The following is a 57671-nucleotide window of genomic DNA, read 5'->3' on the forward strand; positions in this document are numbered from 1 at the left end:
GCCCGTAGGAGCGCACCCGGGCGCGACGTCTTGCCGATCGGTACCACCTCATCGCGGCCAGGTCCGCTCCTACGACAGCGACAGAATCCTGCGATGTTTACCTGTAGGAGCGCACCTGGGCGCGACGTCTTTGTCGATCGGTACCGCCTCATCGCGGCCATGTCCGCTCCTACGACAGCGACGGAATCCCGCGCTGTTTACCAGTAGGAGCGCACCCGGGCGCGACGTCTTGTCGATCGGTACCGCCTCATCGCGGCCAGGTCCGCTCCTACGACAGCAACGGAATCCTGCGCTGTTTACCCGTAGGAGCGCACCCGGGCGCGACGTCTTGCCGATCGGTACCACCTCATCGCGGCCAGGTCCGCTCCTACGACAGCAGCAGAATCCCGCGATGGTTGCCCGTAGGAGCGCACCCGGGCGCGACGTCTTGTCGATCGGTACTACCTCATCGCGGCCAGGTCCGCTCCTACGACAGCGGCAGCCCACGATGTGGCGTGGCTCAGGCTTCGCCGAACAGCTCCGCTTCCAGCGTCATCAGCGGGGGGGCACCGCTGCGAATGGTGGCGGCATGGGTCAATGTGCGCGGCAGGATGCGGGCGAAGTAGAACCGCGCAGTCTCGCGCTTGGCACGCTTGAAAGCGTCGCTGTGTGCGGACGCATCGGCCGCCGCAACGCTGCGCGCCCACCAGTACGCCAGCACCACGTAGCCGGAATAGAACAGATAGTCGTAGCTGGCGGCGCCCAGTTCGTCCGGATCACGTGCGGCGCGGTCCAGCACATCGCGGGTCAGCATGGCCCATTCGCTGCACTTGTCGCGCAAGGGCTTGATGAACTCGGCCAGTGCGGCATTGCCTTCCTGCGCATTGGCGAAGGTTTCCACATCGGCCAGGAACAACTTGAGCCCGGCGGCCTGGCTGGCGGCGGTCTTGCGGCCGATCAGATCCAGCGCCTGGATGCCGGTGGTGCCTTCGTAGATGGTAGTGATGCGGGCATCGCGGGCCAGCTGCTCCATGCCGTATTCGCGGATATAGCCGTGGCCGCCGAAGCACTGCAGCGCGTGATATGTATTTTCGATCGACCATTCGGTCTGGCAGGCCTTGGAGATCGGGGTGAGGAAGCTCACCAGGGTCTCGGCATCGGTGCGTTCCTGTTCGCTGCCGCCGCGGTGCGACACGTCGACCAGGCTGGCCGCATGCAGCGCCAGCAGGCGGCTGCCTTCGGTCAGCGACTTGATGGTCAGCAGCATGCGGCGCACGTCCGGGTGCACGATGATCGGGTCGGCCGGCTTGTCGGGGAATTTGGCGCCACTGAGCGCGCGCGACTGCAGGCGCTCGCGGGTGTAGCGCAGGGCGTTCTGATAGGCGCGCTCGGACAGGCCGATGCCTTGCAGGCCCACGCTCAGGCGCGCAGTGTTCATCATCGTAAACATGGCCTGCAGGCCCTTGTGCGGCTGGCCGACGAGATAGCCTTGCGCGCCTTCGAAGTTCATCACGCAGGTCACCGACCCCTTGATGCCCATCTTGTGTTCGATCGAGCCGCAATGCAGCGCATTACGCTCGCCCACCGTGCCGTCGCGGTCCACCTTGAACTTGGGGGTGACGAACAGCGAGATGCCCTTGGCACCGGCCGGGGCGTCGGGCAGTTTGGCCAGCACCAGATGCACGATGTTGTCGGTGAGGTCGTGCTCGCCGGCGGTGATGAAGATCTTGGTGCCGGTGATGGCGTAGCTGCCGTCGGCATTGGGCTCGGCGCGGGTCTTGAGCAGGCCCAGGTCGGTGCCGCAATGCGGCTCGGTCAGGCACATGGTGCCGGTCCAGCGGCCATCGATCAGCGGCTTGAGGAACACCTCCTGCTGCCAGGCTTCGCCATGCTGGCGCAGCGCCTCGGTAGCGCCGTGCGAGAGCAGCGGGAAGTTGCCCCAGGCCAGGTTGGCTGCGTTGATCATTTCGCTCAGCGGCACGCCCAGGGTGTGCGGCATGCCCTGGCCACCGAACTCCGGCTCGGCAGTCAGGCCGTTCCAGCCGCCTGTCACGAACTGGTCGTAGGCCGCGCGGAAGCCGGGCGGGGTGGTGACCGCATGGGTGCTCTTGTCGAACGCGCAGCCGATTTCATCGCCGATGCTGTTGAGCGGCGCCAGCACCTGGGTGGTAAAGCGGCCGGCTTCTTCGAGCACCGCGTCGATGATGTCGGCGCTGGCGTCGCCATAGCCAAGCCGGGTGAACAAGGCTTCGGCGCCGAGCACGTCGTGCAGGGCGAAGCGGAAATCGGTCAGTGGGGCGTTGTAGCTGCTCATGCGGGATCCTTCGAAGCGGATGCGGGAGGCGTGCGCGTCAGCGCAGCACGCCGTTGAGGCCGGGGGCCGGGCTGAGCGTGTTGCGCGATTCGACCGCGAACTCGCGTTGTTTCTTGTCCTGCGGGGTGGCCCACACCGTGCCCTTGAGCGAGTACGGCAGCGAGCGGCCGCCGGCGAGCACATCGGCCACGGTGATGCGGCCCAATGACGTTGGCTGCAGGGTGACGGTCACCACATCGGCGGTCTCGGGGCCGATCGAGATCCCCACCGCCTGGTCGAGCTTGCCGGCGACCTGGTCGCCAGCGGAAATTTCCAGCGCCACGCGCTCGAACTGCATCGGGATGCTGCTGTAGTTCTGCAGGCGCAGATCCACCGACCAGGAGCCGTCGGCACGCACGGTCAGCTGCTGGATGCTGGCCGCCGGCTCGGACACGCGGCGGACCGCGCCACCGCAGGCGCTCAGCAGCAGGCCGCAGGCCAGCGACACGATCAGAAGGCGATAGGCACGCATGTAAGTGGGTCCTTGGCGGGTGTAAGGCGGCGCCAAGAATACTACGCAGTACGGACGCTGCCTTGCGGCCGGCGTGGACGCTGCGCCGCCGGTCAGCCGGCGCGCCAGCTCATAGCAAGCCAGCTCACAGCAATGGCGCGGCAACGATCAGTGGCGACAGGTCGTAGCCCATCTGCGTGGCCTGCACCTTGAGCTGCTCGAACTGCGCGCGCGGCATCTGTGGCGAGCGCGACAGGATCCACAGGTATTTGCGATCCGGCTCGCCGACCACCGCCCATTGATAGTCCGGGTCGAGCGCGATCACCCAATAGTCCGCCCATACCAGCGGCAACCAGCTCAACCATTCGGGCGCAAAGCGCACCTGCAATTGTCCGGCGTGGCCGTCGACCGGCTTGGCTACGCCATCGGCCTGGGTCAGGCTGCCATCGGCGGTGCGGCAGCCATTGCGCACGCCGATCAGGCCGTCGTCGCGCAAGGTGTAGCTGGCGGTGATGTCGCTGCGGCACTTCTTCTGGAACGACACCGGCAGGTGCGCGATTTCATGCCATTGCCCGGCATAGCGCGAGATATCCAGCTGCGCCACTGCACGCACCGGTTGCTGCGCAACCGCAGTCAGTGGCAGCAGGACGAGCAACGACAGCAGCAGGCGGGGCAGGCGCATGACGATCTCCGGTTGACGCGCGCAGGCTAGGCCATCGCCCCAGCCGCGCGGCGTGAACCGGCGCAAGAAACGTGGCGTCCCACGCAGCGCTGCAACAAAGTTCGTCACAACGCTTGCCCAAACTGCGGCTGCTCGCTATGATGCGCGTCCTCGCAACGCTGGCAGCAGTGTTGGGTTAGTGGCCGAGTAGCTCAGTTGGTAGAGCAGGGGATTGAAAATCCCCGTGTCGGCGGTTCGATTCCGTCCTCGGCCACCATTTCTTCAGTCTCGCAGCGCAAGTGGGTTGTTCCTTCGCGCTGCTGGCGACTCAAACGCCTCCCTTAGATGTGATCCTGTGTATACCGCGCGCCAACGGTCTGCCGTCTTGCTGTGTGGGTCGCCAACTGCTCCGGCGCTTTGCGAGCGAGTATTGGCATGCGTTGCTGACCTCTTTCTGCGCCTAGTACAGCGGTGTTGCGTTGGGCCCTTATCCAGCTGGCAGCGAATTTTTTCCACGTCATCTTCAACTCGGTGTGGCGATACTTCGCGCATGACGCACAAGACACTTCGACGCACCTTGATCCATGGGTATTGCGGTGAGTTCCGCGTGGAGACGATGGAAAGCCAGGCGCCCGGCGAGACGCTGTGGCGGTCGACCGCATTCGTCTATCACCGCGACCGTGCGGCACCGATCGCCACCATCGAAGCGGCGGGCGAGGGCGACTATCGCGGCGATGCGCGCGAGCAGGCGTTGCGGGTGGGGTCCTGTCTGGCGGATTTCCTCGATCCGAAGGAGTACCGCGCTTGCGACATGGAGGTCACCAACGCGCCGTCAACCGGAGCGGGTTGATCCTGCCCAGTACCTGTAGCGCCCCGTCGTGTGACTGCCAGCTAGAGCAGCGCCACGCAACGCAACGCAGAAGCGTTTCCAGCCCTTTGCGCAGAATCAGGTAGCTATCGCGGTCGAATTCGCCGGGCGCCGCCTTACAGGTTCGTGCGGCCTCCAGTGAGGCGGTGCTGCCCGGGTAATACCACTGCCGCAGCACATGGAACTGGGTCAGGTGCGCGGCGTGTTGCTTCAGTGCAACCGTCTCGGGAGTGGCCACGCCGCCTGTTCGAGATACTGAAGTGCCGCGCGCTGACGTTCTCCGTAATGACGACGGCATGCATTCGGCTTCAAGTTATGTGGCCGCTGATTGATGGATGCGTGCGCTTATGCCTGTCTCCCGTGCAGCACGCCCGTTTGCTTGTACGCGATCCCAGTGTCGCCAGGACGTCGTCAAGAACGCAGGCAGCGAAGCATTGGCAGTGGTTGGGCATCGTAGCCGCCGGTGGAGCATCCGCGGTTGCGTTGCTGCAACCACTTCACTGGCTGCCTCCCGCGATCGATTCAACGCCGCATCATCGCCATCAGCGGTTGTGTGCTTACCGGCGTGTATGGAAGAGACGGGAAATCACTTGGTGACTCCGGCGGCCACCAGGCCGCGCCGTAATAGACCATGGCCGCCATCGCTCAAGTCCGCCGCATCGATTACAAGCGGCACATCTGGCACCACGCCGATGGACTGGGTTGCGAAGGGATGTGTTCGGCTTGGGTGAAAACCGTCTGCCGCCACGCGATCGACGAGCGTCGCTTCGTCCATCTCGCCAGCGCGCAGGGTTGCCGTCGGATCGAAGATATAGAAATTTTCGCTGACAAGCGCGCGATATCCGGAATCGCCCAACTCAACACCCTCGCTTTGCGAATCCCGGCCGCCGCCGGCACCGATGGTGCGCTCGCCCATGATCGTGGCGCCGCTGGCCCACAGGTAGGTGGCCAGCAATTCGCCGGCCGATCGGGTGCCTGCATCCACCAGCACAAGGAGCGGTTTGTGCGACGCGACGCTGCCGCAGCTGGCATCGTCCTGCAGCGCTTCCAGGCGCACGATTTCTGGCGTTCCCGACGCGCTCATCTCGTAGGTCTTCACTGGCTTGCGTCCGGTGAGTGCCCAGGCGAATCCGCGCACTTCGCGTGCGAATCCGCCCATGTTGCCGCGCAAGTCGATGAGCATGACATCCGAGCGTGCTGCAATGGCATCGTAGCGACCGATCAACTCCCGGGTCACTGCACAAAACCCCGCCAACATGGGCGCGTCCGGGTCGTTTGTCTCTGCAGTTGCAGCCTCCCTGGCTTCCGCCGCCGCAGTGAACGTAGCGTTGTACTGCGGCGCAAACGCACCCAGACGAATGCTTCCCACCCGGGTGCTTCCGACCTGCACAACCTCGGGCAGATCAGGCGCGTCGACTGCGGATGCCAGCGTGCGCGCCAGCTCCTGGGTCATGGGCTGATAGGGCAGTGCGACCTGGCGCGGCGCCTGCGCGGACCTCTGCACGCGCAGGGTAACTGTCTTGCCGGCACCGGCCACCTGATGCGCCGCCGGCGTGCCGAGTGCGAGCGACAGCGCAGCTTCCGCTTGTCGCGCGCGCGCGTTGCCGCCGAACGTCAGCCCTGCTGCGTTTTTCAGCCATGCCGACGTGGGTGTTCCATCGATTTGCAGCACCTTGTCGCCTTGCGCAAGGCCGGTGATGCGCGCATCCAGGATGCGCCACACGATCATGTGACCATCGCTTGAGGTTCTGAACAGAACGCCCAAGGTCTCTGTCTTGCCGGCCTTCGCCCCGGTGAGCGCGACGTGCTGATCCGCGAGGCCGACAAGCCGTCGCGAAACATCGCTGGCTGTCGTTTCCGGCGCAAGTCTGGCGCTTGCCGCCCATGCGACAGCGCTGCCCTGCACATCTTCGGGATACGTGGCGCGGTAGCGCTCGACGTACTTCAACGACGGGTAGTGGGCACGCAGATACGCATCGAGTTCTTCGGCCGACGCTGCGGCGCAAAGCAAGCAGGTCGAGAGTGCGAGACAGGCGACGAGTCGTTTCATGGAGTTCCTGAAGTGCGGTGCACGGCTGCTGCCGGTGGAGGTGAAACCCGCTTTGCACACCTGTAGCCCGGCTTCGCCTGCGTCGATGATAAGGCGCTGATGCGTGGTGGAGCGGTGCTATCCGGCACCGTGACCTCTGGCGCGCGATGTCGGAGGCATCCACGCAGCAACGTCTTGCAAGCATGCGGCTGAGCGCTGTCGTACGGGAATTGTGGCCGTCGGTGGCGTGGTAGGTACGCGTGACTGTCGGTCCTGCGCGGTATCGAGGTTGGCATCGACATCGAGCGTGTGCTCGCACCGTATGCCATCGCGCGGCTGCAAGGATTGCCGGCTATGCTTGCGCGCTCGATCCAAACCAGATGAGGGAACGGCCATGACAACCCGATGCTGGTGGTGGACGGCGGCAATGGCAATGGCAATAGCAATAGCGCTGCCGTCTGGCGCCGCCACGCTGCCCGCAGGTGCTGCCAAATTGGTGCCTGCCGGGCAGTCGGTCATTGCTGTGGCCAGCGCGGATCTGACTGGCGATGGGCAACAGGACTACGCGGTTGCCTTACGCGCCGCGACCGAAGATGCAACGCGCTCTGGCGATCGCGCAGCGCCGGCGCGCACATTGCTGGTGCTGGTGGCGACCGCTCGCGGCTTTGTGGAGGCGGGGCGTAACACGCGGGTGATCTTCAAGGCCGACGAGGGCGGGCAGTGCGATCCCTTCCTGGATGCGGAAGATGGGTTGGTGGCGACCGGCAGATTTTTTACCGTGCAGAACGGCGTGTCGTGCGGGCAGCATTGGACCGACTACATCACCTTCCGCTACGACCGCACACGCCGTGCATTTCTGTTTCACAAGCGCGTGATCGAAGCCTGGGAATTGAATGCCAACGACGCGCCCGACGCCGATGCGCTGCGCCTGAGCGAGCACAAGGAGATCAACGCCGATCCTCGCAAGCCGGTGCTGTTGTCCGACTACACACCTGCGCCGTGACGGTGCGCTGCCCTCACGCGTCTGCCGGCCACCAGTTGTCCATATTGCGGCGATAGACGAACAGCCGCGGCGCCTTGGCCACCTGCGCCGACGCCTGGCGTTCCCCGGCGATCAGCGAGAACCCGATATCTGCCAGCATGCGCGAGAGCGCGTTGGCATTGCCGCGGCCGGGGTCGCTGATCACGATCTCGCAGGACGGCTTGGCCAGCCCCGGGATCAATTTGGCCAGCATGGTGGCGTGGCGGGTTTCGTAGAGCACGTCGCTGGCGATGATCATATCGAACTGGCCCATGTTCGCTGCGCCCGCGTCCCAATCTAGCCGGCGATAGGGCACCGATTCCAACGCGTTGAGCGCTGCGTTGTACGCCAGAAATACTTCTGCCAGCGGGTGATGATCGCTGGCCACCACATCGGCGCCGCGTTTGCGCAACACCAGGCTCGCCAGGCCCAGGCCGCAGCCGAGTTCCAGAATGCGCTTGCCTTCCACCGGGCGCGTGGCCATCGCTTCGGCCAGCAACTGTCCTGCCGGCCACACCTGGCCGAACAGGCTCCACTGCGCCGAAGAAATGCCGGCGTCAGCGGCAGCGTCGTCAGGGTCGGCAAATTGCTGCTTGTCCGCCAATGCGCGGATGACGTAAGTCTGCTGCCCGAAGGTCAACTCGTGAATCTGGGTCTGATAGCCCGGCATGGTGGCGTCGCATGATCGCCAGGCGTGCGCGCCGGCGTGGGAGGAGGCGCGCACGACGCAACCGACACGGCGGGACGACGGCGCAAGAGCTGCAAACTGCCAGGGCATGCTACGGCAAAACAGCGTGGGCGCGTGCCCGTCTTGGCCGACACCGGCGTGCTGCGTTAAGCGGCTGCGTTGCCCGCGATGCCCGCCTACGCAGGGCCACTGCATTTGGTTGCATCGACGAGCGCAGCCGTATCGGAAAGGCTCATCGATGTGAGGGATTAGCTCACTGCGCCCAACTAAACTGTGCGCCGGGAATGGCCCCGCGGAGACCATCACTTGAACGATACCCGTCACGGAGAGCTACGGGCGCCTCATATCAGCGAATCTCGCAGCCTGCCTGTAGAGAAGCATCGCTCGGATATCTTTTTTGCCGCCGTGGAAACCACGCGGATGCCGATGACGGTCACCGACCCGCATTTGCCTGACAATCCGATCGTGTTCGCCAACCGGGCGTTCCTGGAAATGACCGGGTATTCGGCCGAGGAGATCATTGGCAGCAACTGCCGTTTTCTGCAGGGCCCGGAGACCGATCCGGCCAGCGTGCAGGACGTGCGCGAATCCATCCAGCACCGCCGCGAACTCGCCACCGAGGTGCTGAATTACCGCAAGGATGGTTCGTCGTTCTGGAACGCGTTGTTCGTCTCGCCGGTGTTCGACGACAAGGGCAACCTGGTGTATTTCTTCGGCTCGCAGCTGGACGTGAGCCGTCGCCGCGACGCCGAGGACGCCTTGCGCCAGGCGCAGAAGATGGAAGCGCTGGGGCAGTTGACCGGCGGCATCGCGCACGATTTCAACAACCTGCTGCAGGTGATGTCCGGGCATCTGGAAGTGATCCAGATGATGGCATCCAAAGCGGGCGCCAACGCCGAGCGCATCGCCTTCAGTGCCGAACATGCCGCGACCGCAGCGTCCAAGGCAGCCACGTTGACCCAGCAATTGCTGGCGTTTTCGCGCAAGCAGAAACTGCGTGGCCGGGTGGTCAATCTCAATGGGCTGGTGTCGGGCATGAACAACATGGCCGAACGCGCGCTGGGTGGCGGCATCACCCTGCGGCAGTCGCTCGAAGACGGGCTGTGGAATTGCCAGATCGACACCACGCAGGCCGAAGTGGCTTTGTTGAACGTGTTGATCAATGCGCGCGATGCGATGGCGCAGTCCGAGCGCAAAGAAGTGACCGTGCAGACCCAGAACGTGGAGGTCACCAGCCATGATCTGGCCATGCATCACCAGTTGGCGCCGGGCCGCTATGTGAGCATCGCCGTCAGCGACACCGGTGCGGGCATGCCGCCTGACGTGGCCAGCCGCGTCATGGAACCATTTTTCACCACCAAGGACGAGGGGCAGGGCACGGGGCTGGGGTTGTCGACGGTGTACGGCTTCGTCAAACAGTCCGGCGGCACGGTGCGCATCTACAGCGAAGTCGGCGAAGGCACCACGGTGCGGCTGTATTTCCCGGCATCCAGCGAGTTCGAGAATGACCTGCAGTCAGTCAAGAGCCGTGCCATCGACAAGGGCGGCAACGAGACCATCCTGGTGGTGGAAGACAAGCAGGACGTGGCGGTGGTGGCCAAAATGTTCCTGGAAAATGCCGGCTATCGCATTCTGTCCGCCTCGAGCGGGCGCGAGGCGATCGAGTTGCTGGAACAGCACCCGGATGTGGATGCGCTGTTCACCGACCTGATCATGCCCGGTGGCATGAACGGTGTGGTGCTCGCACGCGAAGCGCGCCGGATGTTGCCCAAGATCAAGGTGCTGCTCACTACCGGCTATGCCGATGCCAGCATTCAGCGCACCGATGTCGGCGGCGCAGAGTTCGACGTGGTCAACAAGCCGTACACGCAAAAGGAATTGCTCAAGCGCATCCGCATGTTGCTGGATGGACCAACCGGCGTGGGCTGAGCGCGTTGTCGTATCGGGTGGCGCTGCCGTTCCGCGGTGGCGTCACCGATGCGCGGTTGGGATTGCCGATTGGCTGCTGCTTGAAGGCCGCGATGCTCTGGCAGCGCCACCGTGAAAACTGCGCGGACGCCAATAAGAGCGGCTAACAAAACGTAGCGAGCAGTCGTCAGGTGGGTGTGGACGGCGCGGAGGAACCGGAGTGTACGGGTGGTACACGAGGATTCCGAGCACCGGCCGCGCCCGCCTGGCGGCTGCACAGTAGTTTTGTTAGCTGCTCTAAGCGTGCCTTGGATCGCGGGCGCTAATGCATGCAAGCGTGGGCAGTGGTTTGCACCGCGGATGGCCGGCGATACAGCCGCAGCGGCTAGCGGTGCGATCAGCGATGCAGATCAGGCTCGGCGTGCCTTCGATAGAGCAGGTGCAGGCGCATGCCGATCAGCATCGCCAGCACGAACACCAGGCTGGACGGCTGTAATGCAGCCGCGCCGAGCAGTGCAGGCGCCGGGCAGAGCCCGACCAGCCCCCAGCCGATGCCAAACAGCGCGCTGCCCCACAGTAGTGGGCCGTCGATCTGCCGCTGGGCGGGCAACTGCAGCGACGCCCCGCGCAGTGTTCGACCACGCCGACGCGCCCACCAGAACGCAGGTGCCGCGACACCGATGGCGCCGAGCATCACCAGCGCAAGCGATGGGTCCCAACGACCGGCGACATCGAGAAAACCCAGCACCTTGTCCGGATTGGCCATGCCTGAGAGCAGCAGGCCGATCCCGAAGATCAGCCCGGCGATCGCGCTGCTGACAACCCGATTCACCAAACGCCCCGCAACGTGGCGAGCAAGGCATGCGTGGCGATCGCCACGCCCATGAACACGGCGGTGGCGACCAGCGAGCGGCGGGCGCCACGCGCGATGCCGCACACCCCGTGGCCGCTGGTACAGCCGCCGCCAAGACGTGCACCGAACCCCACCAGCAGGCCTGCGCCGAGCAACAGCCACCATGCCGCCTGCGGCTGCATCGAAGGCAGCGGCCGCACGATGGCCCACAGCGGCACGGCACTCAGCAACCCGAGCACGAAGGCGCCGCGCCAGCTGCGTTCATCGCGGTTCTGCCGTTGCAGCAGGCCGCCGACGATGCCGCTAACCCCGGCGATGCGTCCTTCGAATAGCATCAGCCACGCAGCAGCCAGGCCGATCAAGCCGCCGCCGGCCAATGCGCTCAACGGGGTGAAGTTGCTCCAATCGACGGCCATGTCAGTTTGGCTCCGCGGCGCCGCAGACGCTGGCATACAGGGCCTGCATCACCGCCAGCACGTCGGTGCTGGCGAGCTGGTAGTAGATGTATTTGCCGGCGCGACGGGTACTGACCAGGCCTTCGTCGCGCAACACGCCCAATTGCTGCGAAAGTGTGGGCTGCGAGATGGCAGTGGCCGCGTGCAGCTCGCCGACATTGCGTTCGCCCTGGGCCAGTTGGCAGAGCAACAGCAGGCGATCTTCGTTGGCCATGGCCTTGAGCAAGGTGCAGGCGCGCCCAGCCGACGCACGTAGGCGCTGCATGCTGTCTGGATCGGCGCGGAAGCGTGGCAGTGCGGGCGTGGCGTGGGTCGGCATGTCTGACAATCTACGTAAAAATAGAATGTCTGGCAATAGAGTGTGAGGGTCTAACGGCGTCGCAGGCCTTGTTCCAGAGTCCCGAAACCCAGTGGTACCGGACCAACAGAGGTCGGCAATGCGCGCAGGCCGCGCTTACACCGCCAGTTGGCACGCGCGCGGCGCAACGGGCGAACGACCTTTGCGGCACCTCGTCTTGGGGACTTAGAGCGGCTCACAAAACGTCGCGGGCAGTCGTCAGGTCGGTGTGGACGATGCGCAGGAGCTGCGGTGGACGCGTGGGACACGCCGCACCGCCCACTGGGTGCACCCGCTTGGCGGTGAGCGCAGGCGTGCTGCTAGTTACTCTTGGATACCTGAAGCAGCGCGCTGCACAACGCATTGCCTAACGCGGACGCCTCAGCGTACGTGCGGCGAATGCGCGGCAAGGCGCACCTCGCTATGTCGCCAGTCGGTGACATCGCCCGCAGCCTCAAGCCGACCGCTGCGAACAAGGTGGGCAATGCGCTGCGCAACGTGGTCGGCCGCGTCCTCGACATCGGCCAACTTCAACTGCGCGTCAGTGAGCGCTCTGGCAATGATCATCGCGACCTTCTGCCACTGCGGGTCGACAGCGTCGGTGACAAAGGCATCGATTGCGTGCAGCTCAACGCCGGATGGGCCAGTGCGTGTCATCGCGAATCACCACTGCAGATTTCCCTTGTCATGGCCACCGCATGCGTCATCTTGCATCCGGCAGACCGACTCAGGACATCACCACCAATCCCGAATGCCGAATCTCCGCGCCAACTACTCCTCGCCAAGCGGCGCCACATACCCTTCGGGCTTGTCGGCATTGCGCTCGAACAGGAACTTCTGCAGCTCGGTTTCGAGAAAGGCGCGATGCTTTGGATCGCGCGGCGATAGCCGGTTTTCGTTGATCAGCATGGTCTGGTGCGCCAGCCATGCCTGCCACGCGGTCTTGCCGATCTGCGCGAAGATGCGCTGACCGAGTTCGCCGGGGTACGGCACAAAATCCAGGCCGTCGGTGTCGCATTGCTGGTACTGGCAGAACACGGTGCGGGACATGCGAATTCCTTTGAGGCGTGCTTAAAGCGTGTCGAGCAACTTTCGGATCGGCGCCGGCAAGCCCAGCGAGCCGAGATCGGCGCGGGCGACCCAACGCAGATCGTCATTGTCGCGCACCGCCGCGCGCAGTGCGACCTTGCGCAAGCGCAACGGCTGCAGATGCAGGCGGTAATGGCTGAACGTGTGCACGATTGGCGCCATCTCGTCGGCGCGTTCGTAGTCGCCGTCCAGATGCGTGGCGAACCAGGCGCGCATACCGCTGTCGGTCTCGGCTTGTGGCAGCGTCCACAGCGAGGCCCAGATGCCGGTGGGCGGGCGGCGCTGCAGCAGGATCTCGCCCTGCGCGTTTTCCAGCAGCAGGGCGGTCGCTTCGCGCTCGGGCAGCAGCTTGCCCGGTTTGGGCGTGGGCAACGCCTCCACCAGACCCTCGCGGCGGGCAACGCAGGCATCCTGCAACGGGCACAACACGCAGGCCGGTTTGGCACGCGTGCACAGCGTGGCGCCGAAATCCATCTGCGCCTGGGTGTAGTCGGCCAGGCGGCCGTCAGGGACCTGCGCAACATGCGTTGTCGCCAGCACCCACAGCTGCTTTTCGATGGCCGGCAGGCCGGGGTAGCCGGCAATGCCATGGAAGCGCGTCATGACGCGTTTGACGTTGCCATCCATGATGGGAAAACGATCATTCCACGCCTGACTCAGGATCGCACCGGCGGTGCTGCGGCCGATGCCGGGCAGCGCGAGCAATGCATCGAAGTCGCGCGGCAGCTCGCCAGTGTGCAAGGCAACGCACTGTTTGGCGGCGGCATGCAGATTGCGCGCCCGTGCGTAGTAACCCAGCCCGGCCCAGTGCGCCATGACCGTGTCGTTGTCGGCTGCGGCCAGATCGGCAAGGGTCGGAAAACGTGCAACGAACTTCTGGAAGTACGGAATGACCACCGCAACCTGGGTCTGCTGCAACATGATTTCCGACAGCCACACGCGATACGGCGCGCGTGGATGTTGCCAGGGCAGATCGTGGCGCCCGTGGCCGTCGAACCAGTGCAGCAACGGGGCGACGAAAGCGTCAGCGGATGAAGCGGCGAGGTCTGCGGGCATGAGGTCTGCTGGCAAAGGGAGGCGATGAACGGCAATGGTGTCAGGACGGACACCCGGACGACCGTACGCTGTGGTGGGGCCCGATCACTGCAGCGGAAACGCAAGTCCGACCAGGCATTGCTCGCAGAAGAAGCCTTCATCGCCAGGCCAGTGCGGTTCCGCCGGTGCATGGTAAGCAACCACCGGTGCATCAACGTTGCCCTGTGCGCGTAACGTCGCAGGCAAGGGCTGGGCGAACTCCAGCACCTGTTTGGCGCGCGACCAGCCGTGCGACACCTGCTGCACCGTGCAACCTGCCTGCAGTGCCTGTGCGCACAGTGCTTGCAGATGCGGGCAGGGGTCTTCCAACTCAGCTGCCCAGCGCTTCCGGCAGTAAGGCGTCGACGAAGGCGACCGGGTCGAACACGCGCAGATCTTCCGGGCGTTCGCCGATGCCGGCAAAACGGATCGGAATATTGAACTCGCGGGCCAGCGCGAACACCACGCCACCCTTGGCGGTGCCATCGAGCTTGGTCACGACCAGGCCGGTGACGCCGACTGCCGCATGGAACTGACGCAGCTGTGAGATGGCGTTCTGGCCGGTGGTGCCGTCGATCACCATCAGCACTTCGTGCGGCGCAGCGGCGTCGATCTTGCCGAGGACGCGGCGGATCTTGCCCAGCTCGTTCATCAGGCCGGTCTGGGTGTGCAGGCGTCCGGCGGTGTCGGCGATCAAGACATCGGTGCCGCGTGCCTTGGCGGCCTGCAGGGCGTCAAACGCCACCGAGGCGGCATCGGCGTTTTGCCCCTGCGCGATCACTGCAACGCCATTGCGATCGCCCCAGGCCTGCAACTGCGCCACGGCAGCGGCGCGGAAGGTGTCGCCGGCGGCGAGCATCAGACTGTTGCCTTCGTCCTTGAAGCGCTTGGCGAGCTTGCCGATGGTGGTGGTCTTGCCAACGCCATTGACGCCGACGGTGAGCACCACGAACGGTTTGACCGAACGGTCGATCACCAGCGGTTTGGACACCGGCTGCAGCAACGCGATGAGGTCGGCGCGCAGGGCCTTGAACATGGCCTGGGCATCGGCGAATTCGCGCGACTTCATGCGCTTGCGCAGGCCTTCGATCAAGGCGGTGGTGGCGCCGATGCCGACATCGGCGGTGATCAGCGCGGTTTCGATCTCGTCGAGCAGATCGTCATCGAGCTTGGGGTTGCGCGAAAACAGGCCGCCGAAGCTGCGTGCGAAGGTGCTGTTGCGCAGCCGCTCGCGCCAACCCGGCTTGCCAGCCGGTGCGGCAGGCAGCGCGTCGTGCTGGCCGACGATGCTGTCGGTGTCCTGCGTCGCTGGCGCCGGGCTGCTGACGATGGCCGGTGCGGTCACCAGCGGTGTGGCGCTTGCAGCAGGAGCTGCGGCAGGCGGCGTGGACGCGGTGGGTGTTGCGGCAGGCGGCACCACCACGGGCGGCGCCGCGACCGGCGGGGCGGCAGCGGGTGCCGCAACAACAGGAGCCGCAACAACCGGTGCTGAGACCGAGGGTGTGGAACTCGGCGACAGCGTTGCAGGTTGCGCCGGGGCAGCGACAGGCGGCGTTGGTGCAGACTGCGGCTGCACAACGACAGGCACCACCACCGGGGTCGGCGCGGCGGGCGCGGTGGTCGGTGCCGGGTCCGGCAACGCCTGCAGGGCGGACGGCACAGGATGCGTGGGCGCGGCGGGCGCGCTCGGCACAGCGGCAATGCTCTGCGCCTGGCCGGTGCGGGCGGCGATATCGCGTGCAAGCGCCTCAGCCGGTGTTGCTGGCGCGGTGGTTTCGGCTATCGGTGCAGGCGCGACCGCCGGCGCGGCGGCAGGCACTGTGCCGGACTGCGCAGGCGGCATGGCCTCGACCGGCGATGCGGGCGTGGCGGCCGATGGCGCGGTGGGGAATGCGGCTGCCAGTTCTTCCAGGCTATAGCGCGAGGTCCGCGAGCTGTCGGGCGTGGTGGGCTTGTTGCGGCGGAAAAAGCTGGCCATTGGCAACGCAGTAGGGGAAACCCGGAATTCTATCATCCGGGTCCCGGCTCACCTTGACGCGCCCTTCAGCGCCGCCCTGTTTCAAGCGGGTCAAAATGCGCTGCGGCGGGGCGCTCAATCCTGCCGAATTCTGCATTTGTGCCAGCTGTATGTCAGCACCCGATTGCAGCGCGCAACCGGCGCTCTTACAGCTGGCCCTTGAGCGCGCGGTAATCGCGCGGGGTCATGCCGACGGTGGCCTTGAACTGGCGGGCGAATGCGCTCTGGTCGGCAAATCCGCAGCGTTGGCCGATGCTGGCGATGCTGTCGTCGCCGTACAGCAGGCGCATGGCCGATTCGATGCGCAGCTTGGTCAGCAGTTGCTGCGGGGTGACCTGGAACACGCGACGGAAGTGCCGCTCCAGCTGCGCCACCGAGAGCCCGGCCAGATCGGCCAGCGCCTGCACGCGCAGGTTGTCGCCGAAGTTGGCCTGCATGTGTTCCATCACCTGGCTCAGGCGCTCGTAGGCCGAATGCCGGCTATCGGGCTGGCCCAGATCGCGCGAAATCCCCACCACGCCAATCACTTCGTTTGCTTCGCACAGCGGGCGTTTGAAGGTCAGGCACCAGCCGGGCAAGCGGTTGGGATACAGATGCACTTCGAGCTGGTTGTCGATGAGTTCGCCCAGCAGCACGCGACGGTCCTGCATCATGTAACTGCCGCCCAGCGGCAACGGAAACACTTCCAGCGGCGAACGGCCGATGATCTCGCTGCGCAGCTTGCGCCCGAGCCGGCGCACCAGGGTGAGGTTGCAATGGGTGTAGCGGCCCTCGCTGTCCTTGATGAAGAACACCACGTCCGGCAGTGCATCGAACAGCGTCTGCATTTCCAGCGCGGGAAGGTTGAGGTCCATCAGGGTCATGATAGCGGTCACGATTTGACGGCTGCACGGTGGTGCAACCCAGGCTTGATCCTAGCGTAAACGCGTGGCTGTGAATCAGGTTGGCGATTGTGCAGATTTCCGCATTTTCACTTCGCATTGAACGCTAGTCGTCGAAGGGCCGGCAATGGGAGCATGAGCCATGCACACCATCGACGTCATCGACTCCCATACCGCCGGCGAACCCACCCGCGTGGTCCTGGCCGGCTTCCCCGATCTGGGCGATGGCGACCTGGCGCAGTGCCGCGAGCGCTTCCGCCAGGATTTCGACCACTGGCGCAGCGCGATCGCCTGCGAGCCGCGCGGTTCGGACACCATGGTGGGCGCGCTGCTGTTGCCGGCGCGCGACCCTGCCGCCTGTACCGGGGTGATCTTCTTCAACAACGTCGGCTATCTGGGCATGTGCGGCCACGGCACCATCGGGGTGGTACGCACGCTGGCCGAGCTGGGGCGTATTGCGCCGGGCCAGCACCGCATCGAAACGCCGGTGGGCACCGTGGGCGTGGAACTGGCCGAAGACGGCACGGTGTCGGTGGACAACGTCGAGAGTTATCGCGCCGCCGCCGGTGTGGAAGTGGACGTGCCGGGCCATGGCCGGGTGCGTGGCGATGTGGCCTGGGGCGGCAACTGGTTTTTCATCACCGAGCAGGCGCCGTGCGCGCTCGATCTGGCGCACCAGCGCGAGCTCACCACCTACACCGAAGCGATCCGGCTGGCGCTGGAAGCGGCCGGGATTACGGGTGAGGCGGGTGGTGACATCGACCATATCGAAGTCAATGGCGCCGCTCCCGACGGCAGCGGCGTGGCGCGCAACTTCGTGCTGTGCCCCGGGCTGGCCTACGACCGCTCGCCCTGCGGTACCGGCACCAGCGCCAAGCTGGCCTGCCTGGCCGCAGACGGCAAGCTGGGCGAAGGCGAGCGCTGGGTGCAGCAAGGCATTTTGGGCAGCGCGTTCGAGGGCAGTTATCGCCTGAGCGGGCGCGGCATTGCGCCGCGCATCAGCGGGCAGGCGTTCATCACCGCGCGGTCGCAGTTGATCATCGATCCGGCCGATCCGTTCGCCTGGGGCATCGTGGCCTGATGCAGGTGCCGCCGCCCGCGCCGAATGCTGCGTTGGCTGCGCCGTCGAGCGGTTCGGCTACGGCGTTGCTGCATGGCGATGCCAATGCGGAGTCCAACTCCGCTGCCGCCTCCACGCGGCGTAGCTACGACCTGATCGTGATCGGCGCCGGCATCGTCGGTGCCGCCTGTGCGGAAGCTGCGGCAGGCGAGGGCTTGCGTGTGGCGATCGTCGAGCCGGGGCCGATTGGCGGTGGTTCGACTGCGGCGGCGATGGGGCACCTGGTGGCGATGGACGACGACCCGGCCGAGCTGGCGTTATCGGCGTATTCGCTGCGCTTGTGGGAGCGCTTCGCGCAATTGAGCGAGGCCGAGTTCAGTCGCTGCGGCACGCTGTGGGTGGCACGCGATGCGCGCGAACTGGCGGCGGTGCCAGCCAAGATTGCGCGGCTGGCGGCTGCCGATCTGCACGCAGAGGCCATCGATGCGCAACAGTTGTATGCCCTGGAACCGCAGCTGGTGCCCGGGCTGGCCGGTGGCATGCGGGTGCCCAATGAAGCGGTGGTGTATCCGCCGCGGGTGGCGCGGCATCTGGTGAGCCTGGCCTGCAAGGCCGGTGCGCAGCTGTTTGCCGGCCGTCAGGTAACCCAATTGCAAACGCAGGGCGTGCGTCTGGACGATGGCCAGCTGCTGTCCGGGCCGGTGCTGGTCGCCAGTGGTGTCGCCCTGCCGCAGTTGCTGCCCGAGCTGGCGCTGCGTCCGCGCAAGGGCCATCTGGTCATCACCGACCGGCATCCTGGCTTGATCCAGCATCAACTGCTGGAGTTGGGTTATGCCGATTCGGCGCATGGCGCCGACGACATCAGCGTGGCCTTCAATGTGCAGCCGCGGCCGACCGGGCAGATTCTGATCGGCTCGTCGCGGCAGTTCGGCGAAAACGACCGCGCGCTGTCGATGCCGGTGCTGCAACGGATGTTGCAGCGGGCATTTGCGTATCTGCCGGTGTTGCGCGAGCTGCAGGCGATCCGGGTATGGACCGGCCTGCGTCCGGCCACCCCGGACGGGCGCCCGTATCTTGGGGCGGTGCCCGGCCGGGCCGATGTGTGGGTGGCAGCGGGGCATGAAGGGCTGGGGGTCACCACGGCGCTGGGGAGCGCACGGGTGATCGTGGACAGCCTGCTCGGGCGCACGCCGGCCATCGACCCGGCGCCGTACGCACCGGCGCGCGCGGTCCAGGGCGCCGCCGCATGAGCGCCACGGTTCGCCTATATGTGGATGCGCAACCGGTGGACGTGCCGGCCGGCGCCAGCGTGGCGGCAGCGGTGGCGCAGGCCACGCTGCAGTTTCGCCAGTCCAGCAGTGGCCAGCCGCGGGCACCGTTATGCGGCATGGGCGTGTGTTTCGAATGCCGCGTGCGCATCGACGGCATTGCGCAGCAACGCGCATGCCTGGTGGATGCGCAAGAAGGCATGCAGGTGCGCACCGATGGCTGAGCGCGTGCTGCATTTCGATGTGCTGGTGATCGGTGCCGGCCCGGCCGGATTGGCTGCCGCGCAGGCGGCCGCTGGCCATGGCGCACGCGTGGGCGTGGTGGACATGCAGCCGCGTGCGGGCGGGCAAGTGTGGCGCAGCGACGTGCACCACGGTGCGCCGGCCGATGCACGCGCGCTGTTGCGGCAGGTGCAGGGCAATGCCGCAATCAGCCTGCTGACGCGCACGCAGATCGTGCTGGCCCAGCCGGGCTGGTTGTTGGCCGATGGTCCGGACGGCACGCTGCAACTGCATTACGCCGCGCTGGTACTGGCCACTGGCGCGCGCGAATTGCTATTGCCGTTTCCGGGCTGGACCTTGCCCGGCGTCACCGGCGCAGGCGCGGCGCAGGCGCTGGCCAAACAAGGCTGGCCGGTGCGCGGCAAGCGCGTACTGGTGGCCGGCAGCGGGCCGTTGCTGCTGGCCAGTGCGGCCACCTTGCAGCGCCATGGCGCGCAGGTGCTCGGCATCCACGAACAGACCAGTGCTGCGGCGTTGCGCACCTTCGCCGCGCAGTTATGGCGCTGGCCGGGCAAGGCCTCGCAGGCGGTGGCGCTGCGGCTGCAATTGCATCGCGTCGCCTATCGCGCCGGCAGCGTGGTGGTGGCCGCGTATGGCGATACGCAGCTGCGCGAAGTGGAACTCGATGGCCCGCGTGGCCGCACCCGCGTGGCTTGCGACCAACTCGCCGTGGGCTACGGCCTGGTACCCAATACCGAGCTTGCGCAGCTGCTGGGTTGCCAACTGGAACCCTGTGGCGCGCATCGACAGATCCAGGTCGATGCCTTGCTGCGCACCAGCGTCGTGCAGATCTTCGCGGCTGGCGAAGCCTGCGGCATCGGCGGGCGCGATTGCGCGTTGGTCGAAGGTGCGATGGCCGGGCATATGGCTGCCGGCGCACCCGATCACGCACTGCAGCTGCAGCCGCGTCGGCGGGCCGCACGCGCGTTTGCGCAGCTGTTGCAACAGCAATTCGCACTACATCCGCGCATCCGCACGCTGGCGCAACCAGACACGTTGGTCTGCCGCTGCGAAGACGTGCCACTGGGCGCGCTGGACGACTTCGACGATGCACGCGACGCCAAGCTGGCCTCGCGCTGCGGCATGGGCGCCTGCCAGGGCCGCATCTGCGGCAGCGCACTGGCCGAACTGGGCCGTTGCCCGCCCGATCTTTCCACCGACGCCGGCCGCCGGCCGCCGTTGTTCCCGGTCCGCCTCGCGGCGCTGGCCGACTCGTTCACTTCCGACTCGCAAGGGAATCATCCATGAGCATTGCTGCGTTCTGGCACGGCGTGTTGCCGGCCATCACCACCCCGTTCACCGCCTCCGGTGAGATCGACCACGACTTCCTCGGCAAGCACGCTAACCAGCTGGTGGATGCCGGCTGCACTGCGATTGTGCCGCTGGGCTCGTTGGGCGAAGCGGCCACCTTGAGCGTGGACGACAAGCTGGCGGTTCTGCGCACCCTGGTCACTGCCTTGAACGGCCGCGTGCCGGTGGTGCCGGGCATCGCCAGCCTGGCGACCGGCGAAGCGGTGGCGCTGGCCAAGGCGGCCAAGGAGATCGGATGTGGTGGTTTGATGGTGCTGCCGCCGTACGTCTATTCCACCGACTGGCGCGAGATGGGCGCGCATGTGCGCGCGGTGATCGGCGCGACCGATCTGCCGGTGATCCTGTACAACAACCCGGTGGCCTACAAGACCGATTTCGGCCCGGCGCAGATCGCCGAACTGGCCGCCGAATTCCCCAACCTGCAGGCAGTGAAGGAATCTTCCGGCGACGTGCGCCGCTTCGCCGCGCTGCAGGAATTGCTGGGCGATCGCCTGGCGCTGCTGGTGGGCATGGACGATGCCATCGTCGAAGGCCTGAGCATGGGCGCCAAGGGCTGGATCGCCGGTTTGGTCAACGCCTATCCGAAGGAATCGGTGCGCCTGTTCGAACTGGCGCGCGATGGCGGTTATCCGGCTGCCAAGGAGTTGTACAACTGGTTCCTGCCGCTGCTGCGCCTGGATACCGTGCCCACCTTCGTGCAGCTGATCAAACTGGTGCAGGCAAAGGTTGGCCTGGGCAGCGAGCATGTGCGTGCGCCACGGCTGGTCGTGGCCGGCGCCGAGCGCGAAGCGGCGCTGAAGGTGATCGATCATGCGATTGCCACCGCACCTAAGCTGTCCTGATGACGCAGGCACCGTGACGCTGCGCAACACGCCGATCTGTCAGCGTGTTGCGCAATCACGTCGCCGTGTGCGCAGCGACGTGTGCTGATCGATGCGGATGTCGCGTTTGATACGGCATCCGCATCGGCCCCTTGGTCGGCCGCTGCCGCACGCTGCGCACAGGTCGATTCCATGCAATTGAAGGTGCCGCAATGAACGAGACGATCCAACCCATCCTGCTGGCCGGCCAATGGCAGCCCAGTCACGCGGCGACGGGCAGTTTCCGCGCCGCCAACCCCGCCACGGGCGAGGCGATCGGGCCGCTGTTTCCGGTCAGCAGTGCCGACGATATCGAAACCGCGCTGAGCGCCGCGCAAGCGGTCGCCGCCGAGCTGGCCGCCGCGCCGGCCGAGCGGATTGCCGCATTTCTTGACGCATACGCAGACGCGCTGGATGCCGACGCCGACACCCTGGTCGCACTCGCGCATGCAGAAACCGCATTGCCGGCGCCCACGCGTTTACGTGGCAATGAGCTGCCGCGCACCAGCGGCCAATTGCGCCAGGCCGCAAACGCGGTGCGCAGCTACAGCTGGACCAACCCCATCATCGATAGCGCCGCCGATCTGCGCTCGCATCTGGCGCCCTTGGGCAAGCCGGTGCTGGTGTTTGGCCCCAACAATTTCCCGTTCGCGTTCAACGCGATTGCCGGCAGCGATTTCGCCTCCGCCATTGCTGCGCGCAACCCGGTGATCGCCAAGGCGCACCCGCTGCATCCGGCCACCAGCCAGCGCATGGCGCAACTCGCGCATCAGGCACTGGTGGGCGCGGGTCTGCCGGCGGCGGCGGTGCAGTTGCTCTATCACTTCGACAACACCGTCGGCGTGCGGTTGGCCGGCGATAGGCGCCTGGGCGCGATCGGGTTTACCGGTAGCCGCGCGGGCGGGCTGGCGTTGAAGGCCGCGGCCGATGCGGCCGGCGTGCCGTTCTATGCCGAGCTGTCCAGCGTCAATCCGGTGTTTCTGTTGCCGGGCGCACTTGCCGAGCGCGGCGATGCGCTGGCGCAAGAGTTTTTTGCCTCGTGCACCTTGGGCAGCGGCCAGTTCTGTACCAATCCCGGCGTGGTGGTGGTGCCGCACGGCGCGGCGGGCGATGCGTTCGTTGCGGCCACCAAGGCGCATTTCGACGCGGCCATGCCGATGGTGCTGTTCTCGGCCGCAGGTGTGGACGGCGTGCAACGTGGGGTGGCGAGCCTGCGCGCCGCCGGCGCCGCGGTGCTGGCGGGCGGCCACACCGGTGAGGACGGCTACCGTTATGCGCCGACCTTGCTGAGCGTGGAGGCATCGGCGTTCCTCGCCAACTCGCATGCGCTGCAGACCGAGGCATTCGGCCCGGTGAGTCTGCTAGTGCGTGCGCAGGACAGTGCGCAGATGGCGCAGCTGGCCGCCGCATTCGAAGGCAACCTGACCGGCACGCTGTATCGCGCTGTCGATGGCAGCGACGATGCGGCATGGCAGGCCATCGCACCGGTGCTGCGTGCGCGGGTTGGCCGGTTGATCAATAGCAAGATGCCGACCGGCGTGGCGGTCAGCGCCGCGCAAAACCACGGTGGCCCGTTCCCGAGTACAGGACATCCGGGCTTCACCGCGGTGGGCATGCCGGGCGCGATTCGCCGCTTTGCCGCCTTGCACAGTTACGACGCCGTCCCGGATGCCTTGCTGCCGCCGGAACTGCGCCAGCACAATCCGGGCGGTGTCGCGCGGCTGGTCGATGGGCAGTGGAGCACCGTCGACTTGGGAGCGGGCACATGAGTACGCAGATCGGCGGTCTGTCGCTGGAACAGGCGCGCGCACAACTGGCGCCCTGGGCGCAGCGCGCCGCGCCGATCGCCGCAGACGAGTACGCGCAGCGCATCGAACGCGCACGCGGGCTGATGCGCGCACATGGTGTGGACGCCTTGTTGATTGGTGCAGGCACGTCCTTGCGCTATTTCACCGGCGTGCCGTGGGGCGCCAGCGAACGGCTGGTCGCCGCGTTGCTGACCCTGGACGGCGACCCGGTGCTGCTCTGTCCGGCGTTCGAGGAGGGCTCGCTGGACGCGGTGCTGCAGGTTCCGGTCGCCAAATATCTGTGGGAAGAACACGAAGACCCGTACGCGCTGGCGGTGCAGGCGATGGACGACCGCCATGCGCACGCGCTGGCGTTGGACCCGGGCATCGCCTTCGCCGTGCACACCGGCTTGCGTGCGCATCTGGGCACGGCCATCCGCGATGCCGGCGCCATCATCGACGGCTGCCGTATGTGCAAGTCGCCCGCCGAGCTGGCGCTGATGCAGCAGGCCTGCGACATGACGCTGCTGGTGCAGCGGCTGGCCGCGGGCATCGCGCACGAAGGCATTGGTACCGATCAGCTGGTGCGCTTCATCGACGAGGCGCATCGCGCGCTGGGCGCGGACAACGGCTCGACCTTCTGCATCGTGCAGTTCGGGCATGCCACGGCGTTTCCGCACGGCATTCCGGGCGTGCAGCACTTGCGCGAAGGCGAACTGGCGCTGATCGATACCGGTTGCACCGTGCAGGGCTACCACTCCGATATCACCCGCACCTGGAGTTACGGCACGCCCAGCGATGCGCAACGGCGCATCTGGGATCTGGAGCAGGCCGCGCAGGCGGCGGCATTTGCGGCGATCCGCCCGGGCGTGGCCTGCGAGGTGGTGGACCAGACCGCGCGCACCGTGTTGGAAGCGGCCGGGCTTGGCCCGGATTACCGGCTGCCGGGGTTGCCGCATCGCACCGGCCATGGCTGCGGTCTGGCCATTCACGAGGCGCCGTATCTGGTGCGCGGCAATGCGCTGCCGCTGCAGCCGGGCATGTGCGCCAGCAACGAACCGATGATTGTGGTGCCTGGCCAATTCGGCGTGCGGCTGGAAGACCATTTCTACGTCACCGATGCCGGCGCGCAGTGGTTTACGTCGCCCTCGATCGCCATCGATCAACCGTTTGCCTGAGCCCGCACAGGCAAACGAACCGTAGGAGCGCACCCGTGCGCGACGGGCATTCCCGAGAGAGCCAGTCGCGCCCGGGTGCGCTCCTACCGCCGTCCCTGCATTCTGGAGTCACTGCATGAAGCACCTGCGTCCTGTCGCCATCGGCCTGCTTGCAGCCGCGTTGTTTACCGCCTGCAAACCGGCGCCGTCCACCCCGGATCGTCCGGCCGCCACTGCGGCAGCCGTACCTGGCGAACAGGCAGCCAAGGCCTTCGATGCGCTGCTGGACACGCAGTGGCAATACCAGCTGCAGCACAGCCCCGAGTTCGCCAGCATCATCGGCGACAAGCGCTATAACGACCGTTGGAGCGACTACTCGCTGGAGGCCGTACAGGCCGACCGCAGCGCCACCGCCGCGCTGCTCACGCAATTCGAAGCGGTGGATGCCAAGGCGCTGGATGAGCAACGTCAGCTCAGCCTGCAGATGATGCTCGGCCAGTTGCGCGACAAGCTCGAAGGCATCGACCTGAAGACCTATGCGATGCCGCTGGAGCCGATCGGCGGCATCCAGCTGGCGCTGGCCGGCTATGGCGATGCGTTTTCGTTCGAAAACGCCAAGGATTACCAGGATTACATCACCCGGCTGCAGGCGATCCCGACGGTGATCGATCAGGTCATCGCGGTATCGCGGCAGGGCGCCAAAGAGGGCCTGGTGCAGCCGAAATACCTGCTGGAGCGCCTGCCCGAGCAGATCGACAAGATTGCGGCACTGACCGGCGAGCAGAGCCCGTTCGCCTCGCCGCTGAAAAAGCTCGATGCCGCCGTGCCGGCAGATCAACGCGCTGCACTACGCACGCAACTGCTTGCGGCGATCGATCAACAGGTGCGTCCGGCCTACGGCAAGCTGGCGGCATTCGTGCGCGACGAATACGCCGCACAGGGCCGCAGCTCCGAAGGCATCTGGTCGCTGCCCGATGGCGAGCGCCGTTATCGCTACGCCATCCATACCCAGACCACCACCGACATGGCGCCGGAGGAGATCCATCAGATCGGCTTGAAGGAAGTGGCGCGCATCGAAGGCGACATGGCGGTGATCGCCAAGGCGCAGGGATTTGCCGATCTGGCCAGCTTCCGCAAGGCGGTGGAGACCGACAAGCGGCACTTCGCCACCTCCGGCGAGCAGATCCTGCAGCAGTACCGCCAGTACATCGCCGCGATGGAGCCCGAGCTGCCCAAGTTGTTCGGACACCTGCCCAAGACCGCGCTGGAGGTGCAGGCGATGCCAGCCTTCCGCCGCGCCGCGCCGGGCGCCGAATATTGGCAAAGCAATCCGGAAGGCACCAAGCCGGCCATCGTGAAGGTCAACACCAGCGACTTCGCCAGCCGCACGTTGATCAACATCGAAACCACCGCCTATCACGAAGGCGTGCCCGGCCATCACCTGCAGATTTCGCTTGCGCAGACGCTGCCATTGCCGCCGTTCCGCCAGCAGGCCGGCTACAACGCCTATATCGAAGGCTGGGCGCTGTATGCCGAGCGCCTGGGCAAGGAGATCGGTTTCTTTAAGGACCCGTACAACGACTACGGACGCCTGTCCGGCGAGTTGCTGCGCGCCAATCGCCTGGTGCTGGATACCGGAGTGCATTACAAGCGTTGGAATCGCCAGCAGATGGTGGATTTTTTCCACGCCCATCCGTCCGACGACGAGCCCAGCATCCAGTCCGAAACCGACCGCTACATCGTGTGGCCGGGGCAGGCGCTGGGCTACAAACTCGGGCAGCTGCAGATCCTGGCGCTGCGTGCCGAAGCGGAGAAAACACTCGGCGACCGCTTCGATGTGCGCGCCTTCCACGATGCGGTGCTCGGTGGTGGCGCAATGCCGTTGGCGATGTTGCAGCAACGCGTGCGGCAGTGGATTGCGCAGGCCAAGGCAGCGCCGGAGGCACGCCGATGACGACCAGCACCGTGTGGCGCGCCAGCGCATTGAGTATCTTGATTGCAGCCAGTGTGGGTGGCACCGCATTGCAGGCGCAGGCCGCAGCACCCGCATCAACCACGCAAGACAGCGCAGCAGCGCGCTTCAAAGCGCTGTACACGCGCGAATGGCGCTGGCGCCAGGCGCAGCTGTCCGGCGCGGTGGATGAAGACAACCAGGCCACGCAAGACAAGCAGTCCGACCATCTGCCCAAGGTCGATGCGGCCACGCAAACCCTGCGCACTGCGTACTGGCAACAGGCAGTGAAGGAACTGGATGCGATTCCGGCGGCGCAGTTGTCGGCTGAAGATCAGGTGAGCTACCAGGTGTATCGGCAGCAGCTGCAGGTGCTGCTGGACCAGCAACGGTTTCGCGCCTGGGAAATGCCGTTCAACAGCGACTCGGCGTTCTGGAGCGACCTGGGCTTCAGCGCGCAGGCCACGCTACGCACGCGCGATGACTATCAGCGTTATCTGAAAATGCTGGCCGATATCCCGCGCTATTTCGCCGAGCACACCGACAATATGCGCGCGGGCCTTGCGCGGGGCTTCAGCCAACCGAAGGTCACCTTGACCGGGCGCGACCAATCCATCGCCGATGTGGTGCAGGCCAGGAGCGAGGCCAATCCGTTCTACGCACCGTTCAAAACGATGCCGGCCACGCTGTCGGCAGACGTGCAGGCGCAACTGCGTGCGCAGGCAGTGGCAACCATCAACGCACAGGTGGTGCCGGCGTATGCAGCGTTGCTGGATTTCATCCGCACCGAGTACCAGCCGCGTGCGCGCACGACGCTGGCCGGGGAAGCCTTGCCGGATGGCCAGGCCTACTACCGCGCGCAGATTCGCGAGTTCACCACGCTGGAGCTAAGCCCGGACCAGATCCATCAGATCGGTTTGCAGGAAGTCGCCAAGCTCCGCAAGCAGATGGATGCCACCATTGCCGAGAGCGGCTTCAAGCCACCGGCCGGGCAGGCGGTGTTCCCGGCGTTTCTGCACTTTCTGCGCACCGACCCGCAGTTTTATGCCAAGACGCCGGAAGAACTGCTCAAGCAGGCGGCATGGATCGCCAAGCGGGTGGATGCCAAGGTGGGCGATTACGTCGGCCGGCTGCCGCGCCGCCGCTTCGCGATAGAACCGGTACCACCGGAGTTGGCGCCTTTCTACACCGGTGGCCGCGGTGGTCCCGGCATTTATCTGGTCAACACCTACAACCTGCCATCGCGGCCGTTGTACAACCTGACCGCACTGACGCTGCACGAGTCCTCGCCCGGCCATGCCTTGCAGATGCCGCTGGCCGCAGAAGCGCAGGGGCTGCCGGCGTTTCGCCGCTATAGCTATATCTCGGCGTATGGCGAAGGCTGGGCACTGTATTCGGAGTATCTGGGCCAGGAAATGGGCATGTACGACACGCCCTATGACCGCTTCGGCTACCTCACCTATCAAATGTGGCGCGCTTGCCGTCTGGTGATCGACACCGGGATCCACCACAAGGGCTGGACGCGGCAACAGGCGCAAGCCTACCTGCGCGACAACACCGCGCTGAGCGAGCACGAAGTCACCACCGAGGTGGATCGCTACATTGCATGGCCCGGGCAGGCGCTGTCGTATTACCTGGGCGAGCTGAAGATCCTGGAGCTGCGCCGCAAGGCCGAAACCGCACTGGGCGAAAAATTCGACCTGCGCCATTTCCACGATGCGGTGCTACAGACCGGCTCGGTGCCGCTGCCGGTACTGGAAGCGCGCGTCGCGCGTTTCATTGCCGACGGTGGCGTGTCGCCGTATCCGGACGACAGCGCAGCCGAGGCCTCGGCAAGCGATGCGTCGGCGGCAGCCGACGATTGATGCATGACCACCACGCGTGCGGCATTGCCGCAGTAACTGCGCTTTCCACTCTTTGGGGCGACGTATGACAACACACGGTGCGACCACGCAAGGCAAGTTCCACAAGCGACTGAGCCTGACCGACCTGACCTTTATCGGCCTGGGTTCCATCTTCGGCTCGGGGTGGTTGTTTTCCGCAAGCCATGTGTCTTCGATCGCCGGGCCGGCCGGCATCCTGTCATGGATACTCGGCGGTATTGCGGTGTTGCTGCTGGGGCTGGTGTATTGCGAACTCGGCGCCGCACTGCCGCGTGCGGGCGGGGTGGTGCGTTACCCGGAGTATTCGCACGGTGCCTTGCTGGGCTCGTTGACCGGCTTCATCACCTTGATCGCCTTTTCCAGCCTGATTGCGATCGAGGTGGAGGCCGCGCGGCAATATGCGGCAGCGTGGTTTCCTTGGCTGAGTCAGCCAGGCAGCAGCCATCCCAGCGTGTGGGGCTGGTTGGTGCAGCTGGCTTTGCTGCTGCTGTTCTTCGTGCTCAACTACTTCAGCGTCAAGACCTTTGCGCTGGCCAACAATATCGTCAGCATCTTCAAGTTTCTGGTGCCGATCCTGGTGATCGTGCTGCTGATGAAGCACTTCAACGCAGACAACCTGAGCGTGCATGGATTCGCCCCGTCGGGCATGGCCGGGGTGGAGGCGGCGATCTCCGCCGGCGGCATCATCTTTGCGTATCTGGGGCTCACCCCCATCGTGTCGGTGGCCAGCGAAGTGCGCGACCCGCAGCGCAATATTCCCATTGCCTTGATCCTGTCGGTGGCGCTGTCCACGGTGATCTATGTGCTGCTGCAACTCGCCTTTCTGGGCAGTATTCCGGCGGCACAACTGGCGCAGGGCTGGAGCGGCATCGACAAGGCATTTTCGTTGCCGTATCACGACATCGCGCTGGCCTTGGGCATGGCATGGCTGGCGGCGCTGGTGATTTGCGATGCGATGGTCTCGCCCAGCGGCACCGGCAATATCTACATGAATGCCACGCCGCGCGTGGTGTATGGCTGGGCACGCAGCGGTGGATTTCTGCCGGTGCTGACGCGAGTAGACCCGGCGTCGGGGATTCCGCGTCCGGCGTTGTGGTTAAGCCTGGGCCTGTCGATCTTCTGGACGCTGCCGTTCCCGTCATGGGAGACACTGATCGGCGTGGTGTCGGCGGCCTTGGTGCTGAGCTATGCGGTGGCGCCGGTGACGGTGGCCGCATTGCGGCGCAGTGCGCCGGACTTGCCGCGGCCGTTCTACGTGCGCGGTTTGACGGTGTTGGGGCCGGTGTCGTTCATGGTGGCGGCGTTGATCGTGTACTGGTCCACCTGGCCCACTTTGTCGTGGCTGCTTGGCCTGCAAGTGCTCGCCTTTGTCCTGTACGTGCTGTACCGGTTGCCATCGCGCGAGGGCAGGGCGCGCTTGCTGCGTCAGGTGCGTGCGTCGCTGTGGTTGATCGTGTTTTTCGTGCTGGTGATGGCGGTGTCGTGGGCCGGCACGTTTGGCGGCCACGGCTGGATCGCGCATCCGTTCGATACGCTGAGCGTGGCGGTGATTGCGTTCTTCATCTATCACTGGGGCGCACGCAGCGGCCTGCGCAGCGACGAACTGGCATTGGAAGAAGACGATGGCGAATGACGCCTGGCGTCATGCATGGAGAACGCAGGCGGCGCGCGTCATCGCCGCCTGCATGCTGTTGCTTGCGGCCACTGCGCAGGCGGCGCCCAGTGTGGCCGATTACCAACGCTCGCTCGGCTTGCGCGCGCGCTGGAGCACGTTGACCGAGAACGTTGCCTGGCCAGCGCAGTGGCAGGACGACGGCACGTTCTATTACCGTAAGACCGTGCCTGGCGGGTTCGCTTTTATCCGCGTGGACGTTGCCACGGTGCACAAGCAGCCGGCCTTCGACCAGGCGCGCGTGGCGCAGGCGCTGCAAGCTGCCACTGGCGTCGCCTATACGGCGTTGGCGCTGCCGTTCGAGCAGTTTGTGTACTCGCAGGAAGGCACGCGTGCAGACGGCGCGATCGTGTTCGCCATTGAGGACGCTGCGTGGCGCTGCACCTTGACCACGTATCAGTGCGCGCCCGACGCCCCCAGCCGGCAGCCGCAGTTGCAGCAGCGGCCACGCGGCTTTGGCGTGGTGCGCGACCCGGACGTAGCGGCCGATACCACGCCGCGCCGCTCGCCCGATGGGCAGTGGGAGGCGCTGGCCGATGGCTGGAATCTGGTCGTGCGTCGGGTGGCCGATGGTCACCTCGTGCAGCGTACCGACGATGGCCGCGCCGAGGATTACTTCGATCCGGAAAGCATTGCCTGGTCGCCCGATTCGCAGCAGCTGGCGGTGTATCGGGTGCGGCCGGGTACTGCGCGCCGGGTCACTCGTGTGGAAGCCGCGCCGGCCGGACGTCTTGAGCCGGTGGTGCACACCCAGCTGTATCCCAAGCCGGGCGATGCGGTGGATGTGGAACGGCCGGTGCTGCTGGCGGTGGATGGCACACGGCGCGTGGTGGACAACGCGTTGTTCCCCACACCGTACTCGTTGTCGCCGCTGCAGTGGCGGGCGGATGGGCGCAGTGTGAGCTTTGAGTACGTGCAACGCGGGTTTCAGCGTATGCGCGTGATTGCGATCGATGCCGCCACAGGGCAGACGCATGTGGCAGTGGGCGAGGATGCGCGCACGTTCGTCTATGCCGACCGCAGCTTTCGCCATGAGGTGGATGCGCATGGCGACCAGATTCTGTGGATCTCCGAGCGCGACGGTTGGCGACATCTGTATCTGTACGACGGCCACAACAGCACCATCATCGAGCAGGTCACCCAGGGACCCTGGGTGGTGCGCGATGTACTGAAGGTCGACGATGCGCAGCGCCGCATCTGGTTCACCGCCAGCGGTATGGATGCCGGCAAGGACCCGTATGACCGTCAGCTCTACAGCGTGGATTTCGATGGGCGCAACCTGACGCGACTGACCACCGCCGATGCCGATCACGAGGTGGCGATTGCAGACGATGGCCGGCATTACGTCGATGTCTACTCGCGCCCGGATCTGCCGCCAGTGATGGAGCTGCATGCCATCGATGGCCGGCTGTTGCAGCAAGTGGAACACGGCAACATCGATCGGTTGCTTGCCTCAGGCTGGCGTGCGCCGGAAACTTTCGTCGCCAAGGGCCGCGACGGTCGTACCGACATCTGGGGCATGGTGGTGCGGCCGCGCGATTACGACCCGCACAAAAAATACCCGGTGATCGAAAACATCTACGCCGGCCCGCATGACTCCTTCGTACCCAAGACGTTCTGGCCGTTCGGCTATCACTCCGGCGGCGACAAGCAGATCGGCATGCAGGCGCAGGCGGATCTTGGCTTCATCGTGGTGATGATCGACGGCATGGGCACCGCCAACCGCTCCAAGGCATTTCATGATGTGGCGTGGAAGAATCTGGGCGATTCCGGGTTCCCCGATCGCATCGCCTGGCATCGTGCACTGGCGGCCAATGATCCTTCTTACGACATCAGTCGCGTCGGTATTTACGGCGCTTCTGCCGGTGGGCAGAGCACCTTGGGTGCGCTCGAACGCCATCCGGATTTCTACAAGGTGGGCGTGGCGTTTGCCGGTTGCTACGACAACCGCATGGACAAGATCAGCTGGAACGAGCAGTGGATGGGGTGGCCGGTGGATGCCAGCTACACCGCTGCCTCGGGCGTGGCCAATGCGGCCAAGTTGCAGGGCGACCTGCTGCTGATCGTAGGCGAGCAGGACAGCAATGTAGATCCTGCCTCCACCGCACAGGTGGTGGATGCCTTGATCAAGGCCGGCAAGGACTTCGACCTGCTCAACGTGCCGGGCGGCGAGCATTCGGTGGGCCGCTCCAGCGGGCCGATCGACTATGTGCAACGTCGCCAGTACGACTTCTTCGTGCGCCACCTGCTCGGGCAGCCCACGCCGCACTGGAATTCATCCACCCCGGAGGCTCGCTGATGCTGTTTGCCCGTCTATCCGCCATGCGCCGGCGTGGCCGCGCGGTTGTCTGCCTGTGTGTGCTGTCGTTGCTGGCAGGTGCGATGACACCGGCAGCGTGCGCTGAAGAAATGCCACGTTTTGTCAGCCAGAACGGCCGTCATGCGGTCTTTGTCGATGGTGCGCCGTATACGATGTTGGCTGCGCAATTGCACAATTCCAGCGCGTGGCCGGCGGTGTTGCCGCAGGCACTGGACGACGTGGTCGCGCTGCATGCCAACACCGTGGAAGCGCCGGTGTATTGGGAACAGTTCGAGCCGGCGCCGGGCCGTTTCGACACCACCAATGTGGATGCATTGATCGCCGGCGCACGCAAGCGCGGCCTGCGCGTGGCACTGCTGTGGTTCGGCAGCTGGAAGAACGGCCAGATGCATTACGTGCCGGAGTGGATCAAGCGCGACGAGACCACGTATCCGCGCATGCGCGATGCCAATGGCGAGCCGGTGGATGTGCTGTCGCCGCATGTGGCTGCCAACGTGCAGGCCGATGCGCGTGCGTTCACTGCGTTGATGCAGCATCTGCGCAAGGTCGATGGCGACCGCCACACGGTGATTCTGGTACAGGTGGAAAACGAACCCGGTGCCATCGGCACGGTGCGCGACCACGGCCCGGCCGGCGAGGCGGCGTTTGCGCAGCCGGTGCCTGCAGCAATCGCACAGGCGTTGGGCAAGCCGCGAGGCAGCTGGCAACAACTGTTTGGTGCCGATGCAGCGGAAGCCTTCAATGCGCATGCCACCGCCGCGTACATCGAACAGGTGGCCGCGGCCGGCAAGCGTGCGTATCCGCTGCCGCTCTACGTCAACACCTGGCTGCGCTACAAGGGCAAGCGCTACCCGGGCATGGATTACCCGTCCGGCGGCGCAACGGTGAATGTGTTCGCACTGTGGCGCGCGGCCACGCCGTCGATCGACTTCATCGGTACCGACATCTACACCAGCGATTACAACGAATACACCAAGGTCATCGGCCAGTACGCGCGGCCGGATAATCCGGCTTGGGTGTCGGAGACGGGCTTTGAAGCGGCGACGGCGCCGTACCTTTTTCATGTGCTGGGGCAGGGCGGGATCGGGTTTTCGGTGTTCGGCATGGACGGCAACCCGGATAGCGACGCCAATCGCGCTGCCGTCGCTGCGCATGCGGCCAATTTCAAGTTGTTGGCGCCGCTGCAGCGCGTGCTGGCGCAGGCCGCCTTCGACGGACGGCTGCAAGGCATTGCCGAGCAGCCCGGCATGCCGCAACGCACCCTGCGCTTTGGCGATTGGCAGGCCAAGGTGTCGTTCGGCGCGCCATTGTGGGGCGACGCGCCGGCGATCCTGCCAGGCAACGACGATCACGGCGGGCGGCTGCTGGTGGCGCAGCTGGGGCCGGAAGAGTTCTTGGTCACCGGCATGGCCGCGCGCATTGAATTTTTCCGCGAAGCGGCCGATAACCGTCATGGACAACTGTTGCGGGTGGAGCAGGGGCGGTATGTCGACGGGCGCTGGCAGGTGGAAAAGCAGCTCAACGGCGACCAGACCGACTACGGGCTTAACTTCGGCCGCGGTGGTCCAACCAGCCAGGAACCGGTCGTGCTGCGGGTGCGCGTCGGGTCTTACTGAGCCTTGCTGATCGTGTCGTTGCTGCCCTTCGCATGCTGTCTGCGACGCGTTGGGCCTTGTTTGCATCCACTCACCGCCACACCGGAGCCACCATGAGCATCAGCAGCATCGCCAGTTCCGGAATGCAGGTCGCCGCGCTGCGTCAGCAGGTAGCCGCCAGCAATGTGGCCCGCCAGCCGGTGGAGGGCAGCCCGCGTCAGTCGGTTGCGGCCAGCACGCAGGCCGGTGGTGGAGTCGCGGCCAGCGTGGTGGATGCGTCGTCCGATCCGTCGGCTCCGGTCACTGATCTGGTCGACGGGCTATCGGCACGCAACGACTTCCAAGCCAATGCCGCTGCGCTACGTCGCTCCGACGAGATGTTGGGTAGCTTATTGGACGTATTGAGCTGAGAGCTCGGAGTGGACGACGGCCGTTGTCGATCTAATGCACGGCTGTCCGTTTGATGCCGTGCTTGGCGACACTTGTCTGCCACTCCGCTGCAGGGCCCTTACCCACCCACCATCGCGGGACACGCTGCAAGTACGTCCTTGTAAGCTCTTACGCGGCATCCATGCCGCGTAAGGTCCCGCGACGGTGGGCGGGCAAGGGCCAATCAAGAGTGTCGGTGTACATGGTGCAAGCAAGGCATGACGTCCGCGTTCGGATAACGGCGCGTTTTGTCATCCTTCCAACGCAAGCAGATCAACGGCCAATTTGCTGCAGGGCCCTTGCCCGCCCACCATCACGGGACACGCCGCAAGTACGTCCCTGTAGGCGCTTACGCGGCATCCATGCCGCGTAAGGTCCCGCGACGGTGAGCGGGCAAGGACCAATCAAGAGGGTCGGTGTACATGGTGCAAGCAAGGCATGACGTCCGCGTTCGGATAACGGTGCGTTTGGTCATCCTTCCAACGCAAGCAGATCAACGGCCACGTTTGTAAGAACGCAACCTGTTAACTCTGCTTGCAAGAAAGCAACCGATTCACTCTCTGGTGCGGTGTTCTCACCGATTGCGGGACCGTGTGGCGGCATGGATGCCGCCACCGAGCTTGCACGGACGTACTTGCGGCGTGTCCCGAGAGCGGTGAGGGCATCGCGCCCTCGACTGACTAGGCTCCTGACCTGGAGCGTCATCCTGAAGTCGTTTTACTCACCGCTCGTCACTTCCCCTCATTGCCCAACACCTGCGCTGCATCGACGATCTCCACGCCCTGTAGCTGTCCCAGGAAATTATCGAACCAGGGCTTGTGCGTGGCGCCCACCACCGCCAGCACACGTGCACCTGGTTGGTCGGCAAAGCTGGCACGCACGTTGGACACCATGCGCAGGTTGCGGATTTCCCAGCCGGACACGTAGCGATAGCCGTAATGTTGCGGCGAGTTCTCGCTCAACGCCGCGCGGAAGTCCACCTCGATCGACAACTGCTGGTTGGCCGGCAGGTTGATCGCGCGGTATAGCTCCAACAGCTTGCCTTGCTGCGCCAGCTGTTTTTTCTGCGCGAGCATGGTGCTGGCGCGCGGGGCGGCTTTTTCCCAGGCCCCCTGGACGGCAGTGCCGTAAGCCGCCGGGTCGTCCACCTGCACGTTGTCGCCGGTGTGATCGTCGACCGGGTACACGCGCTGCAGGCCAAGCCTTACCGCCAGCGGCACGGAGATCAGGCTACTCTCGTCCTGGCGCTGTTCCGCAGCGCGCAGCCGCGCGACGAGCGCTGTATCCAACCCATCGCCAGCGCGTTGCTCTGCCTGCGCAAGTTGCAACCACTGCACCAAGGCAGACGACGGGTCACCCGATGCCAGAAACACTGCAGCCAGCTGCCGGCGCTGCGCCGGCGTCGGCGCGCTGGGCCAGCTCTTGAGCGTTGCACGCACCTTGCCGATGGCGGCCGGCACATCCAGGCCGGTCGCACGTGCTGCGTCGTCGACCTTGGGACAATAGGCCGCACTGTCTTCCGGCAGATACACCGTGGGATTCCGCCGCATCAGATCGCAGGTTTCGCCCGACAGATCTTCCGTCGTGATGATGGTTGGCTTATAGGCCGCCAACCGGTCCAGCAATGGTTGCAGCCGTGCTGCACTGATGTCGCTGCCCTCGGGCAACTGCGACAGGTGCACGCTGCCAAGCACCAGCACCTGGGTGCGTGGCGCGGCCATGTCCGCATCCAGTTGCGACAGGTCCACTTGTGCCTGCGCGATGCCCGGTGCGATGAGCGTCAGCAACACGATGCACAGCCGGCGGGGGCACAGCAGGGCGGTCAAGACGGGTGTTGCGACGGAACGCGACGCTGCTGTGTCGACGCCGTTCGAATTGCAAGGTACGTGGGGCATGACGGTCCTTTTACGTAATCGCATCCGCGCTGCCGCAAGCGCACCCTGCGGCAGTGGACGTGCCGCGAGTGTGGCCGATACCGCAGGCATCCAACCCGGCCGGAAAGTCATGCCGCCAAATGGCAGGGGATCCTGCGGGCATGCACTGCGTCATGCTTGCTCGATGCTGGAGCATCGACCGCAGGTCGCTTCAAACGCCGGCTGCAAAACTCGATGGTCACGTCTGGCAAGTCTTGACGACATGCGCTGAGAGTGGCTACCAAAACGTCGCGAGCAGTCGTCAGGTGGGTGTGGACGGCGCGCTCAGAACTGGAAGGTACGGAGTGGTACATGCCGCACCGAGCACCGGCCGCGCCCGCCTGGCGGTGAGCACAGTCGTTTTGTTAGCTGCCCTAAGCTGCGTGTCGACTGCTAGCGCTTCGTGCACATCGCCTGCGTAAGAACCGCACCGCGACACCGGCAGTTTGCGGTGATCGATGTGGTCTATCCATCGTCGGCATACATGATCGATTGCGATGTAACGCAGCCGGAACGCATCGGCTATGCGGCATGCAAGATGCCAGGGAGCCAAGCAACGCAGCCAGTCCGCCGGCGCCACTGCATGCCTCAGATCTTGCAAGGGCCCAGTGTTGCGCGCATGCCGTAAGGCCGCAGCAGCCACCACCGCGCACATGCCAGCGAATCGGTCTGTATGCAGATTTCCGCACCCGCGTCGGACCACTGCCACAAGACGTGGCGGGTGCATGCGCGCAGGATGCGGTTACGACCACCCAAGGGCACGACGATGGACCGGAGAACCTTTCTGCGGCAAGGCATGGCAGCGACCGCGGCCGTGGGGGCCGGATCGGCGCTGGCAGGTCATGCGGTGTCGGCCCCCACGGCCGTGCCGCCAACCGCCTTACGGCCGCGCCTGGAGGCACTGCCTTCAGCCGCGCACGTGGGCAGCAAGCTGTGCAGTTTTGAGCACCTGCAGCAACAGTGGACCGTCTACGAGCAGCTCGACGGCTCGCAGGGCCAGCTCACGCTGTGGACCGATAGCGGCATGCTGCGCCTGGAAAAACGCACCGAAGCTGCCTACCCGGCGGCAGGGGCGCCGTACTTCGGCATGCCGCTGGCACAGGTCGCCATGGCCGACGCCGACCTGCTTGCCGATCGCTTGCTGCGTGAGGGCGACCCGGACGAGGCGCAGGTGCGCGATGTCGCACCACCGCCGGCGTCGTTGCTGGATCCCAAGGACAACGGTGGGCGCTGGCCGTGGACCACGTTTGTTGGCACGCGCGAAGCATTGGACACCATGCCGATCTTGCCCAACGGCCGCAGCCGCACCTCGCGGCCGGAACATGCCTTCAACGAACTGGGCGAGGAGGCGCTGATCAAACGGCGCGAAGAAGGCATGCTCGGTGGCTGGATGCCGGCGGTGCGTAAGGTGATGCGCCGCGAGGGCGAGGCCGACGCCTGGTACGACGTGCTGGTATTCGCAGATGTGCGCGCGCCCGACCGCTTTGTGGTGCAAACCTGGCACCGCACCATGCAGGTCCGCGGCGGGCAGATCGTGGCGGTGCACTACACGCACAGCTATCCCGCATTCGGCACGCTGCGCACGCCGGCCACCGCGGAGCAGTTCTATGCGGCGCTGATCGATTTCGCGGCGTACTGGCAACAGGCATTGGACGGCACGGTGCAGGCGCAACTGCCCGATGCCAGCTGGAATGACATGGCGCAATTCGCGTTCGCGCGCGAGCTGGTGGTGCGGCCCGGTGGCGATTACCCGAAGTACGGCGCGGTGGAGCGCGACTACTACGGTAACGAGTACGACGGCTTTCAGGACACCTTTACCAGTTCGCTCTACGCCAATCTGGAATGGGGCCGCTTTGCCCAGGCTTCTGCAGTGCTCGACAACTATTTCGATGCGTTCGTGCAGGACGATGGCCTGCCGAACATGCGCGGGCCGGAGGTGGGGCAGTTCGGTCTGACCTTGTCGTTGCTGGCGCGCTATCTGCGCTATACCGGCGATGCGCTGCGCTTGCGCCGATTGCTGCCCAAGATTGCGGCCACCGCGCAGGTGTTGTGCGCGTTGCACGATCAGGCATTGGCATTGCCGCGCAACGCGTCCGGGCACGGCCTGCTGCATGGCTGGAACGAATCGGATGCGTGCCTGTTTCCCGATCCTTCGCTGTGGTGGAAGCCGTATTACGCCAACAGCGCGCTGACCATTCGCGGGTGGGAGGACATCGCGCAGGTCTGGAGCACGCTCGGTGGCGATGCGGCACAGGCAAGCCAATGGCAGCGCCGCGCGAAGCAGTTGCGCACGCGGCTGGAAGCCAGCCTGCGTGCCAATGTGCGCCGCGATTTGTCGCCGCCGTATGTCGGCCCGCTGCCGGGCACCACGTTGACCTTTCGGCAATCGCTGCTGCAGGAAAAACCCAGCGAGCAGCAGTGGCCGCATCGCGTCTACGCCGAGTTGCTGCAGGCCGATGTGTTGCCGGACGACCTTGCTCATCTGGTGATCGACTGCCTGCGCGGCCACGGCGGCACCAGCATCGGCGTGGTGGCCAATATTGCGCCACCGGAGCCGGGTAGCCGCGATCTGCTGGGGTTTATTTCCTACGGGTATGCGCAACAGCTGCTGCGGCTGGATCGCATCGAAGAGTATCTGTTGTTCGTCTACGCGCACCGCTATCAGGTGCACACACGTGGCAGCTGGACGGCGGGCGAAGTCAGTGGCATCACCGGCGGCATGCCGTTGTTCTGCATGCCGGCGCAGATGACCATTCCGTTGTTGTTGCGCTGGATGCTGGTCAGCGACGACAGCGCGGGCGAACAGTTATTTCTGGCGCGTGCAGTGCCGCGTGCATGGCTGACCAGCGGCGAGGCGGTCGGTATTGCTGCAGCGCCGACACGTTGGGGCAAGGTCACGTTGACCTTGCGGACCGACACCGCTGCACGCCGCATCGATGCACAGGTGCAACTGCCCGAGCGTGCTCCCAAGCGCACCTGGCTCACGCTGCGTGCGCCAACCGGCACGCGACTGCAACGCGTACTGGTCGATGGACAACCGGCGCGTCTGCAAGGCCCGCATGCAGATCGGGTGGCGGTGTCGCACGGCGTCGCAGCGGTGCAGGTACAGGCCTGGTACGTGTGACGCACGTCGCTGCAATGCCGTCATCGACACGCGGCGCGATCTGAGCGCGGCGATCGACATCGATCGCCGTCTACTACGCTAGCGGTAACAAGGTTATTTTTGAGGGCGTGTGCAGTGGTCTTGCCATCACGCTGGGCGTGAAGCGAGCAATTCCGCGACCGCGTTGCCATCAGGCGCGTGCATGCGATCCGGCATGTATCAGGTGTACGCGATAACCGCTTGCCGTGTGTCACCGTGCTTTGTGTCGAAATTATGGCAAAAGCATGTGAATTTCCGCACGAGTGCCGGATAAATTCGTCAAGACGCCAGCGCGGCATTGTCGCAAGCTTTTTTTGCGTGGCCTGCAATTCTTGGTCGCGTGCTCTCAGGGGGAGAGCAGCAACGTCGCCGTCCTGTCTGGCCAGTGCCGTTTCGTACGGCAGTTCGCTGGTGTCGTCTTTGTCGTGATCGATCTCTCATCTTGCGCTGTTGCAGTGCGGCTTGGCCGTGCGCGCAGGTTGGCCGTTGTCCCCATGAAAGCACAAGGAATTCCGATGTCGCCCAGCTGCTCCGCCATGCTGTCGCAGTGCCTCGTTTCCAGACCTCACCCGCTGGTCAAGGCGATCGTCCTGGGCTTGTCCATCGTCGCCGTGCCGGCGCTCGCACAGCAGCGCAGCGCCGACGACGATGTCACCCAGACCCTGGATCAGATCAACGTCACCGGCACCCATCTGCGCCGCGTGGATGCCGAGACTGCCAGCCCGGTCATTGTGGTCGACCGGCAACGCATCGAAGATAGCGGCAAGAGCACGCTCGGCCAGTTGCTGCAACAACTCCCGGCCATGTCCGGGTTCATGCCGGGCCCTGCGCTCAACTCCGGTTTCAGTCATGGCCGTGCGCTGGTGTCGCTGCGCAATCTGGGACCCGAGCGCACGCTGGTGCTGGTCAACGGCCACCGCATGGCCGGACCGGCCAGTAGTGTGGCGTCGGCACCGGGCGTGGATGTCAACGCCATTCCGGCCTCGATGGTGGAGCGGGTGGAAGTGCTCACCGACGGTGCCTCGTCGGTGTATGGCTCCGATGCGATCGGCGGGGTGGTCAACATCATCCTCAAGGACAAGTACGACGGCTTTGCCGCCACGGTCGATTACGCCCAGAGCACGCATGGCGATGCCAATAGCCGCACGCTGGGCCTGGAGTGGGGTAAGACCTGGGACCGCGGCGGGGTGATCCTTGGGCTCAGCCGCAATTCGATGAACCCGGTGTTCAACCGCGATCGCAGCTATGCCGCCAGGGCGGTGGAGTTTCTCGACGGCCAGGTCAGTGAGATCCGTGGCGGCAACACGCGCGCATTCCTGAGCGACGGACGCAGGCTGACCCCGGCCGACGGTGTGCCGCCCGGACCGGTCGACGCAACCGCATTCCGTCCTTACCAGCCTGCGACAGACAGCTACAACGTTTACGACGCGCAATACCTGATTACCCCGATAGAACGCACCAACGCATCGCTGCACGGCAGTTTTGAATTCACTCCGAACGTGCAGGGGTATATGGACGTGTTTTGGACGCGCAGCAAGACCACCTCGCGGCTGGATGCGTTCGGCATGGAGATGCAGGATGCGGCCAGCAATTACTACAACCCGTTCGGCGATCAGCTGGACCGTTATCTGCTGCGCTCCACTCAGGCCAATACGCGCGTCTATACCGCGACGATGTTCCAGACCAATATCGTGGCCGGCCTGCGCGGGCGCGTGGAAGGCACCAGTTGGCAATGGGATGCGGCCGCAGGCTACGCACGCTACAAGGACACGTTGGTGCGCACGGGCTTCTCCATCACCTCGGCGTTGAACAACGCCACCGGCGCCTCGTTTCTGGACAGCGATGGGGTGGTCAAGTGCGGCGCGCCCGGTGCGGTGATCGCCGGCTGTACCCCGATCAATATCTTCAACCCCAGCGATCCGGCGACCATCGCGGCGCTACGCGGCACCCAGCGGCCGGTGGATTTGATCGACGAGAGCCAGATGCGTTTTGTCGACATCAGCGCCAACGGCGATCTGTTCAAACTCCCCGCCGGTGCTGTGCAGGCAGCGGTGGGTCTGGTCTATCGCACCAACAAATTCGCCCAGGGCACCACCAGCGAGGTGGCCGCCGCCGATGCCGACGGCAATTGCGATTACAACGATGGCTGCATCCTCCGGCAGGGCCGCGACGAATCGGTGCGCGAGGCCTATGCCGAGTTGCTGGTGCCGTTGCTCAAAGACGTGCCGTTTGCCAGCAGCCTGAATCTCAATCTGGGCTCGCGCTATTCCAAATACGATGCCTGGGGCAACACGACCAACAGCAAGGTCGCTCTCGAATGGCGGCCGATCGCCAATTTGCTGGTGCGTGCCACCGGCTCGCAGGTATTCCGCGCGCCCGCGCTGGGCGATCTGTATGGCTCGCCCTATAACGCGGTAATCGACACCACCGGCGATTTCGAGGACCCATGCAATGGCTATGCCGGCGCCGCGCCCAATCCGGCCTGCGCCAATGTGCCCAACGATGGCAGCTTCACCAATACCGCGCAGTTCAACGTGGTGACCTCCGGCGCTAACAATCTCGGTTTCCAGCTCAAGCCCGAGCGTGGCCGCTCCTACAACATCGGGGTGGTGTACGACCCCGACCAGGTGCGCGGCCTGTCGCTCAACGTGGACAGCTGGCGCGTGGTGCTCGACGACATGCTGTCTGGCGTTGGCGAGCAGCAAGTGGTCAACGATTGCTTCGATGGAAGCGAAGCAGCATTCTGCCCGCTGATCCAGCGCGACGCAGCCGGGCAGCTGACGCGCGTGTCGGTACCGTTCGCCTACAACAGCGGCAAGGTGGATATCCGTGGCTACGATGCGGGCATCCACTACACGCTGGCCGATACCGCGTGGGGTAATTTTTCTGCCGGTCTGGATGCGACCTTCTTTTCCGATTTTCGCTTCGCAGGCGAAACGCACAACTACGTCGGCAAAAATTCCAGCTGGGGCAATATGCCGCGCTGGCGCGCCGTGGCCAATCTGGCCTGGGACAAGGGCCCATGGCATGCGAGCTGGAACACCCGTTACCTGGGCCGCACCGTCAACGGCAGCCAGTACGACAACTTCTGCGCCGACACCAATGCCGATGGCAGCTGCCGCTATTTCCCGATCGGCTCGGTGGTCTATCACAACGTTTCGCTGAGCCGCAAGCTGGCGTCCTTGCACAGCACGCTCGCCTTGGGCGTGGACAATCTGGGCAATCGCACACCACCGCAGTTTTACAGCTACTCCAACGCAGCCAATACCGATGCGACCACCTACGACACCTTGGGTCGCTTCTTCTGGAGCCGGTTGCGTGTGGAATTTTGAGCGCGACACGCGGCGCCGGTATCGCGGTGGAGCATTCCCGCCGCCGATGGCGGGCGCCGTGCAGCACGCCTGCACTAATCACGCGAGGTTCGTATGGCCGCGCCACGCTTCGCATTCTTGCAACGTGCTCTGTCGCGGGCGCCTATGCTGATCGGCTGCCGGCGCGTCGAGAGAGCTGCCGCGCAGTGGAGGCACTGCCGATGCGTGCAACGGTGAACGAGATGTGGCGAGCGGTCTTCAGCGGAGCGTGCACGGTGCGGAGGAACCTGCATGTCCAAGTGCTCCATCTGCACCGAGCATCGTGCGCGCTTACCTGGCGGTGAGCGCAGGCGGTGGGTTGGTCGCTCTTCTTTCAGCGCATGGTGGTCGCAGCAGCGGTGTGGTGCGTGCCGCTGGTCGCAGACAGACCATTCCGATGCCCCGCACCTTGCAGAGAGCCGCTCCATGCGTCGTTCCTTTTTGATGACATTCGTGTGCCGGCATAGACGCTGGTTGCGCGCCGCGCTGCGAACCGGTGCGGCCGCCGCGTTCTGCGCGGGTGCAGTCGTGGGCATGCCCGTGGGCATCGCCAAAGACATGCAGGAGGCACCGGTGGCCCTGGCCAATGCAGCGATTGGCGATCCGCGTTTTCATGGGCTGAAGCATCCGCTGCCCGACAGCGGCGTGGCCTTCGCACCTGGTGGGCAGCTGGCGCGGATCTACGCGGCCGATCGCGCGCGTGGGGCAGGGCAGGCCGCGGGCAACGATTTCTGGATCGATCGCATGCTGGTGCGCGAGGGCACCGGTGGCGGCTTCGATGACGAGAACGACTGGCTGTTCACGCGTGGGCGTGCGGCGTTTCTGGCCACGCATCACCCCGAAATTCCCGGCTTCGTCGGCCAGGTGGCGTACTGGCATACCACCGACTACGACGCGCTGTTGCGCATCCTTTCTACCCAAGGCGAGCGTGCGGTGCAGTGGGCCGAGCGCTCGCAACAGCGTCGCCAGACGCCCAGCTATTTCAGTACAGTGTTCGAGGATGCCAACGCGGGCGTGCGGATGCGCCTGGTCAAGTACATCACCGAGCAGAATGTGGCGGTGGCCAGCATCGTACTGTCCAGCCTGGACGGCGCGGCGCATACCTTGTCGGTGCAGGCGCTGTCGCCGTTGGCGCAGCATGCCGATGGCGATGCGTTGACCGGCGCCTTCGAAGCCTACAACGCGATCACGACAGTGTTTCCACGCTTGTCCGGCGATGGCTTTCGGGTGGATGGCAACCAGCTGGTGCGCGAAGTGGCGGTGCCGGCCAGCGGCGAGGCACCAGCGCTGAAACTGCAACTGGGCCTGCTCACGCACGAACTGCCGCAGGCGCAGGCCGAGTACGCCCGCATCGCCGCGCAGTCGCCGCAACAGGCCTACCAGGAGCACGTTGCCAGCTACAACCGTTGGTGGTTGGACAACGTGCCGTATCTGGATACGCCGGATGAGAACATCACCAAGAGCCTGTTCTATCGCTGGTGGACGCTGCGCTTCAATTTTCTCGACGCCGACGTGCCGGGCAACGACTACCAGTTTCCAGTCGCCATCGAGGGCGTGCTGGGCTACAACAACGCCATCGTGCTGACCACCGGCATGTTTCTGGACGATCTGAAATATCTGCGCGACCCGAGCTACGCCTACGGCAGCTGGCTCAGCGCAGGCGAGACCGCGGGCGGCGGCAAGTACACCGACAATCCCGGCTCGCCGGAAAACTGGTCCAACTCGTATGCGCAATACATCACCGCCGCCGCATGGCGCGCGATGCAGCTGCATGGCGGCCCGCCGGCACTGGCCGCAAAGCTGGCCCACTACGGCAGCGGCGATGTAGACGGCGTGCTGGCTGCCTACGATCTCAACCACAATGGCTTGATCGAATACGACTGGGCGGCGATGACCGGCAACGATGCCGATGCGGTGTCGTTCGACTGGGCGGCCAAGCACGGCGAAATCCGCATGGATCGCACCGAGAGCGCTTATGTCTATGCCAACGCGCAGGCAGCGGCACAGGCGGCGCAACTGGCCGGCGACAGCGCAACCGCGCAACGCATGCAGGCCACCGCGCAACGCATCCGCCAGGCGGTGTTGGACGTGCTATGGCAGGACGATAGCGACAGCGCCGATTCGGTGGGCCTGCACGGCGAGCTGCTCAAACATCGCCAGGCCAAGGGACCGCGCCTGCCGGTGGACTGGAAGGAAACCAACAACTACTACCCCTTTAGCGTGGGGCTGATGCCCAAGCAGGGCGATGCCGATCACGACCCCAAATATGCGCGCGCCTTGCGCTTGTTTGCCGATGCAGCGCAGTACCCGCTGTTTCCGTTCTACACCGCCAATCAGGTCGATCTGCAGGCGCGCGGCAGCGGCGCCAATGCGGGCAGCAATAATTTCTCCACCATCAACGCGACGGTTGCATTCCGTCTGCTCGGCGAGGCGCTGCGCGATTACCCCAGCCCGTTTCTGAGCGCGCAGAGCTACCGCACGCTGCTGTACTGGAATGCATGGGCGTCCTACATCGACGGCGACAACCGCTATCCGGATCAGAACGAATTCTGGGCCAAGGGCAGCGCCAGCAATGGCGGCAAGATCGCGTACCGCTCGTGGATTCACCACACCCAGCTGGGTGCGACCAATTTCACCATGATCGAAGATGCGATGGGCCTGCGTCCGCGCAACGACGACAAGATCGAGCTGTATCCCATCGACATCGGCTGGGACCATTTTGCCGCCGACAATCTGCGCTACCGCGATCGCAATCTGAGCATCGTCTGGGACCGCGATGGGCGCCATTACGCGGGCAGGGCACCGCAGGGCTACAGCGTGTATCTGGATGGCACGCTGGCGTTTCGCGTGGACCGGCTTGCGCATGTGATCTACGACCCGGCCAGCGGGCAGGTGAGTGCGGCGCCCGATGCGGTCAATCGCAACGGCATGGTGCAGGTGCTGGAGGCGCATCCGGCGCAGCTGGCGTCGATGGCGCAGGTGCCGATCGCTGCGGATTCGCGCATCGCCGAACTGCTGAGCAAGGCCGGCGTGGATGTGACGCTGCCGGCCGTTGCCAACCACAACCTTGCACAAGGCGCACAGGTCACTGCCAGTTTTGCTGCGCCAGGCTTTGCCGCCGCTGCGGCGGTGGACGGCAGCACCGCGAGTACGCCGTTCTGGGGCACTGCCGGCTCGCCGTCTGCCAGTGACTGGATCGCCCTGGATCTGGGCCGGCCCCGGCAAATGGATCAGGTGGTGCTGTATTTCTATCGCAGCTCCTCGCCTGGCGGCCAGCAGCATGGCTTTGCGTCCGGCACCTATCCCGGCTATGCCGCGCCGTGGATCTACGTCGTGCAGTACCAGGATGGTGCCGGCAACTGGAAGACCGTTCCGGGGCAGGTGCGCGATGCGGCAATCGCCGTAGGCAACCGCAACCGGGTGCGCTTTCCGGCGCTGCGTACGCAGGCGCTGCGCGTGCTGGTGACCCATGCCGGCGGCGCACGCACCGGCATCAAGGAACTGCAGGTGTTCGACAGCGGCCTTGCCGCGCCTGCGTTTGCCGGCAACGCGCCGCCGCAGGTGCAAGCGTGGCAGCTGGACGATGCCGGTGCGGGTGCCGACGGCGCGGCGATGGTGAACGGCCGGGTCGGCGATGACGGCTTGCCCAACGCAGCGTTGCAGGTGCGCTGGCAGATGCTGCAAGGCCCGGAAGGGGGCGATGCGGTATTCGCCGATCCTGCCGCGCTGCAGACCGCAGTGCGCTTTACGCGCCCGGGTGCTTACACCGTGCGGTTGGCGGCCAACGACGGTGCGTTGGACGGTCATGCCGATGTGCAGCTGCTCGCGGCCGCCGCGCCGGTGCTGCAGCGCGTGCCATTGCACGAACTGGCCACGGTCAGCGCGCAGCTCACCGGCGCGCAGTACCGCGTACAGGCGCTCAACGACGGTGTCATTCCCGCGGTGGGCAGCAGGCCGAAGGGCAGCCGGCGCTGGGGTAGTTACGGCAGCGAGCAGCCAGCCACGCTCTGGCTGCAGTACCAGTGGCCGTGGCCGGTGCGGCTGTCGTCCAGCACGCTCTACTTCTGGAACGACCAGCCCCGTGGCGGGGTGGCCGCGCCTGCCAGCTGGACATTGCAGGCACTGCAGGATGGCCGCTGGCACGACATCGTCGCCGACGGCGGCTACCCGATTGCCACCGCTGCGATTGGCGCGGCCAGCACGGCCCGCTTTGCGCCGGTCATCACCACCGCCGTGCGTGCGGTGCTCAGCACTCAGCCCGGCGCCGACGGGCGCATGCCCATCGGCGTGGACGAATGGCAGGTGCACGCAGAGTTGCCCACGCGCGTGGAGGCAATCGATCTGCGCACCGCACCCGGCCAGCTGCCGGTGTTGCCGCAGCAGGTCGACGCCTTCTTCGCCGATGGCAGCGTGCTGCCGGTGGCGGTGCATTGGCCGGATTTGCCGCTGCAGCGGCTGGGCAGCGAAGGTGCGGTGGAGCTGCAGGGGCTGGTGGAGGGCGTGCTTCCGATCAAGGCCACGGTCTGGGTACGCACCACGCCGCCAGCGCAGATCAACACCGTGCAGGCCTTGCCCGAAGTAAGTGCCGTGGTGGGGCAGGCGCCCACGCTGCCCGGCGTTGTGAGCGTGCAATACAACGACGGCTCGCGCGAGCGCTTGCCGGTGCAATGGCCGGCGCTGGCGCCCGTGCGTTACGCGCAACCTGGGCAGATCGGCCTGACCGGCACCGCGCAGGGGCGTGCGGCCACCGGGGTGGTGTCGGTTCCCCTCAGCGTGCAGATCAAGGCGGCCAGTACGCCGGCCCAGCGCAAGGGATCGACCCCATGACCGGCAGCCTCGCTCGAATCGTGGCATTGGTCGGCGCGTTGTCGCTGGCTGCTGTTGCCGCCTGCGCCGCCGTGCCACCGCAGGGCGTGCAGCTGCATGCACCGGGTAATCCGATCCTCGCCGACGGCAGTACCTATTCGGCCGACCCGGCACCGCTGGTGGCCGACGGCAAGCTGTACATCCTGGCAGGGCGCGACACCGCGCCACCCAACCGCAACGATTTCGTCATGCCTGGGTGGCAGATGTTCGTCAGCAGCGACCCGGCCAGCGGGCAGTGGACGCATTACCGCGACCTGCTACGTCCGCAACAGGTGTTCGCCTGGGCCGACAAGCGCTATGCCTACGCTGCGCAGATCGTGCAGGGGCCCGATGGTCGCTATTACCTGTATGCGCCGGTACAGCAGCGCAACGCGCCCAATGCGGATCCGTTCGCGATCGGCGTGGCGGTTGCCGACAGTCCGCTTGGTCCGTGGGCCGATGCCCATCCACAAGGGCCGGTGGTGTCGCAGTCGGTGCCCAACCGCAACGCCATCCAGAACATCGACCCCACCGTGCTGGTCGACGACGATGGCCGCGTGTATCTGTACTGGGGCACGTTCGGCGCGCTGTTCGGGGTGGAGCTGGAGCGCGACATGGTGACCTTCAAGGGCACGCCGGTCGCGGTGGACACGCTCGACGGTTACTTCGAAGCGCCCTGGCTGTTCAAGCGCAACGGCACCTATTACCTAGCGTATGCGGCCAACAATGCCGGCCGCGATTCGGCATGTACGCCCACGCTGTATCACGCGTGCATCGCCTATGCGAGCGCGCCGACGCCGCTGGGGCCGTGGACCTATCGCGGCATCGTGCTGCCGCCGGTCTCCTCGACCACCTCGCATCCGGGCATCGTCGCCTTCAAGGGGCAGTGGTATCTGGTCTATCACACCGCCGATGCGCAGGGCGGCGGGCATTTCCGTCGCAGCGTGGCGATCGATCGGCTGCAGTGGGACGACAGCACCCAGCCGGCCAGCATCCGCACCGTCGTCCCCACCCGGCGCCCGCAGCCGGCGCTGCCGCCACAGCGCAATCAGGCGCCGTCCGCCGTTGCCACTGCGTCCAATGGGCCGCAGATTCCGTTGCAGTACTGGATGGCCGCGCTCAACGATGGTGTGGTCAAGGCCAATCCGCTGCCGCCGCAACTATGGGGCAGCTGGACGCCAGACAATCCGCCGCAGCAATGGATTCAATACAGCTGGGCGCAGCCGGTCACGCTGGACGCTACGCGCGTGGTGTTCTGGGCCGACCATCCGCCCGGCGCGCAGATCGGTGTGGCGCCGCCGGCGCGCTGGCACCTGGAATACCGCCAGGGCGGGCAATGGCATCTGGTGCAGCCGCGCGATCGTTACGGCACCCACACCGATCGTTTCGAGGCGGTGTCGTTTGCAGCAGTCACCACGCGTTGCGTGCGTCTGGTGATGGAGGCCTCCGGTGGCCCGGACAGTTACGCCGCGCTTGCCGTGCAGGAGTGGGAAGTGCTGGCACCGCAGCCGCAACGTCTGCCGGTCGCCGGCGATGCCGATAGCAGCCGCTGCGATGCGCCGTGAGCGTAATGACCCAACCACAATGAGGCTTGCAGTGCGCATGATCCCTAGGCTGTTTTTCCGTTGCCGCACGCTGCTACGGTCTGTTGCGATGTGGCCGTTGCAGTTGGCGTTGGCGGCCGCGTCCATCATGCCGGCGGCGGCATCCACGCCCGCATCTGCAGCGATGCCTACGGCCTCAGCGACCTCGAAAGCGATGCCGACATCTGCGTCCGCAGCGGCCCCCACTGCAGCGGATTACACGCGTGCGCTCGGTCTGTCGCAGCACTACGCCTCGCTGGTCGAGCACGAGCCCAGCATGCCGACGTGGGTCGATGCCGGGCACTTCCTGTATCGACGTGGCGTTGCCCGCACCGGTCAGCCGCCGGCCATCGAATACCGCATGGTGGATGCTGCCAGCGGCCGCAACACGCTGGCGTTCGACCATGCACGCCTAGCGGCGGCATTGACCAAGGCCGGTGCGGTCGCTGTGGATGCGGCGGCGCTGACGCTGCAGGCGCCCACCTTGCAGCAGGACCGTCTGGCCTTCCAGCTCGCCGGCGTCGGCTGGCAATGCACGCTGTCGCGCTATGCCTGCGTGCATCTGCACGACCGCGATGCGCCTCCGGAATCGATGGACATGCGGCTTCCGCTCGTGCCAGGCGAACGCAACGTCAAGCTGTCGCCGGATGGACGCTGGCGCGCCTGGATCGAACAAGCCAATGTGGTGATCGCGCCCGCGAGTGGCGGTGAGCGCAGCGTGCTCAGTCGCGATGGCAGTGCCGACGATTACTACGCGCTGGACAGCCTGGTGTGGTCGCCGGATTCGCAGCATTTGGCGGCGTATCGGGTCAAGGCGCCGCCACCGCGCATCGTCTATTACATCGAATCGGCGCCCGCCGACCGCGTGCAGCCCAAACTGCACCAGCAGATCTATCCCAAGCCGGGCGATGTGTTGCCGGTGATGCAGCCGGTGCTCTTCGACATCGCCACGCGCGCGGCGCATCCGGTGGCGATGACGCTGCTGCCCAATGCCTTCACCTTGAGCGAGATGGTGTGGTGGAAGGACAGTCGCGGTTTCACCTTCGAGTACAACGCACGCGGGCATCAGCTGTATCGCGTCATCGAGGTGGATGCACGCAGCGCCGCTGCGCGCACGCTGATCGAAGAAACCTCGCCCACCTTCATCGAATACTCCGAGCTTAGCGGCGAGCACGAAGACGGCGGCAAGCACGCGCGCCGCGATCTAGCCGATGGCGCGCAGATCGTGTGGGCCTCCGAGCGCGATGGCTGGGAGCATCTGTATCTCTACGATGGCCGCACCGGCGCAGTGATCCGTCAGCTCACCCACGGCGAGTGGGTGGTGCGCAAGCTCGATCGCATCGACGAGGCAGCGGGGCAGCTGTATTTCAGCGCCGCCGGCATGCAACCCGGCGAAGATCCGTATTACCGCCACGCCTATCGCATCGGCATCGATGGCAGCGGGCTGACCGCGTTGACGCCGCAGCAGGCCGACCATGCCGTGCAGTATTCGCCGGATGGAACATGGTTGCTGGATCTTTACTCGCGCGTGGATCTGGGCCCGGTGCTGGAGCTGCGGCGCAGCACCGACGGCAGCGTGGCACGCACCATCGAGCGCACCGATCTGAGCCGCCTGCAGGCGGCCGGCTGGCAGGCGCCGTTGCCGTTCCATACCACCGGGCGCGATGGCAAGACCGAAATCTGGGGCGTGATCCATCGCCCGCAACAGCTGGATCCGCAGCAGCGCTATCGCGTGGTCGAAGACATCTATGCCGGCCCGCAAGGTTCCTTCGTGCCGAAAAGCTTCACCACCCGGGTGCCGCCGCTGACCGCGCTGGGGTTTGCGGTGGCGCAGATCGATGGGATGGGCACCAATAATCGCGCGCGCGCCTTCCACGACGTGGCCTGGCGCAATCTCAAGGACGCCGGTCTGCCGGATCGCATCGCCTGGCACACCGCCGCGGCCGTGCAGTACCCGTGGTACGACATCCGCGGCGGCGTCGGCGTGTACGGCACCTCGGCCGGTGGTCAGAACGCGTTGGGCGCGTTGTTGTTCCATCCCGAGTTCTATGTGGCGGGCGTGGCCAATTCCGGCTGCCACGACAACCGCATGGACAAGATCTGGTGGAACGAGCAATGGATGGGCTGGCCGGTAGGGCCGTGGTATGCCGAATCGTCCAACGTGGAAAACGCCGCGCGCCTGCAAGGACATCTGCTGCTGGTCACCGGCGACATGGATATGAATGTCGATCCCGCCAGCACCTTCCAGGTGGCCGATCGCCTGATCAAGGCCGGCAAGGATTTCGATCTGCTGGTGGTGCCGGGTGGCGACCATGGCGCTGGTGGCAGTTACGGCCGCCGTCGGCTGCTGGATTTTTTCGTGCGCTGGATGCAGCAGGCACCAACGCCTGAGTGGAATCGCACATCGCCCGACCCAGCCGTCGCGCCGCCACCCGCGTGATTGCACGTGCATGCCGCGGTCTGCGGAATCGTGTGCATGCGTCGAGCACACCTGTTAGCTCAAAGCCCGCCATTCCGGCGTGGCTTGTTGGAGAATGTCATGCAACATCGAACACGCGTCATCGCCAACGCGATCCTGGCAACCGCCTTATCGGCAACGCTACCTGGCATCGCCGTTGCGGCGGAAACAGTGGGGTGTCAATCGCGTTCCAGCGATGCGCCGTGGGGTGCCGCCCAGCCGTTACGCACCTGGACGCCGAGCGGCGGTTCGGCCGCATTGAACGCGGTCGGCGCTGCCGAGGGGCCGCCGTTCCAGGCCAGGTTGGTCACTGCATTTGGCGAGGATTCGGCGGTATCGGTGCGATCGGTGGTACTGGAATATCCCGATGGTTGCCGACGGCGTTATCAGCTGCCGTCTTTCGCAGCGTCGGACCGGCAGTACGTCGCCACCGTTGCCAAGGCGCATCCGGTGCGCGTGGATCGGCGCACCTATGTCACCGCCGCCGAGCCGGACACGATCACCGCCGCGATGCTGGCGAATGGATCTGCGAAAAAATACGAAACCCAACACTTCGCCTTCTGGTACGGGGTGAAGACGGCTGGGGAGAGTTATCGCGATGTGGCCAAGCGCGGCGTCGCGTGGACGACCTTCGTTAACCAGAGCGCCGCCTGGTTCGAAAAGGTCTGGCAAATGAATGCCGATCTGCTGGGCGCACCGATGCCCTATGCCGGAGTAACGACGCCCAAACGCATCAATGTCTACCTGTGCGGCACCGGGCTGCCCTATGCGCAGGGCGGCGATCTCACCGAATGCGGCGCCAGTGCCGGGCAGGCGATCGGGGTCTCGTCATGGGCGCTTGGATACGGTTCGCACTCGGTAGCGCATGAGTTCGTGCACACCTTGCAGTACTACAGCGGCGGTTACCGCGATCTGCAGGCCGCTGGTTGGTTCTGGGAAACCCACGCCAACTGGAGCGCGTTCCAGACCGGGCGGATGGACGATTCTGCAGTGGGGTACTACCAGTCCAATCTTGAGAACGGGCCGCTGTTTCCGGAGAGCCGCTACGGCGCGCATCCGTTGTTGATGTTTCTGGCCGAAGCAGATGCAACCCGTTCGCTGGTCTGGGACATGTGGCTGAAAAATCAGCGTAATGCCGCTGGCGATACCGTGGAACTGCCGATGCAGACCGTAGTCCGCCTTGGTCAGCAACAGGGCGTGTTTCCGCAGGGTTTTCGTTCGTTTGCCGATTTCATGGGGCGCTACGGTGCGCGGCTTGCCGCATTCGACTTCCTCAGCCAGAAGGCCTTGCTCGACATCAGCAAGGACCGCGCCGCCGCCAAACGCTATGTGCCGTTAAGGGCATTGGCCGCGCGCGGCCGGTATGCCTCCTCACCGGAGCGGCCGTTGAACATCTACGGTACCCATGTCATTCCGCTGACACCGCAGACCGGAGCAAAAACAATCAGCGTGAGCTTGCAGGGGAAGACCGCTGCCGACCAGGCGGCGTGGCGTTTTACCCTGGTCAGTGTGGATGCGCAGTCCCGCCCGACCTATGCAGCACTGGCGGCAGTGGAGGCGACGGCAAGCAGCACAGTGAGCTTGGCGCTGCCGGCGGACGCCAAACAGACCTATCTGGTGGTCACGGCCACGCCGTATCGCTACAGCATCGTGCCGACCATCGTCGAACAGTTGGCAGGCAAGAAGCCGGTGCAGTTTCCGTACGAAGTCAGCATCGCCGGCGCCACGCCGCTGTCGGGTTCGGCCAGCACCTGCTCGGCCTATACAGGAACCGATGGGCTGGATCAGAACTGGAACACCAACGGCCATCGTATCGATGAGACGGCATGCAGATGAGGCGCTGATGTTGCAGCGATAAGCGTCCCCGACCGCAGGTCCACGCTCTGGATCTGCGGTCGGCGTATGCCAACACAGCAACTATCGCGAGTGCGCGTCAGCTGGGGGCGGGCGGCGCTGCGAAGCCGCCCTGGACGCACGCTATGCAGCACTGCGCATCGTCGCGCTGGTCTGGCGGACCCAGGTGTTGCGGTGGTCGCTCTCGATGTGCGGCAGGCGACACCAGCACGCCGAGGTGGCACAGCGCTGCCTGCACGCACACCCATGCGCATGGCAACCATGCTGTTTTCCGCATGCACGGTCGACAAATGCGACAAGACGTAGCGCCTGCGCACAGGCACATTGTGACCAGCTGATGAAACTGGAGCGCATGGGCGACTCCATGAACGAACCAACCTCCATCGGATACCACGCGTGGTTGCGCGATCGAACCTGATCGCGCGCGTTGATGGATGTCTGCGTCTGCGGTACGGCCATGGCGAAGGATTTCGTCGCGGTGCCTGTCTTCCATCTGTTCTGACCCTCACTGGCGCATACCGGTACGGGAGTGTGTTGCCCGTCGTTTAGCCACTTTTCAATTCAGGAGACTTGCATGTCGATGCCGTCGCTGCCCATTCCTCGTCGCACCGTGACCAGGCCGCGCCCGCTGCCCAGCATGCTCGCCACCGCGTTGGTGCTGGCGCTTGCCGCAGGCACGGCGGTTCCTGCACATGCGCAACAGGCCGGCAACGGCGACGCGACGCAGACGCTGGACAGCGTGGTCGTCACCGGGTCGCGCCTGCGCCGTGTGGACACCGAAACCGCAAACCCGGTAGTCACGGTGAGCCAGGAACAGATTGCTGCAACCGGCAAGGCCACAGTGGGCGACCTGCTGCAGGAACTGCCATCGATCGCCGGCAACGCCACCAACCCGTACACCAATAACGGCGGCGGCACCGGTGCCTCGGCGATTTCGCTACGCGGCCTGGGCGACAAGCGCACCTTGGTGTTGGTCAACGGTATCCGGCTTGCGTACAACGACGTCAACGCCATTCCGACCAGCATGATCGAGCGCATCGAGGTGCTCAGCGATGGTGCTTCTGCGGTGTACGGGTCCGACGCCATCGGTGGTGTGGTCAACTTCATCCTGCGCACGCACTTCGACGGCGTGCAGTTCAGCAGCGACTTCGGTACCAGCAGCGAGCGCGATGGCAACCGGCGCAACTTCGCACTCACCGCCGGCAAGACCTGGGAGCGTGGCAGCCTGATCGGCGGGCTGTCGTACCACAACATCGACCCGGTCTCGGCCGGTGCGCGCGACTACTCCAAGGACGCGCTGGCACTGACCGATGGCGTGCCGGTGAAGCAGGGGTCTTCTGCCACACCCGCCGGCACGGTCAACTTCAACGATGGCTCGGATCAGTCCAATCAGCTTCGGCAGGCCAATGGCTGCGCGCGGGTCACGCTCAATGGGGGCGTCAGCGGTCGCGCCGGTCCAGGCGATTTTCACTGCTATAACCCCAGCGCCGATTCCTACAACTATCAGCCGTTCAATTTGTTGCAGACCCCGCAAAAGCGCACCAATGCCTTCCTGCTGGGCACATTTCGCTTCAGCGACAGCGTGGAGGGGTACGTCAACACCTGGTTCAGTAAAACCGAATCGGCCTCGATCATCGCGCCGATTCCGATCTTCTCCAACGGCGACAACATCCTGGTGTCGTCGCAGAGTTACTACAACCCGTTCGGCGTCAACTTCGGTACCGACCGCACCACCGGTACCTCGTACAACGACCTCAATACCCGCGCCACGGTGCTGGGCAACCGCAGTTATCAATACAACACCTACAACTTCCAGATCAGCCCCGGCGTGCGCGGTCGCTTCGGCGACAGTTCCTGGCAGTGGGATGCAAACTTCAACTACGGCAAGGTCAAGCAGAAGTCGATCAATAACGGCTTTCTGGACTATGCCGCGTTCAATCAAGCCATCGGGCCGTCGTTTCTGGACAGCGACGGCGCAGTCAAATGCGGCAGCGCAGGCGCAGCGATCGCTGGCTGCACACCGCTGAATTTCTTCAACCTCAACGACAGCTCAAACCTGGCCACCTTGCAGGGCATGGTGGTCAACCCGATCGTGACCAGCGTCTACACGGTCAAACAATTCGAAGCCAATGCCAACGGCACGCTGTTCGACCTACCGGCCGGTGCGGCCAGCCTGGCGGCCGGGCTTTCGTATCGCAAGGAACGCTCCACGACGGCATCCGATGCGCTGTGGACCGGCGACGAAAACGGATTGTGCGGGGTGATCGAATACTGTTCGTCCACATTGAGCGGCGGCTTCGACGTCAAGGAAGCCTATGCCGAAGCGTTGTTCCCGCTACTCAAGGACCTGCCCGGCATCAACGCGCTCAATATCACCCTGGGCACGCGTTTTTCGGATTACAGCTCGGTGGGCAGCAAGACCAATAGCAAGGTGTCGTTGGAGTATCGGCCGATCGAAAATCTGCTGGTACGCGGCACCGTCTCGCAGGTGTTTCGCGCGCCCAACATCAACGAGCTGTATGCCGGCGTGGCAGGCGATGCGGCCACCGTCAACGACCCCTGCAACGGCTACACCGGCGGCAATACCGTGGCTTGCGCCAATGTGCCCACCGACGGCAGCTACCAGCAATCGGACGGGCAGGTGTCGGGCAAGGTGTCCGGCGCGGCAGTGGCGGGCTATCAACTCAAGCCGGAAACCGGCAAGTCGTACGATGTGGGCCTGGTTTACGACCCGCAGTGGATCGATGGCCTGTCGATCAGCGCCGACTGGTGGCGTATCGATCTGGAAGACACCATCACCACTGTCTCCGCGCAAACGGTGCTCAACCAGTGCTACGCCAACTCGGCAAGCGCGTTCTGCGCGTTGATTCATCGCAACGGCAACGGCACCATCAATTACATCGCCGAGCCCACCGTCAACCTCGGCAAGCTGTGGGCCAAGGGCATGGACTTCAACCTGACCTATCGCCTGCCGGCGACTGCCTGGGGCAACTTCAACGTCGGTCTCAACGGCACCTATCTCACCCGCTACGACGTGCTGCCCGATACCACCGACCCCAGCTCGGTCACCATCCATAATGTGGGTCGCTACACGCAGGCATACGGCAATTTCCCACGCTGGCGCGCGCTGGGTACGGTGAGTTGGGCATTGGACGACTGGAGTGCTACCTGGCGCATCCGCTATGTCGGCAACACTGCCATCGGTAATTCGGATCCGGACCAGAGCCTGTCGGCCGATTCCAGCCAGCCGACAGTGGTGCGCAACATCGGCGCCTACGTCTACAACAACCTGCAGCTCGGCTACAACGTGCAGCCCTGGCATACGCGCTTCGAAGTGGGCGTGGACAATATCGCCAACAAACAACCGCCGCTGTATTACTCCAACAATGTCGGCAATGCCAATACCGATGTGGCCACCTACGATCTGCTTGGCCGGTTCTACTGGGCGCGCGCGACGGTGAAATTTTGAGTGCGGCCACATCGACTGCGCTGTCTGATCGCACTGCCGCTGCCCGATCCGATCGGGCATTGGTAGACCATGTTGCCCATATGCTCTACATCGCGATTGCCGCTCTGGGCTGTAACCGCGCGCGCAGTCTGCAAGCATCGGCAGGAGCTAAGCTGACCTCATGACCGAGCCATCCAACACCGAGCGCACCACCGCGCATGCGTTGACCCTGTCGCGGCGGCGTTTTCTGGCCTGGAGCAGCCTGGCAGTGGCGGCGGGCTTCCTGCGCTTCCCTGCCGACGCCAGCGCCGCGCAGCCGGGAAGCATGCGCGCAGTGCCGCTTGCTCAGGTCCGCCTGACGCCCTCGCTGTTTCTGGATGCGCTCAACACCAATCGACGCTATCTGATGCGGCTGCAGCCGGACCGGCTATTGCACAACTTCGTGCTGTACGCAGGCCTCGACCCCAAGGCGCCAGCCTACGGCGGTTGGGAAGCGGACACCATTGCCGGCCATACGCTCGGCCACTATCTCAGCGCGTTGGCGTTGATGCATGCGCAAACCGGCGATGCGCAATGCGCGACACGTGCTGCGTATCTGGTGAGCGAACTGGCGCGTTGCCAGGCGCATGCAGGCGATGGCTATGTGGCTGGCTTCACCCGCAAGAACGCGGCAGGAAAGATCGAAAGCGGGCGCGCGGTCTTCGATGAGCTCAAGCGCGGCAAGATCGACCCCGCACCGTTTTATCTCAACGGCAGCTGGGCGCCGCTGTATACCTGGCACAAGCTGTTCGCCGGCCTGCTCGATGTGCATGCGCACTGCGGCAATGCGCAGGCGCTGC

At 65.2% G+C, this 57671-nt stretch carries 40 protein-coding genes, 1 tRNA gene and 3 other RNA genes (1 of these 44 only partly in view); 25 read left to right on the top strand and 19 right to left on the bottom strand.

All coding sequences use genetic code 11. From position 1 onward, the window contains the following. Window positions 1–499: 499 nt before the first annotated feature. From ABQZ00_RS06845 to ABQZ00_RS06855, 3 genes are all read right to left on the bottom strand, one after another. Window positions 500–2293: an acyl-CoA dehydrogenase C-terminal domain-containing protein gene (locus ABQZ00_RS06845; RefSeq protein ID WP_323537267.1), complete on the bottom strand. Its 1794-nt coding sequence runs from the start codon at window positions 2291–2293 to the stop codon at window positions 500–502. A 37-nt stretch (window positions 2294–2330) separates the two neighbouring features. After that, complete coding sequence (locus ABQZ00_RS06850; RefSeq protein WP_323523478.1) at window positions 2331–2804, bottom strand: LEA/WHy family protein; 474 nt, start codon at window positions 2802–2804, stop codon at window positions 2331–2333. Between the two features lie 124 nt (window positions 2805–2928). Beyond that, window positions 2929–3465: a lipocalin family protein gene (locus tag ABQZ00_RS06855; RefSeq protein WP_115528325.1), complete on the bottom strand. Its 537-nt coding sequence runs from the start codon at window positions 3463–3465 to the stop codon at window positions 2929–2931. 180 nt (window positions 3466–3645) lie between these two features. Here ABQZ00_RS06855 and ABQZ00_RS06860 point away from each other — a divergent pair. Continuing rightward, window positions 3646–3721 (top strand) — tRNA-Phe (locus ABQZ00_RS06860). A gap of 273 nt (window positions 3722–3994) precedes the next feature. Beyond that, window positions 3995–4294 (top strand): hypothetical protein, encoded by a 300-nt coding sequence (locus tag ABQZ00_RS06865; protein WP_323537266.1) that lies wholly within the window; start codon window positions 3995–3997, stop codon window positions 4292–4294. Here ABQZ00_RS06865 and ABQZ00_RS23795 read toward each other — a convergent pair. After that, on the bottom strand, window positions 4263–4610 hold the full coding sequence (locus tag ABQZ00_RS23795) for a hypothetical protein (protein ID WP_503064246.1): 348 nt from the start codon (window positions 4608–4610) through the stop codon (window positions 4263–4265). The genes ABQZ00_RS06865 and ABQZ00_RS23795 overlap by 32 nt on opposite strands. Window positions 4611–4898: 288 nt before the next feature. Beyond that, on the bottom strand, window positions 4899–6218 hold the full coding sequence (locus ABQZ00_RS06870; RefSeq protein WP_323537264.1) for a S41 family peptidase: 1320 nt from the start codon (window positions 6216–6218) through the stop codon (window positions 4899–4901). 556 nt (window positions 6219–6774) lie between these two features. Between ABQZ00_RS06870 and ABQZ00_RS06875 the strand changes: the two genes are divergently transcribed. Further along, on the top strand, window positions 6775–7344 hold the full coding sequence (locus ABQZ00_RS06875) for a hypothetical protein (RefSeq protein WP_323537263.1): 570 nt from the start codon (window positions 6775–6777) through the stop codon (window positions 7342–7344). A 13-nt stretch (window positions 7345–7357) separates the two neighbouring features. Here the strand turns inward: ABQZ00_RS06875 and ABQZ00_RS06880 are convergent, their stop codons facing one another. Next, entirely contained in the window at window positions 7358–8032 is a 675-nt protein-coding gene (locus ABQZ00_RS06880) for a class I SAM-dependent methyltransferase (protein WP_055851577.1), read from the bottom strand. Window positions 8033–8356: 324 nt separating this feature from the next. Here ABQZ00_RS06880 and ABQZ00_RS06885 point away from each other — a divergent pair, with 324 nt between their 5' ends. Continuing rightward, a complete protein-coding gene (locus ABQZ00_RS06885; protein WP_323537262.1) occupies window positions 8357–9979 on the top strand; it encodes a hybrid sensor histidine kinase/response regulator in 1623 nt (540 codons plus the stop codon). Window positions 9980–10119: 140 nt separating this feature from the next. On the opposite strand, the gene ABQZ00_RS06890 is transcribed toward ABQZ00_RS06885, so the two are convergent. The 11 genes from ABQZ00_RS06890 to ABQZ00_RS06940 all read right to left on the bottom strand — a co-directional run bounded on the left by ABQZ00_RS06890 (window position 10120) and on the right by ABQZ00_RS06940 (window position 16646). Beyond that, window positions 10120–10195: non-coding RNA, sX9 sRNA (locus ABQZ00_RS06890), on the bottom strand. A gap of 160 nt (window positions 10196–10355) precedes the next feature. Further along, window positions 10356–10790: a DUF6691 family protein gene (locus ABQZ00_RS06895; protein ID WP_323523474.1), complete on the bottom strand. Its 435-nt coding sequence runs from the start codon at window positions 10788–10790 to the stop codon at window positions 10356–10358. Beyond that, complete coding sequence (locus ABQZ00_RS06900) at window positions 10787–11227, bottom strand: YeeE/YedE family protein (protein WP_115528032.1); 441 nt, start codon at window positions 11225–11227, stop codon at window positions 10787–10789. The genes ABQZ00_RS06895 and ABQZ00_RS06900 overlap by 4 nt, the downstream gene beginning before the upstream one ends. Window position 11228: 1 nt before the next feature. Beyond that, complete coding sequence (locus ABQZ00_RS06905) at window positions 11229–11585, bottom strand: ArsR/SmtB family transcription factor (protein WP_323537261.1); 357 nt, start codon at window positions 11583–11585, stop codon at window positions 11229–11231. Between the two features lie 211 nt (window positions 11586–11796). Continuing rightward, window positions 11797–11872: non-coding RNA, sX9 sRNA (locus ABQZ00_RS06910), on the bottom strand. Window positions 11873–11984: 112 nt separating this feature from the next. Continuing rightward, complete coding sequence (locus ABQZ00_RS06915) at window positions 11985–12260, bottom strand: DUF3658 domain-containing protein (protein ID WP_323537260.1); 276 nt, start codon at window positions 12258–12260, stop codon at window positions 11985–11987. Between the two features lie 114 nt (window positions 12261–12374). Further along, window positions 12375–12653 carry an oxidative damage protection protein gene (locus tag ABQZ00_RS06920; RefSeq protein ID WP_055851591.1) on the bottom strand — a complete coding sequence of 93 codons (279 nt, stop codon included), beginning with the start codon at window positions 12651–12653 and terminating at the stop codon, window positions 12375–12377. A gap of 21 nt (window positions 12654–12674) precedes the next feature. Then, window positions 12675–13748, bottom strand: a complete 1074-nt coding sequence (mutY, locus tag ABQZ00_RS06925) for an A/G-specific adenine glycosylase (protein ID WP_323537259.1) — start codon at window positions 13746–13748, stop codon at window positions 12675–12677. A gap of 84 nt (window positions 13749–13832) precedes the next feature. After that, entirely contained in the window at window positions 13833–14096 is a 264-nt protein-coding gene (locus tag ABQZ00_RS06930; protein WP_323537258.1) for a hypothetical protein, read from the bottom strand. Window position 14097: 1 nt separating this feature from the next. Then, window positions 14098–15744: a signal recognition particle-docking protein FtsY gene (gene ftsY, locus ABQZ00_RS06935; protein WP_323537257.1), complete on the bottom strand. Its 1647-nt coding sequence runs from the start codon at window positions 15742–15744 to the stop codon at window positions 14098–14100. A 185-nt stretch (window positions 15745–15929) separates the two neighbouring features. Further along, on the bottom strand, window positions 15930–16646 hold the full coding sequence (locus tag ABQZ00_RS06940) for an AraC family transcriptional regulator (RefSeq protein WP_082473564.1): 717 nt from the start codon (window positions 16644–16646) through the stop codon (window positions 15930–15932). A gap of 160 nt (window positions 16647–16806) precedes the next feature. On the opposite strand from ABQZ00_RS06940, the gene ABQZ00_RS06945 reads away from it, so the two are divergent. The 13 genes from ABQZ00_RS06945 (at window position 16807) to ABQZ00_RS07005 (ending at window position 34220) form a co-directional block, all read left to right on the top strand. Then, window positions 16807–17745: a proline racemase family protein gene (locus ABQZ00_RS06945; RefSeq protein ID WP_115562328.1), complete on the top strand. Its 939-nt coding sequence runs from the start codon at window positions 16807–16809 to the stop codon at window positions 17743–17745. Next, window positions 17745–18974 carry an NAD(P)/FAD-dependent oxidoreductase gene (locus ABQZ00_RS06950; protein ID WP_323537256.1) on the top strand — a complete coding sequence of 410 codons (1230 nt, stop codon included), beginning with the start codon at window positions 17745–17747 and terminating at the stop codon, window positions 18972–18974. Before ABQZ00_RS06945 ends, ABQZ00_RS06950 begins: the two co-directional genes overlap by 1 nt. Next, window positions 18971–19216 carry a 2Fe-2S iron-sulfur cluster-binding protein gene (locus ABQZ00_RS06955; RefSeq protein ID WP_055851609.1) on the top strand — a complete coding sequence of 82 codons (246 nt, stop codon included), beginning with the start codon at window positions 18971–18973 and terminating at the stop codon, window positions 19214–19216. Before ABQZ00_RS06950 ends, ABQZ00_RS06955 begins: the two co-directional genes overlap by 4 nt. Next, window positions 19209–20522 (top strand): NAD(P)/FAD-dependent oxidoreductase, encoded by a 1314-nt coding sequence (locus ABQZ00_RS06960; protein ID WP_115528026.1) that lies wholly within the window; start codon window positions 19209–19211, stop codon window positions 20520–20522. The genes ABQZ00_RS06955 and ABQZ00_RS06960 overlap by 8 nt, the downstream gene beginning before the upstream one ends. Next, entirely contained in the window at window positions 20519–21427 is a 909-nt protein-coding gene (locus tag ABQZ00_RS06965; RefSeq protein ID WP_055851614.1) for a dihydrodipicolinate synthase family protein, read from the top strand. The genes ABQZ00_RS06960 and ABQZ00_RS06965 overlap by 4 nt, the downstream gene beginning before the upstream one ends. A 191-nt stretch (window positions 21428–21618) precedes the next feature. Next, the gene (locus ABQZ00_RS06970; protein ID WP_323537255.1) at window positions 21619–23214 is read left to right on the top strand and encodes an aldehyde dehydrogenase family protein; all 1596 of its coding nucleotides are present in this window, start codon (window positions 21619–21621) and stop codon (window positions 23212–23214) included. Continuing rightward, on the top strand, window positions 23211–24410 hold the full coding sequence (locus tag ABQZ00_RS06975; RefSeq protein ID WP_323537254.1) for a M24 family metallopeptidase: 1200 nt from the start codon (window positions 23211–23213) through the stop codon (window positions 24408–24410). Before ABQZ00_RS06970 ends, ABQZ00_RS06975 begins: the two co-directional genes overlap by 4 nt. A 115-nt stretch (window positions 24411–24525) precedes the next feature. Then, entirely contained in the window at window positions 24526–26343 is a 1818-nt protein-coding gene (locus tag ABQZ00_RS06980) for a DUF885 domain-containing protein (RefSeq protein ID WP_323523464.1), read from the top strand. Continuing rightward, window positions 26340–28205, top strand: a complete 1866-nt coding sequence (locus tag ABQZ00_RS06985) for a DUF885 domain-containing protein (protein WP_323537253.1) — start codon at window positions 26340–26342, stop codon at window positions 28203–28205. The genes ABQZ00_RS06980 and ABQZ00_RS06985 overlap by 4 nt, the downstream gene beginning before the upstream one ends. Window positions 28206–28269: 64 nt before the next feature. Further along, window positions 28270–29856, top strand: a complete 1587-nt coding sequence (locus tag ABQZ00_RS06990) for an APC family permease (protein ID WP_115554020.1) — start codon at window positions 28270–28272, stop codon at window positions 29854–29856. Further along, complete coding sequence (locus ABQZ00_RS06995; protein WP_323537252.1) at window positions 29846–32194, top strand: S9 family peptidase; 2349 nt, start codon at window positions 29846–29848, stop codon at window positions 32192–32194. The genes ABQZ00_RS06990 and ABQZ00_RS06995 overlap by 11 nt, the downstream gene beginning before the upstream one ends. Continuing rightward, on the top strand, window positions 32194–33831 hold the full coding sequence (locus tag ABQZ00_RS07000; RefSeq protein ID WP_323537251.1) for a DUF5597 domain-containing protein: 1638 nt from the start codon (window positions 32194–32196) through the stop codon (window positions 33829–33831). Before ABQZ00_RS06995 ends, ABQZ00_RS07000 begins: the two co-directional genes overlap by 1 nt. Window positions 33832–33923: 92 nt before the next feature. After that, entirely contained in the window at window positions 33924–34220 is a 297-nt protein-coding gene (locus ABQZ00_RS07005) for a flagellar basal body rod protein FlgC (RefSeq protein WP_115554017.1), read from the top strand. A 750-nt stretch (window positions 34221–34970) separates the two neighbouring features. On the opposite strand, the gene ABQZ00_RS07010 is transcribed toward ABQZ00_RS07005, so the two are convergent. Together ABQZ00_RS07010 and ABQZ00_RS07015 are read right to left on the bottom strand one after the other, a co-directional pair. Beyond that, window positions 34971–36134 carry a DUF5694 domain-containing protein gene (locus ABQZ00_RS07010; RefSeq protein WP_323537250.1) on the bottom strand — a complete coding sequence of 388 codons (1164 nt, stop codon included), beginning with the start codon at window positions 36132–36134 and terminating at the stop codon, window positions 34971–34973. Window positions 36135–36388: 254 nt separating this feature from the next. After that, window positions 36389–36466: non-coding RNA, sX9 sRNA (locus ABQZ00_RS07015), on the bottom strand. A gap of 452 nt (window positions 36467–36918) precedes the next feature. On the opposite strand from ABQZ00_RS07015, the gene ABQZ00_RS07020 reads away from it, so the two are divergent. From ABQZ00_RS07020 to ABQZ00_RS07055, 8 genes are all read left to right on the top strand, one after another. Further along, entirely contained in the window at window positions 36919–39276 is a 2358-nt protein-coding gene (locus ABQZ00_RS07020) for a glucosidase family protein (RefSeq protein ID WP_323537249.1), read from the top strand. 533 nt (window positions 39277–39809) lie between these two features. Then, on the top strand, window positions 39810–42626 hold the full coding sequence (locus ABQZ00_RS07025) for a TonB-dependent receptor plug domain-containing protein (protein WP_323537248.1): 2817 nt from the start codon (window positions 39810–39812) through the stop codon (window positions 42624–42626). A gap of 444 nt (window positions 42627–43070) precedes the next feature. Then, complete coding sequence (locus tag ABQZ00_RS07030; protein ID WP_323537247.1) at window positions 43071–47471, top strand: Ig-like domain-containing protein; 4401 nt, start codon at window positions 43071–43073, stop codon at window positions 47469–47471. Beyond that, a complete protein-coding gene (locus tag ABQZ00_RS07035) occupies window positions 47468–49054 on the top strand; it encodes a family 43 glycosylhydrolase (RefSeq protein WP_323537246.1) in 1587 nt (528 codons plus the stop codon). Before ABQZ00_RS07030 ends, ABQZ00_RS07035 begins: the two co-directional genes overlap by 4 nt. Before the next feature lie 19 nt (window positions 49055–49073). After that, window positions 49074–51512: a S9 family peptidase gene (locus tag ABQZ00_RS07040; RefSeq protein WP_503064247.1), complete on the top strand. Its 2439-nt coding sequence runs from the start codon at window positions 49074–49076 to the stop codon at window positions 51510–51512. A gap of 99 nt (window positions 51513–51611) precedes the next feature. Continuing rightward, a complete protein-coding gene (locus ABQZ00_RS07045; RefSeq protein WP_323537244.1) occupies window positions 51612–53366 on the top strand; it encodes a DUF6055 domain-containing protein in 1755 nt (584 codons plus the stop codon). 598 nt (window positions 53367–53964) lie between these two features. Beyond that, window positions 53965–56853, top strand: a complete 2889-nt coding sequence (locus tag ABQZ00_RS07050; RefSeq protein WP_323537439.1) for a TonB-dependent receptor domain-containing protein — start codon at window positions 53965–53967, stop codon at window positions 56851–56853. A 160-nt stretch (window positions 56854–57013) separates the two neighbouring features. Further along, window positions 57014–57671, top strand: the 5' end (the start) of a protein-coding gene (locus tag ABQZ00_RS07055) for a beta-L-arabinofuranosidase domain-containing protein (RefSeq protein WP_323537243.1). Its footprint extends 1718 nt past the window's final position; only the first 658 of its 2376 coding nucleotides appear in the window; it begins with the start codon at window positions 57014–57016; its stop codon lies off the right edge, out of view.

Source organism: Xanthomonas sp. WHRI 10204, assembly GCF_040202875.1.
Lineage (GTDB): Bacteria > Pseudomonadota > Gammaproteobacteria > Xanthomonadales > Xanthomonadaceae > Xanthomonas.

Bases quoted from the DNA above. Each gene is read 5' to 3' on its own strand.
- ABQZ00_RS06845 (WP_323537267.1), bottom strand. From the start codon at position 2,293: ATGAGCAGCTACAACGCCCCACTGACCGATTTCCGCTTCGCCCTGCAC.
- ABQZ00_RS06850 (WP_323523478.1), bottom strand. From the start codon at position 2,804: ATGCGTGCCTATCGCCTTCTGATCGTGTCGCTGGCCTGCGGCCTGCTG.
- ABQZ00_RS06855 (WP_115528325.1), bottom strand. From the start codon at position 3,465: ATGCGCCTGCCCCGCCTGCTGCTGTCGTTGCTCGTCCTGCTGCCACTG.
- ABQZ00_RS06865 (WP_323537266.1), top strand. From the start codon at position 3,995: ATGACGCACAAGACACTTCGACGCACCTTGATCCATGGGTATTGCGGT.
- ABQZ00_RS23795 (WP_503064246.1), bottom strand. From the start codon at position 4,610: ATGCCGTCGTCATTACGGAGAACGTCAGCGCGCGGCACTTCAGTATCT.
- ABQZ00_RS06875 (WP_323537263.1), top strand. From the start codon at position 6,775: ATGGCAATAGCAATAGCGCTGCCGTCTGGCGCCGCCACGCTGCCCGCA.
- ABQZ00_RS06880 (WP_055851577.1), bottom strand. From the start codon at position 8,032: ATGCCGGGCTATCAGACCCAGATTCACGAGTTGACCTTCGGGCAGCAG.
- ABQZ00_RS06900 (WP_115528032.1), bottom strand. From the start codon at position 11,227: ATGGCCGTCGATTGGAGCAACTTCACCCCGTTGAGCGCATTGGCCGGC.
- ABQZ00_RS06905 (WP_323537261.1), bottom strand. From the start codon at position 11,585: ATGCCGACCCACGCCACGCCCGCACTGCCACGCTTCCGCGCCGATCCA.
- ABQZ00_RS06915 (WP_323537260.1), bottom strand. From the start codon at position 12,260: ATGACACGCACTGGCCCATCCGGCGTTGAGCTGCACGCAATCGATGCC.
- ABQZ00_RS06920 (WP_055851591.1), bottom strand. From the start codon at position 12,653: ATGTCCCGCACCGTGTTCTGCCAGTACCAGCAATGCGACACCGACGGC.
- mutY (WP_323537259.1), bottom strand. From the start codon at position 13,748: ATGCCCGCAGACCTCGCCGCTTCATCCGCTGACGCTTTCGTCGCCCCG.
- ftsY (WP_323537257.1), bottom strand. From the start codon at position 15,744: ATGGCCAGCTTTTTCCGCCGCAACAAGCCCACCACGCCCGACAGCTCG.
- ABQZ00_RS06940 (WP_082473564.1), bottom strand. From the start codon at position 16,646: ATGACCCTGATGGACCTCAACCTTCCCGCGCTGGAAATGCAGACGCTG.
- ABQZ00_RS06945 (WP_115562328.1), top strand. From the start codon at position 16,807: ATGCACACCATCGACGTCATCGACTCCCATACCGCCGGCGAACCCACC.
- ABQZ00_RS06950 (WP_323537256.1), top strand. From the start codon at position 17,745: ATGCAGGTGCCGCCGCCCGCGCCGAATGCTGCGTTGGCTGCGCCGTCG.
- ABQZ00_RS06955 (WP_055851609.1), top strand. From the start codon at position 18,971: ATGAGCGCCACGGTTCGCCTATATGTGGATGCGCAACCGGTGGACGTG.
- ABQZ00_RS06960 (WP_115528026.1), top strand. From the start codon at position 19,209: ATGGCTGAGCGCGTGCTGCATTTCGATGTGCTGGTGATCGGTGCCGGC.
- ABQZ00_RS06965 (WP_055851614.1), top strand. From the start codon at position 20,519: ATGAGCATTGCTGCGTTCTGGCACGGCGTGTTGCCGGCCATCACCACC.
- ABQZ00_RS06970 (WP_323537255.1), top strand. From the start codon at position 21,619: ATGAACGAGACGATCCAACCCATCCTGCTGGCCGGCCAATGGCAGCCC.
- ABQZ00_RS06975 (WP_323537254.1), top strand. From the start codon at position 23,211: ATGAGTACGCAGATCGGCGGTCTGTCGCTGGAACAGGCGCGCGCACAA.
- ABQZ00_RS06980 (WP_323523464.1), top strand. From the start codon at position 24,526: ATGAAGCACCTGCGTCCTGTCGCCATCGGCCTGCTTGCAGCCGCGTTG.
- ABQZ00_RS06985 (WP_323537253.1), top strand. From the start codon at position 26,340: ATGACGACCAGCACCGTGTGGCGCGCCAGCGCATTGAGTATCTTGATT.
- ABQZ00_RS06990 (WP_115554020.1), top strand. From the start codon at position 28,270: ATGACAACACACGGTGCGACCACGCAAGGCAAGTTCCACAAGCGACTG.
- ABQZ00_RS06995 (WP_323537252.1), top strand. From the start codon at position 29,846: ATGGCGAATGACGCCTGGCGTCATGCATGGAGAACGCAGGCGGCGCGC.
- ABQZ00_RS07000 (WP_323537251.1), top strand. From the start codon at position 32,194: ATGCTGTTTGCCCGTCTATCCGCCATGCGCCGGCGTGGCCGCGCGGTT.
- ABQZ00_RS07005 (WP_115554017.1), top strand. From the start codon at position 33,924: ATGAGCATCAGCAGCATCGCCAGTTCCGGAATGCAGGTCGCCGCGCTG.
- ABQZ00_RS07010 (WP_323537250.1), bottom strand. From the start codon at position 36,134: ATGCCCCACGTACCTTGCAATTCGAACGGCGTCGACACAGCAGCGTCG.
- ABQZ00_RS07020 (WP_323537249.1), top strand. From the start codon at position 36,919: ATGGACCGGAGAACCTTTCTGCGGCAAGGCATGGCAGCGACCGCGGCC.
- ABQZ00_RS07025 (WP_323537248.1), top strand. From the start codon at position 39,810: ATGTCGCCCAGCTGCTCCGCCATGCTGTCGCAGTGCCTCGTTTCCAGA.
- ABQZ00_RS07030 (WP_323537247.1), top strand. From the start codon at position 43,071: ATGCGTCGTTCCTTTTTGATGACATTCGTGTGCCGGCATAGACGCTGG.
- ABQZ00_RS07035 (WP_323537246.1), top strand. From the start codon at position 47,468: ATGACCGGCAGCCTCGCTCGAATCGTGGCATTGGTCGGCGCGTTGTCG.
- ABQZ00_RS07040 (WP_503064247.1), top strand. From the start codon at position 49,074: ATGAGGCTTGCAGTGCGCATGATCCCTAGGCTGTTTTTCCGTTGCCGC.
- ABQZ00_RS07045 (WP_323537244.1), top strand. From the start codon at position 51,612: ATGCAACATCGAACACGCGTCATCGCCAACGCGATCCTGGCAACCGCC.
- ABQZ00_RS07050 (WP_323537439.1), top strand. From the start codon at position 53,965: ATGCCGTCGCTGCCCATTCCTCGTCGCACCGTGACCAGGCCGCGCCCG.